Annotated in this window: 56 protein-coding genes and 3 pseudogenes (2 of these 59 running past the window's edge); 30 read left to right on the forward strand and 29 right to left on the reverse strand. The window is 70.5% G+C overall.

Annotated features, from left to right (window positions below):
• The 11 genes from C3489_RS05120 to C3489_RS05165 form a co-directional block, all read left to right on the forward strand.
• On the forward strand, positions 1-12 hold the end of the coding sequence (locus tag C3489_RS05120; protein ID WP_103780318.1) for a menaquinone biosynthesis decarboxylase. The gene continues 1,440 nt to the left of window position 1, outside the view; 12 of the gene's 1,452 nt are visible here — the last part of the coding sequence; its start codon lies beyond the left edge, outside the window; the stop codon is at positions 10-12.
• Positions 9-911, forward strand: a complete 903-nt coding sequence (gene mqnP, locus C3489_RS05125) for a menaquinone biosynthesis prenyltransferase MqnP (RefSeq protein ID WP_103780320.1) — start codon at positions 9-11, stop codon at positions 909-911. The genes C3489_RS05120 and mqnP overlap by 4 nt, the downstream gene beginning before the upstream one ends.
• Before the next feature lie 52 nt (positions 912-963).
• Positions 964-1,632 carry a UbiX family flavin prenyltransferase gene (locus C3489_RS05130; RefSeq protein ID WP_103780322.1) on the forward strand — a complete coding sequence of 223 codons (669 nt, stop codon included), beginning with the start codon at positions 964-966 and terminating at the stop codon, positions 1,630-1,632.
• 76 nt (positions 1,633-1,708) lie between these two features.
• Entirely contained in the window at positions 1,709-2,164 is a 456-nt protein-coding gene (locus C3489_RS05135; protein WP_103780324.1) for an Lrp/AsnC family transcriptional regulator, read from the forward strand.
• 39 nt (positions 2,165-2,203) lie between these two features.
• Positions 2,204-3,367 carry an aminofutalosine synthase MqnE gene (mqnE, locus tag C3489_RS05140; RefSeq protein ID WP_103780325.1) on the forward strand — a complete coding sequence of 388 codons (1,164 nt, stop codon included), beginning with the start codon at positions 2,204-2,206 and terminating at the stop codon, positions 3,365-3,367.
• A 103-nt stretch (positions 3,368-3,470) separates the two neighbouring features.
• Positions 3,471-4,118, forward strand: coding sequence for a UdgX family uracil-DNA binding protein (locus C3489_RS05145; protein ID WP_103780327.1), 648 nt, complete (start codon positions 3,471-3,473; stop codon positions 4,116-4,118).
• Positions 4,119-4,134: 16 nt separating this feature from the next.
• The gene (locus C3489_RS05150) at positions 4,135-4,659 is read left to right on the forward strand and encodes a GNAT family N-acetyltransferase (protein ID WP_103780329.1); all 525 of its coding nucleotides are present in this window, start codon (positions 4,135-4,137) and stop codon (positions 4,657-4,659) included.
• An 87-nt stretch (positions 4,660-4,746) separates the two neighbouring features.
• The gene (locus tag C3489_RS05155; RefSeq protein WP_103780331.1) at positions 4,747-5,058 is read left to right on the forward strand and encodes a DUF4229 domain-containing protein; all 312 of its coding nucleotides are present in this window, start codon (positions 4,747-4,749) and stop codon (positions 5,056-5,058) included.
• A gap of 133 nt (positions 5,059-5,191) precedes the next feature.
• Positions 5,192-5,293 carry a putative leader peptide gene (locus tag C3489_RS39945; protein WP_361637927.1) on the forward strand — a complete coding sequence of 34 codons (102 nt, stop codon included), beginning with the start codon at positions 5,192-5,194 and terminating at the stop codon, positions 5,291-5,293.
• Between the two features lie 50 nt (positions 5,294-5,343).
• Entirely contained in the window at positions 5,344-6,657 is a 1,314-nt protein-coding gene (locus tag C3489_RS05160; RefSeq protein WP_103780333.1) for a dicarboxylate/amino acid:cation symporter, read from the forward strand.
• A gap of 92 nt (positions 6,658-6,749) precedes the next feature.
• Positions 6,750-7,400 (forward strand): TetR/AcrR family transcriptional regulator, encoded by a 651-nt coding sequence (locus C3489_RS05165; RefSeq protein ID WP_103780335.1) that lies wholly within the window; start codon positions 6,750-6,752, stop codon positions 7,398-7,400.
• On the opposite strand, the gene C3489_RS05170 is transcribed toward C3489_RS05165, so the two are convergent.
• Together C3489_RS05170 and C3489_RS05175 are read right to left on the reverse strand one after the other, a co-directional pair.
• Positions 7,383-8,291 carry a MaoC/PaaZ C-terminal domain-containing protein gene (locus tag C3489_RS05170; protein WP_258054563.1) on the reverse strand — a complete coding sequence of 303 codons (909 nt, stop codon included), beginning with the start codon at positions 8,289-8,291 and terminating at the stop codon, positions 7,383-7,385. The two genes, C3489_RS05165 and C3489_RS05170, sit on opposite strands and share 18 nt — an antisense overlap.
• On the reverse strand, positions 8,291-9,592 hold the full coding sequence (locus C3489_RS05175) for a 3-oxoacyl-ACP reductase (protein WP_103780337.1): 1,302 nt from the start codon (positions 9,590-9,592) through the stop codon (positions 8,291-8,293). Before C3489_RS05175 ends, C3489_RS05170 begins: the two co-directional genes overlap by 1 nt.
• A 187-nt stretch (positions 9,593-9,779) precedes the next feature.
• Here C3489_RS05175 and C3489_RS05180 point away from each other — a divergent pair.
• The 3 genes and pseudogenes from C3489_RS05180 to C3489_RS05190 all read left to right on the forward strand — a co-directional run.
• Positions 9,780-9,933, forward strand: a pseudogene (locus C3489_RS05180) (acetyl-CoA C-acyltransferase); the annotation flags it as partial.
• 243 nt (positions 9,934-10,176) lie between these two features.
• The gene (locus tag C3489_RS05185) at positions 10,177-12,111 is read left to right on the forward strand and encodes a long-chain fatty acid--CoA ligase (RefSeq protein WP_103780339.1); all 1,935 of its coding nucleotides are present in this window, start codon (positions 10,177-10,179) and stop codon (positions 12,109-12,111) included.
• A 46-nt stretch (positions 12,112-12,157) separates the two neighbouring features.
• The gene (locus tag C3489_RS05190) at positions 12,158-12,616 is read left to right on the forward strand and encodes a nucleoside deaminase (protein WP_103780341.1); all 459 of its coding nucleotides are present in this window, start codon (positions 12,158-12,160) and stop codon (positions 12,614-12,616) included.
• An 8-nt stretch (positions 12,617-12,624) separates the two neighbouring features.
• Here C3489_RS05190 and C3489_RS05195 read toward each other — a convergent pair whose 3' ends face one another.
• From C3489_RS05195 to hemL, 8 genes are all read right to left on the reverse strand, one after another.
• Positions 12,625-13,029, reverse strand: a complete 405-nt coding sequence (locus C3489_RS05195; protein ID WP_103780343.1) for a hypothetical protein — start codon at positions 13,027-13,029, stop codon at positions 12,625-12,627.
• 43 nt (positions 13,030-13,072) lie between these two features.
• Positions 13,073-14,152 carry a c-type cytochrome biogenesis protein CcsB gene (ccsB, locus tag C3489_RS05200; protein ID WP_103780345.1) on the reverse strand — a complete coding sequence of 360 codons (1,080 nt, stop codon included), beginning with the start codon at positions 14,150-14,152 and terminating at the stop codon, positions 13,073-13,075.
• A complete protein-coding gene (locus C3489_RS05205; protein WP_103780347.1) occupies positions 14,149-15,864 on the reverse strand; it encodes a cytochrome c biogenesis protein ResB in 1,716 nt (571 codons plus the stop codon). The genes ccsB and C3489_RS05205 overlap by 4 nt, the downstream gene beginning before the upstream one ends.
• 4 nt (positions 15,865-15,868) lie before the next feature.
• Entirely contained in the window at positions 15,869-16,642 is a 774-nt protein-coding gene (locus C3489_RS05210) for a cytochrome c biogenesis CcdA family protein (RefSeq protein ID WP_103780349.1), read from the reverse strand.
• A gap of 1 nt (position 16,643) precedes the next feature.
• Positions 16,644-17,276 (reverse strand): TlpA disulfide reductase family protein, encoded by a 633-nt coding sequence (locus C3489_RS05215; protein ID WP_103780351.1) that lies wholly within the window; start codon positions 17,274-17,276, stop codon positions 16,644-16,646.
• 66 nt (positions 17,277-17,342) lie between these two features.
• Positions 17,343-18,632, reverse strand: a complete 1,290-nt coding sequence (locus tag C3489_RS05220; protein ID WP_103780352.1) for a hypothetical protein — start codon at positions 18,630-18,632, stop codon at positions 17,343-17,345.
• A gap of 160 nt (positions 18,633-18,792) precedes the next feature.
• Positions 18,793-19,440 (reverse strand): histidine phosphatase family protein, encoded by a 648-nt coding sequence (locus tag C3489_RS05225; protein WP_103780450.1) that lies wholly within the window; start codon positions 19,438-19,440, stop codon positions 18,793-18,795.
• 35 nt (positions 19,441-19,475) lie between these two features.
• Positions 19,476-20,792, reverse strand: coding sequence for a glutamate-1-semialdehyde 2,1-aminomutase (gene hemL, locus C3489_RS05230; RefSeq protein WP_103780354.1), 1,317 nt, complete (start codon positions 20,790-20,792; stop codon positions 19,476-19,478).
• 307 nt (positions 20,793-21,099) lie between these two features.
• On the opposite strand from hemL, the gene C3489_RS05240 reads away from it, so the two are divergent.
• Positions 21,100-21,732, forward strand: coding sequence for a hypothetical protein (locus tag C3489_RS05240; RefSeq protein ID WP_181139497.1), 633 nt, complete (start codon positions 21,100-21,102; stop codon positions 21,730-21,732).
• Between the two features lie 67 nt (positions 21,733-21,799).
• On the opposite strand, the pseudogene C3489_RS05245 reads toward C3489_RS05240, so the two are convergent.
• A pseudogene (locus tag C3489_RS05245) lies at positions 21,800-22,222 on the reverse strand (tyrosine-type recombinase/integrase); the annotation flags it as partial.
• Here C3489_RS05245 and C3489_RS05250 point away from each other — a divergent pair.
• Both C3489_RS05250 and C3489_RS38290 read left to right on the forward strand, forming a co-directional pair.
• A pseudogene (locus C3489_RS05250) lies at positions 22,179-22,943 on the forward strand (mobilization protein); the annotation flags it as partial. The pseudogenes C3489_RS05245 and C3489_RS05250 overlap by 44 nt on opposite strands.
• A 106-nt stretch (positions 22,944-23,049) precedes the next feature.
• Complete coding sequence (locus C3489_RS38290) at positions 23,050-25,389, forward strand: hypothetical protein (RefSeq protein ID WP_146075276.1); 2,340 nt, start codon at positions 23,050-23,052, stop codon at positions 25,387-25,389.
• Positions 25,390-25,489: 100 nt separating this feature from the next.
• Here C3489_RS38290 and C3489_RS05260 read toward each other — a convergent pair whose 3' ends face one another.
• The gene (locus C3489_RS05260) at positions 25,490-26,044 is read right to left on the reverse strand and encodes a flavoprotein (protein ID WP_103780359.1); all 555 of its coding nucleotides are present in this window, start codon (positions 26,042-26,044) and stop codon (positions 25,490-25,492) included.
• On the reverse strand, positions 26,041-27,312 hold the full coding sequence (locus tag C3489_RS05265) for a helix-turn-helix domain-containing protein (RefSeq protein WP_103780360.1): 1,272 nt from the start codon (positions 27,310-27,312) through the stop codon (positions 26,041-26,043). Before C3489_RS05265 ends, C3489_RS05260 begins: the two co-directional genes overlap by 4 nt.
• 175 nt (positions 27,313-27,487) lie before the next feature.
• On the opposite strand from C3489_RS05265, the gene C3489_RS05270 reads away from it, so the two are divergent.
• From C3489_RS05270 to C3489_RS05305, 8 genes are all read left to right on the forward strand, one after another.
• The gene (locus C3489_RS05270) at positions 27,488-27,925 is read left to right on the forward strand and encodes an ATP-binding protein (protein WP_103780362.1); all 438 of its coding nucleotides are present in this window, start codon (positions 27,488-27,490) and stop codon (positions 27,923-27,925) included.
• Between the two features lie 2 nt (positions 27,926-27,927).
• Positions 27,928-29,247, forward strand: coding sequence for a UDP-N-acetylglucosamine 1-carboxyvinyltransferase (locus tag C3489_RS05275; protein ID WP_181139498.1), 1,320 nt, complete (start codon positions 27,928-27,930; stop codon positions 29,245-29,247).
• Complete coding sequence (locus C3489_RS05280; protein WP_103780364.1) at positions 29,244-30,479, forward strand: metallophosphoesterase; 1,236 nt, start codon at positions 29,244-29,246, stop codon at positions 30,477-30,479. Before C3489_RS05275 ends, C3489_RS05280 begins: the two co-directional genes overlap by 4 nt.
• Entirely contained in the window at positions 30,479-31,018 is a 540-nt protein-coding gene (gene dcd, locus C3489_RS05285; RefSeq protein ID WP_094056869.1) for a dCTP deaminase, read from the forward strand. Before C3489_RS05280 ends, dcd begins: the two co-directional genes overlap by 1 nt.
• Positions 31,015-31,551: a deoxycytidine triphosphate deaminase gene (locus C3489_RS05290; protein WP_103780366.1), complete on the forward strand. Its 537-nt coding sequence runs from the start codon at positions 31,015-31,017 to the stop codon at positions 31,549-31,551. Before dcd ends, C3489_RS05290 begins: the two co-directional genes overlap by 4 nt.
• 23 nt (positions 31,552-31,574) lie before the next feature.
• Positions 31,575-32,663, forward strand: coding sequence for a glycosyltransferase family 4 protein (locus tag C3489_RS05295; RefSeq protein WP_103780454.1), 1,089 nt, complete (start codon positions 31,575-31,577; stop codon positions 32,661-32,663).
• Between the two features lie 94 nt (positions 32,664-32,757).
• Positions 32,758-33,801: a serine hydrolase gene (locus C3489_RS05300; RefSeq protein WP_103780368.1), complete on the forward strand. Its 1,044-nt coding sequence runs from the start codon at positions 32,758-32,760 to the stop codon at positions 33,799-33,801.
• Positions 33,802-33,860: 59 nt separating this feature from the next.
• Positions 33,861-34,361, forward strand: a complete 501-nt coding sequence (locus C3489_RS05305) for an NUDIX domain-containing protein (protein WP_181139499.1) — start codon at positions 33,861-33,863, stop codon at positions 34,359-34,361.
• Positions 34,362-34,536: 175 nt separating this feature from the next.
• On the opposite strand, the gene C3489_RS05310 is transcribed toward C3489_RS05305, so the two are convergent.
• Together C3489_RS05310 and C3489_RS05315 are read right to left on the reverse strand one after the other, a co-directional pair.
• The gene (locus tag C3489_RS05310) at positions 34,537-34,995 is read right to left on the reverse strand and encodes an ArsI/CadI family heavy metal resistance metalloenzyme (protein ID WP_103780372.1); all 459 of its coding nucleotides are present in this window, start codon (positions 34,993-34,995) and stop codon (positions 34,537-34,539) included.
• Between the two features lie 28 nt (positions 34,996-35,023).
• Positions 35,024-36,394: an FAD-dependent oxidoreductase gene (locus C3489_RS05315; protein ID WP_103780374.1), complete on the reverse strand. Its 1,371-nt coding sequence runs from the start codon at positions 36,392-36,394 to the stop codon at positions 35,024-35,026.
• Positions 36,395-36,555: 161 nt separating this feature from the next.
• Here C3489_RS05315 and C3489_RS05320 point away from each other — a divergent pair, with 161 nt between their 5' ends.
• Together C3489_RS05320 and C3489_RS05325 are read left to right on the forward strand one after the other, a co-directional pair.
• A complete protein-coding gene (locus C3489_RS05320; RefSeq protein WP_103780375.1) occupies positions 36,556-36,930 on the forward strand; it encodes a helix-turn-helix transcriptional regulator in 375 nt (124 codons plus the stop codon).
• 64 nt (positions 36,931-36,994) lie between these two features.
• Entirely contained in the window at positions 36,995-37,468 is a 474-nt protein-coding gene (locus C3489_RS05325) for an N-acetyltransferase family protein (protein WP_344015279.1), read from the forward strand.
• A 9-nt stretch (positions 37,469-37,477) separates the two neighbouring features.
• Here C3489_RS05325 and C3489_RS05330 read toward each other — a convergent pair whose 3' ends face one another.
• The 4 genes from C3489_RS05330 to C3489_RS05345 form a co-directional block, all read right to left on the reverse strand.
• Entirely contained in the window at positions 37,478-38,779 is a 1,302-nt protein-coding gene (locus tag C3489_RS05330) for a hypothetical protein (RefSeq protein ID WP_146075277.1), read from the reverse strand.
• A 66-nt stretch (positions 38,780-38,845) separates the two neighbouring features.
• The gene (locus tag C3489_RS05335; RefSeq protein ID WP_103780380.1) at positions 38,846-39,901 is read right to left on the reverse strand and encodes an ArsO family NAD(P)H-dependent flavin-containing monooxygenase; all 1,056 of its coding nucleotides are present in this window, start codon (positions 39,899-39,901) and stop codon (positions 38,846-38,848) included.
• Positions 39,898-40,686: an MIP/aquaporin family protein gene (locus C3489_RS05340; RefSeq protein ID WP_103780382.1), complete on the reverse strand. Its 789-nt coding sequence runs from the start codon at positions 40,684-40,686 to the stop codon at positions 39,898-39,900. The genes C3489_RS05335 and C3489_RS05340 overlap by 4 nt, the downstream gene beginning before the upstream one ends.
• A 38-nt stretch (positions 40,687-40,724) precedes the next feature.
• Positions 40,725-41,039 carry a helix-turn-helix transcriptional regulator gene (locus C3489_RS05345; protein WP_103780384.1) on the reverse strand — a complete coding sequence of 105 codons (315 nt, stop codon included), beginning with the start codon at positions 41,037-41,039 and terminating at the stop codon, positions 40,725-40,727.
• A 69-nt stretch (positions 41,040-41,108) separates the two neighbouring features.
• Here C3489_RS05345 and C3489_RS05350 point away from each other — a divergent pair, with 69 nt between their 5' ends.
• The 3 genes from C3489_RS05350 (at position 41,109) to C3489_RS05360 (ending at position 43,748) form a co-directional block, all read left to right on the forward strand.
• The gene (locus C3489_RS05350; protein WP_103780385.1) at positions 41,109-41,528 is read left to right on the forward strand and encodes an arsenate reductase ArsC; all 420 of its coding nucleotides are present in this window, start codon (positions 41,109-41,111) and stop codon (positions 41,526-41,528) included.
• A gap of 231 nt (positions 41,529-41,759) precedes the next feature.
• Entirely contained in the window at positions 41,760-42,518 is a 759-nt protein-coding gene (locus C3489_RS05355) for a DUF5131 family protein (protein ID WP_103780387.1), read from the forward strand.
• Positions 42,519-42,620: 102 nt separating this feature from the next.
• Entirely contained in the window at positions 42,621-43,748 is a 1,128-nt protein-coding gene (locus tag C3489_RS05360) for a three-Cys-motif partner protein TcmP (RefSeq protein WP_103780389.1), read from the forward strand.
• Between the two features lie 311 nt (positions 43,749-44,059).
• On the opposite strand, the gene C3489_RS05365 is transcribed toward C3489_RS05360, so the two are convergent.
• From C3489_RS05365 to C3489_RS05410, 10 genes are all read right to left on the reverse strand, one after another.
• The gene (locus tag C3489_RS05365) at positions 44,060-45,226 is read right to left on the reverse strand and encodes an oxygenase MpaB family protein (protein WP_258054564.1); all 1,167 of its coding nucleotides are present in this window, start codon (positions 45,224-45,226) and stop codon (positions 44,060-44,062) included.
• Positions 45,227-45,359: 133 nt separating this feature from the next.
• Positions 45,360-46,289: an L-tyrosine/L-tryptophan isonitrile synthase family protein gene (locus C3489_RS05370; RefSeq protein WP_103780393.1), complete on the reverse strand. Its 930-nt coding sequence runs from the start codon at positions 46,287-46,289 to the stop codon at positions 45,360-45,362.
• A gap of 12 nt (positions 46,290-46,301) precedes the next feature.
• Entirely contained in the window at positions 46,302-47,501 is a 1,200-nt protein-coding gene (locus C3489_RS05375; protein WP_181139505.1) for a cytochrome P450, read from the reverse strand.
• A 59-nt stretch (positions 47,502-47,560) separates the two neighbouring features.
• On the reverse strand, positions 47,561-49,387 hold the full coding sequence (gene asnB, locus C3489_RS05380; RefSeq protein ID WP_103780394.1) for an asparagine synthase (glutamine-hydrolyzing): 1,827 nt from the start codon (positions 49,385-49,387) through the stop codon (positions 47,561-47,563).
• A 277-nt stretch (positions 49,388-49,664) separates the two neighbouring features.
• On the reverse strand, positions 49,665-51,056 hold the full coding sequence (locus C3489_RS05385) for an MFS transporter (protein WP_258054565.1): 1,392 nt from the start codon (positions 51,054-51,056) through the stop codon (positions 49,665-49,667).
• Positions 51,053-51,886 carry an ABC transporter ATP-binding protein gene (locus C3489_RS05390; RefSeq protein ID WP_103780396.1) on the reverse strand — a complete coding sequence of 278 codons (834 nt, stop codon included), beginning with the start codon at positions 51,884-51,886 and terminating at the stop codon, positions 51,053-51,055. Before C3489_RS05390 ends, C3489_RS05385 begins: the two co-directional genes overlap by 4 nt.
• Entirely contained in the window at positions 51,883-52,962 is a 1,080-nt protein-coding gene (locus tag C3489_RS05395; protein ID WP_181139506.1) for an iron ABC transporter permease, read from the reverse strand. The genes C3489_RS05390 and C3489_RS05395 overlap by 4 nt, the downstream gene beginning before the upstream one ends.
• Positions 52,963-52,979: 17 nt before the next feature.
• Complete coding sequence (locus tag C3489_RS05400) at positions 52,980-54,059, reverse strand: ABC transporter substrate-binding protein (RefSeq protein ID WP_181139501.1); 1,080 nt, start codon at positions 54,057-54,059, stop codon at positions 52,980-52,982.
• A 130-nt stretch (positions 54,060-54,189) separates the two neighbouring features.
• Positions 54,190-54,822, reverse strand: coding sequence for a sigma-70 family RNA polymerase sigma factor (locus C3489_RS05405; RefSeq protein WP_258054566.1), 633 nt, complete (start codon positions 54,820-54,822; stop codon positions 54,190-54,192).
• Positions 54,823-55,066: 244 nt separating this feature from the next.
• Positions 55,067-55,794, reverse strand: the 3' portion of a protein-coding gene (locus C3489_RS05410; RefSeq protein WP_103780400.1) for a hypothetical protein. 28 nt of this gene lie beyond the right edge of the window; 728 of the gene's 756 nt are visible here — the last part of the coding sequence; its start codon lies beyond the right edge, outside the window; its stop codon occupies positions 55,067-55,069.

Here is a 55,794-nt window from a genome sequence, read left to right on the forward strand (position 1 = left end):
TACGGCCTGTGAGCAGCGCGTCCGCCGCGATCCCCCAGCCGGGACGCACCAAGGCCTTCCTGCGCCTGGTGATGATCGAGCACTCGGTCTTCGCCCTGCCCTTCGCCTACATCGCCTCCCTCACGGCGATGTACGAGTGGGACCGGAACATCCACTGGGGCCGGCTGCTGCTGGTCACCGTCTGCATGGTGGGCCTGCGCACCTTCGCCATGGCGGTGAACCGGATCATCGACCGGGAGATCGACGCGCGCAACCCGCGCACGGCCCAGCGCGAGCTGGTCACGGGCGCGATGTCCGTCCGGCACGCGTGGACCGGCGCCCTGATCGCGGTCGTCGTCTTCCTCGGCGCGGCGGCGATGCTCAACCCGCTGTGCCTGGCCCTCGCCCCGGTCGCCGTGATCCCGATGGTGGTCTATCCGTACGGCAAGCGGTTCACCAACTTCCCGCAGGCCATCCTCGGTCTGGCCCAGGCGATGGGCCCGATCGGCGGCTGGCTGGCGATCACCGGCGAGTGGTCCTGGACGGCCGTCGTCCTCGGCCTCGCCGTCGGCGTCTGGATCGGCGGCTTCGACCTCATCTACGCCTGCCAGGACGTCGAGACGGACCGCGAGATCGGCGTGATGTCGGTGCCGGCGCGCTTCGGCGTCCCGGCGGCGATCTGGGGCGCGCGCGGCTGCCACGCCGTCACGACGGCCCTGTTCGTCTGGTACGCGGTGGTCACGGACGCGGGCTTCTTCTTCTGGCTGGGTCTGCTGATCGTCGCGGCGGCCTTCCTGTACGAGCACACGATCGTCCGGCCGCACGACCTGTCCCGGGTGAACAGGGCGTTCTTCTCGGTCAACGGTTTCATCGGCATCGCCCTGTTCGTCTGCGCGCTGCTCGACCTGCTGGTGCGGGGACTCACGGTGTAGTGGGGGCGGTACCGGGCCGGGGCATCCCGGCACGCACCGGTACGCTCAAGATGTGAACGCAGGGAAATCGCAGCGCGAGCCTTGGATCGTGGGGGTGTCCGGTGCATCCGGGACGCCCTACGCGGCCGCCGTGCTGCGGGCGCTGATCGCGGCCGGGGAGAGCGTCGACCTGGTGGTCAGCCGGGCCTCGCGGCTCACGCTGCTCGACGAGACCGGCATCTCCTTCCGGGACGCCCACTGGCGGGACGACCTCGCCCAGTGGCTGGCGCGGGGTGCCGACGGCAAGCCGGACACCTTCGCCGTGGACGTCTCCGGCGTGCGGTACTGGAGCGCCGGTGACCTGGCCGCCGGGCCGTCCTCGGGGTCGTATCCGGTCAAGGGCATGCTGATCGTGCCGGCCTCCACGGCCTGTGTCGCCGGTGTCGCGCTCGGGCTGTCGAAGGACCTGCTCCAGCGGGCGGCGAGCGTCACACTGAAAGAGCGCCGGACGCTGGTCGTGGCCGTACGGGAGACCCCCTTGAACGGCCAGACGCTACGGCACCTGGTGGCCCTGGACGACGCGGGCGCGAGCGTGGTGCCCGCCTCGCCGGCCTTCTACGCGGGGGCGACGCACATCCAGGACCTGGTGGACTTCGTCGCCGGACGCGTCCTCGACGCCGCCGGCGTCCCGCACGACCTGTACCGCCGCTGGAAGGGCGAACTGCGCGGTGGGAACGGTTGAGCGGCACGACCGGCACGATCGACTCGCACGAACTCCCAGATCTCCTCGATCTCTTCAGTGGAAGGCTTTCAATCGCATGGACGCCGTGGACAGGCAGCTCATCCAGGCCCTGAGGGAGAACGGCCGGGCCTCCTACGCGGAGCTGGGGCGCCTCGTCGGCCTGTCGGGCCCCAGCGTCACCGACCGCATCAACCGGCTGGAGGCGGCCGGTGTCATCACCGGCTACCGGGCCACCGTCGACGCGGCCTCGCTGGGCCTCGGCGTCACGGCGCTGATCGGCATCTCGCTCTCCGACGCCGCCGACCACGAGGACGTGGCGCAGCGGCTGAAGGAGCTGCCGGAGATCGAGGACTGCTGGTTCATCGCCGGTGACGACTCCTACATGCTCAAGGTGCGGGCGACCGACGTGGACGGCCTGGAGAAGATCATCCGGCGGCTGTCCGGGACCAAGGGCGTCTCCCGGACCCGTACCACCATCGTGCTCTCCACGAAGTGGGAGAACCGGGTCGGGGAGCTTCCCGAAGAGGTCTAGGGATACCGTTGGCCGTGCTGTCACAGAAAGGGTGTTGCCATGGACGTCGGGCTCAAGCGCGAGCTGGAGGAGAAGGTCCGCTCCGGTGAGCGGCTGTCCCGCGAGGACGGCATCGCGCTCTACGAGTCGGACGACCTGGCCTGGCTCGGCGGCCTGGCGCACGAGGTGCGGACCCGCAAGAACGGCGACGTCGTGCACTTCAACGTCAACCGGCACCTGAACATGACCAACGTGTGCACGGCCTCCTGTGCGTACTGCTCCTTCCAGCGCAAGCCGGGCGAGAAGGACGCGTACACGATGCGCATCGAGGAGGCCGTCAAGCTCGCCAAGGCGATGGAGTCGGAGAACCTCACCGAGCTGCACATCGTCAACGGGCTGCACCCGAACCTGCCGTGGCGCTACTACCCGCGTTCGCTGCGGGAGCTGAAGGCCGCGCTGCCGAACGTGTCGCTGAAGGCGTTCACGGCGACGGAGATCCACCACTTCGAGACGATCTCCGGGCTGTCCGCCTCGGAGATCCTCGACGAGCTGATCGACGCCGGTCTGGAGTCCCTCACCGGCGGCGGCGCGGAGATCTTCGACTGGGAGGTCCGCCAGCACATCGTGGACCACCGCACCCACTGGGAGGACTGGTCCCGCATCCACCGGCTGGCGCACGAGAAGGGTCTGAAGACCCCGTGCACCATGCTGTACGGCCACATCGAGGAGCCCCGGCACCGGGTGGACCACGTGCTGCGGCTGCGTGAGCTGCAGGACGAGACCGGCGGTTTCCAGGTCTTCATCCCGCTGCGCTACCAGCACGACTTCGTGGACATGAAGGACGGCAAGATCCGCAACCGCCTTCAGGCCCGGACCCAGATGGCGACCGGCGCGGAGGCGCTGAAGACCTTCGCCGTCTCCCGGCTGCTGTTCGACAACGTGCCGCACGTCAAGGTCTTCTGGGTGATGCACGGTGTGAACACGGCCCAGCTGGCGCTGCAGTACGGGGCGGACGACATGGACGGTTCGGTCGTCGAGTACAAGATCACGCACGATGCGGACAACTTCGGTACGCCGAACAAGCTGACGCGTGAGGATCTGCTGGAGCTGATCCGCGACGCGGGGTTCCGGCCGGTGGAGCGGAACACGCGGTACGAGATCATTCGGGAGTACGACGGGCCTGACGCTTCGCGTCGGGAGTCGCCTCAGCCGATGAGGGTTTGATCGGGTCGTTTTCGGGTGCGGGTGCGTGGGGGCTGGTCGCGCCCACGCGGCGTAGCCGCATATCGGCAGAGTCCCGCGCCCCTGGGGTGGGTACTCGGGGCGCATGTCTTCGAAGGCACCCGAAGATCAGTACGACGCCGCGCCCTTCGTTCCCGAGCGGGGTGGGCTTCCTGCCCTGCGCAAAGCCGCCGCCGAGTGTCGCGGCTGCCCCTTGCACCTCGCCGCCACTCAGACCGTCTTCGGTGCGGGGAACACCGACGCCCGCGTGATGCTCATCGGGGAGCAGCCCGGGGATCAGGAGGACCGGCAGGGGAAGCCGTTCGTCGGGCCCGCCGGGAAGCTGCTCGACAAGGCTCTCGCCGAGGCCGGGATCGATCCGGCGGAGGCCTATGTCACCAATGCCGTGAAGCACTTCAAGTTCACCCAGGCCGAGCCGCGCAAGCGGCGGATCCACAAGGCGCCGAGTCTGCGGGAGATGACGGCGTGCGGGCCGTGGCTGGCGGCGGAGCTGGCCGTGGTGGAGCCGGAGCTGATCGTGGTGCTCGGGGCGACCGCCGGCAAGGCGCTGCTCGGCTCGTCGTTCCGGGTGACCGAGGTGCGTGGGACGGTGCTGGAGCGGGAGATCCACGGGCGCAGCGAGCGACTGGTGCCGACGGTGCATCCGTCGTCGGTGCTGCGGGCGGACGACCGGGAGTCGGCATACCGGGGGCTCGTCTCGGATCTCGAAACGGCGGCACGCGTGCTGTCGTAATAGATACGATGGGGTCATGCCCCTTACCTTCACGCTGGACCCCTCCATCGACGCCGGTCTGCGCGACGGCATCCTCGACCTGTGGACCGACGTCTCCAACGCCGGCGGGGCCGTCGGCTTCGTGGCGCCGGTGGACCGGGAGACGATCCGGCCGGAGCTGGTGAAGCACTTCGCGGCGATGACGGAGGGGCGGACCCGGCTGCTCGTCGGGCGCGACGAGGACGGGCAGGTGGCGGCGACCGCCTTCTTCTCCTTCAACACGCACCGGCTGATGACGCACTGGGTGTGGCTGTACACGGTGATGGTGCACCCGCGTCACCAGGGCAAGGGATACGGCCGTGACCTGCTGGCGGCGGCCGCGGACGCGGCGCGCGGCTTCGACGGCATCGAGGCGATCCGGCTGACCTGCCGGGGCGGCCTCGGCCTGGAGCGGTTCTACGGTTCCTGCGGGTACAAGGAGGTCGGCCGGGTGCCCGGGGCGATCCGGGTGGCGCCGGGGGACGACCGGGACGACATCACCATGCTGCTGCCGCTGCTCTGACGCGCGGGCACCCACTTCCATGATCCGGACGGGGGCGTGCTTCACTGGAGGCTCTGCCCCTGTTTGGAATCGGAAGAGTGGATTGAGATGCTCCGCTACACGCTGATGCGCCTCGGTATCTTCGCGGGCTGCCTCTTGGTCGTCTGGGGCCTCGTCTACTCCGGCGTCGTACCGCGCGGCCTCGGCTCCTCCAACGGCATGTGGGTCGTGCTGCTCGCGCTGGTGATCTCCGCGCCGATCAGCTTCGTCGCGCTGCGCGGTGAGCGCGACCGGGCGTCGCAGAGGATCGCCCCGAAGGTCGACCGCATCCGCTCCAGCATGCAGGCGGGCCTCCAGGCCAACCAGAGCCAGGAGGACCTCGCCGACGACGCCGCCCGGGCCCAGGGCCAGACGTCGTAAGGCACTCCGTGCGTTGCGGGCGCCCCGGTGACCTCGGTCGCCGGGGCGCTTTGCGTTGTATGGGTGGATGCGGTGTCCGGCCTCTCAAAGCAAGGCTTTGAGATTCTCAAAGTTCAAGTGTTAACGTCTTAGGGTGAAGTCAGCAGCCGCGTCCCCTCATCTTCCGAGCCTTCTGCTCGTGGCGCGCTTGCACGTGGATCTCTGCCGGTGCGCGTCCGGGATCTGTCGCCCCTGACGTCTCGCGACCCCCCGTCCACGTCAGTCCCTACGCGTCCCCAACGGAGCATGTCCGTGTCCTCGAACACGAAGTCCTTCAAGGTGCCCTTCTGGGCCCAGATACTCGCCGGCCTCGTCCTCGGCGCCCTGCTCGGCTGGATAGCCCGCAGCCAGGACGTGTCCTGGCTGGTGACCACCCTGGACAAGATCGGCGGCACCTTCGTCGGCCTGCTGAAGCTCGCCGTCGCCCCGCTCGTCTTCTTCGCGATCCTGGTCTCGATCACCAACCTGCGGAAGGTCAACAACGCGGCACGCCTGGCGTCCCGCACCCTCCTGTGGTTCATGATCACCTCGCTGATCGCGGTGAGCATCGGCCTGGCGATCGGCCTGCTCACCAACCCCGGCGCCGGCACCGGCCTCACCCCGAAGGACGGCGCCAAGCCGGACCACACCGGCTCCTGGCTCGACTTCCTCACCGGCATCGTCCCGACCGACGTGATCACGCCGTTCACCGAGCTGAACGTGCTGCAGATCGTCTTCATGGCCGCCGTCGCCGGTATCGCCGCGCTGCAGCTCGGTGAGAAGGCCCAGCCGATCCTCACCCTGAGCGAGTCCGTGCTGGAACTGCTGCAGAAGGCCCTGTGGTGGGTCATCCGGCTCGCCCCTCTGGGCACCGTCGGCCTCATCGGCCGCGCCATCGCCACCTACGGCTGGGACCTGATCGGCAAGTACGCCACGTTCACCGCCGACATCTACGTCGGCTGCGCGATCGTCCTGTTCGTCGTCTACCCGACGCTGCTGGCGACCGTCGCCAAGGCCAACCCGCTGCAGTTCTTCAAGGGCGCCTGGCCCGCGATCCAGCTGGCGTTCGTCTCCCGCTCCTCGGTCGGCACGATGCCCGTGACGCAGAAGGTCACCGAGCGGCTCGGCGTGCCGAAGGAGTACGCCTCCTTCGCGGTGCCGTTCGGCGCGACCACCAAGATGGACGGCTGCGCCGCGATCTACCCGGCCATCGCCGCGATCTTCGTCGCGCAGATCTTCGACATCCAGCTGAACGTGGGCGACTACCTGCTGATCGCCTTCGTCTCCGTGGTCGGCTCCGCCGCCACCGCCGGCCTCACCGGCGCGACGGTCATGCTGACCCTGACCCTGTCCACGCTGGGCCTGCCCATGGAGGGCGTCGGCCTGCTCCTCGCGATCGACCCGATCCTGGACATGATGCGCACCGCCACCAACGTGGCCGGCCAGGCGCTGGTCCCGGTCATCGTCTCGGCCCGCGAGAACCTCCTCGACCGCACGGCCTACGACTCGGTCGGCGGCGCCTCCCCGGTGGACGAGCCGGAACCGGCGCAGGAGCGCGAGCCGGTGGCCGCGGCGGCCTGACGCCAGTCGTGTCCGAAGGGCGGCGGGGAGCGACTCCTCGCCGCCCTTCGGCGTATCCCGGAGGAGCTGACCCGGCCCGTACGCTAGTGCGCATGGGTTCGGGTGCGGTGAAGAGCAAGCGGATGCCGAGGGCGGTCCGTGAGCAGCAGATGCTGGACGCGGCCGTGCGCATCTTCGGCCGGCGCGGCTACATGGCCGCCGCCATGGACGACATCGCCGAACTCGCCGGTGTCTCCAAGCCGTTGGTGTACCTGTACCTGAACTCCAAGGAAGACCTCTTCACGGCCGTCATCCGCCGTGAGGCCGGCGCGCTCACCGAGGCGGTCCGCGCCGCCGTGGACCCGCGGCTGCCGGCCGACCGTCAACTGTGGGACGGGCTGCTGGCGTTCTTCACGCACACCGCGCGCCACCCGGACGCCTGGTCGGTGCTGCATCTGCAAGCCCGCACCCACGGTGAGCCGTTCGCGACCGAGGTCGCCGCGCGGCGTGCGGAACTCGTCGCCGTCGTGACCCGGCTGATCGCGCTCGCCGCCCGCGACGCCCACCGCAATCCCGACCTGCCCGAGGAGGAGGTCGCCGGGCTCGCCGAGGCCCTGGTCGGCGCCGCCGAGTCCCTCGCGGCCCGGGCCAACGCCACCGATGGCGTCTCGGCGCGGCAGTCGGCGGCGACCCTGATGAACTTCGCCTGGTCGGGCCTCGGCAACCTCATGACCGGGCGGCGCTGGTCACCCCCGCCCGCGTGAGCCGAGCGGCACGGCGAGCCCGGTCAGGTGCACCCGCTCCCCGCCGCGCAGCGCGAACCGGCCCTCGCCGTCCGCCGCGTACCGCACCGTCCCGGGCAGCAGCACCGGGGCCCGGAACCGGGCCCGTACGAAGGCCGCGTCGGTCACCCCGTGGGCGGCCAGGCAGCGCGCCACGGTCCACATGCCGTGCGCGATGGCCCGCGGGAAGCCGAACAGCCGGGCGGTGAGCGGGTGCAGATGGATGGGGTTGCGGTCACCGGAGACGGCGCCGTAGCGGCGCCCGAGGTCCGCGCCGAGCCGCCACTCGGCGACGGTGGGGAGCGGCTCCTCCTCCACGACCCTCGGCTCCTCCGCCTCCCCCGCCTCCCCGGTGGCCGGCGCCGCCGTCCGGTGCCGCGCCAGGTACGTGCTCGTCGACTCCCATACGACGACGTCCCCGTCCCGCAGTTCGGTCACCACGACCGCCTCCGTGCCGCGCCGGTGCGGTGCCAGCCGGTCGACGCGCACCCCGAGACCGTACGTCCCCGTGGCGGCGAGCGCGGTGTGCCGGGTGATCTCGATCGACGTGTGCACCAGGCCGAGCAGCGGCAGCGGGAAGCGGCGGGCGCTCATCAGCCGCATGGCGAGCGGGAAGCCGAGGACGTGCGGATAGGTGACCGGCAGCGCGTCGTCGCCGGTGGCGAACCCGCACACCCGCTCGTAGGCGGCGAGCCGGGCCAGGTCGATGCGCAGGCCCGGCAGCAGGAGCCGGGTGCCGGGCAGGTCGGCGTCCGGGCGGGGCCGCTTCAGCGGGGACAGCAGCGCGCCACGGGCCAGCAGGGGCGCCAGCGCGGGCACCCGGGTCAGGGTCTCGGTCCCGTCCATCACTCCCCCGGTGGTCGTCTCGTCCATCAGGCCCCCAGCAGGCTCTGCCCGCACACCCGCACGACCTGCCCGTTGACCGCGCCGGACGCCGGGTGGGCGAGCCAGGCGGTGGTCTCGGCGACGTCGGCGGGCAGGCCGCCCTGGGCGAGGGAGTTCATCCGGCGGCCGGCCTCCCGGATGAACAGCGGTACGGCGGCGGTCATCTTCGTCTCGATGAACCCGGGCGCGACCGCGTTCACGGTCACCCCGTGCTCGTCCGCCGCCCGGGGCGCGAGCGCGCGCACCAGCCCGGCGATCCCCGCCTTGCTCGCACCGTAGTTGGTCTGCCCGGCGTTGCCCGCGAGCCCGGCGATGGAGGCCGTCGCCACGATCCGCCCGCCGCGCCGCAGGGTGCCCTTGGCGAGCAGCGCGTCCGTGGTGCGCAGGACGCTCGCGAGGTTGACGTCGAGCACCGCGGTCCAGCGCTCGGCGGGCATGTTGGCCAGCCGCCGGTCGCGGGTGATGCCGGCGTTGTGGATCAGGATGTCGAGCCCGTCGGGCAGCGCCTCGGCGATGCGCTCGCCGGCGTCGGCGGCCGTGATGTCGAGGGCGAGGGCGCTCCCGCCGAGCCGCTCGGCGACGCGCCGGGCGTCCTGTTCGGCCTGCGGCACGTCGAGGACGACGACCCGCGCCCCGTCCCTGGCCAGCGTCTCGGCGACCGCCTCGCCGATGCCCCGGGCGGCGCCGGTGACCAGGGCGGTGCGGCCGGCGAGGGGCCGATCCCAGTCGTCCGGGGTCTCGGCCGCGCCGGCACCGACCTCGATCACCTGCCCGCTGACGTAGGCCGACTTCGGCGACAGCAGGAAGCGCAGGGTCGACTCGGCGGCGGCCGCGTCGGTGAGCCGGACCAGGTTGACGGTGATGCCCCGGCCGATCTCCTTGCCGAGACAGCGGGTGAAGCCCTCCAGCGCCTGCTGGGCGGCGGCCTGGTGGTGGTCGCGCGGGTCGAGCGGTGCGCCGACGACGACGATCCGGCCGCTCGCCGCGACGGACCGGACGACCGGGTGCAGGGCCGCGTGCACCTCGGCCAGCGCCGCCACGTCCGCCACGCCGGTGGCGTCCAGGACGACGGCGGCGGGCCGGCCGGTGCCGGCGCCGAGGCGGGTGCGGGCCAGCACGGGTGCGAGGTCCGCCCGGGAGGTGCCGGCGGTCAGCTGCAGCAGGCCGCCGGTGAGCGCGGGTGCCTGGGGCGACCAGCGGCGCAGCGGTGCGGGCTGGGGCAGGCCGAGCCGCCGGGTGAGGAAGCGGCCGGGCGCGGTGGCGGTGAAGCTCAGATAGCGGTCGGCCATGAAGACCTCTCCTCGCGGGGTACGAGTTGCTTACTCTGGAGTAAGGTTACCGGCGGTAAGCCTATGACACGCAGGAGGAGCCGGTCGAGATGAGCCCCCTGGCACACCACGCCCCGACACCGCCCACGGCCCGGCGTGTCGCGATCGTCGGCGGCAGCCGCATCCCCTTCGCCCGCTCCGACGGCCCTCGTCGGCCACCGGGCACCCCTTCGCGGCGACCGGCGCGCGGATCGTGGCCACCCTCGCCGAGCTGCTCGCCGAGCGCGGCGGGTCGGCGCGGGCTGATCTCGGTGTGCGCGGCGGGCGGCCAGGGCGTCACGGCGGTCCTGGAACGGCCGTAGCCGCGCCAAAACGCCTGTGACCTGGGCAACGTGAGCCCCTCTCACATAGTCCCCGACGCTGCACACCCCCGGCTCCGGAACACCTCGGAACCCGCACAAGGCCCCCACAGGGGCCCCGTACGATTCCCCTGCCTAACCGGCGGTAACCGTCTGCTGACGCCACCGCGGGTGAACGCCCCGCCGGGCGAGGCACGTACGTCTTGCAGCAAGCAGTGCCGCTGCTGCACGCACCAGGAGCCGCCCGTGTCCACGCCGTACCCCAGCCACGCCTCCACCGACTACGACGGCCCCCGGGGTCCCGTCCTGGTGACACCGGAGACCAAGCGGCTGGGCGGTGCGGTCAGGGAGGCGTACGTCCCGCCCCTGGCCCAGCCGGTCCGCCACGGCTCGCTCGCCGACCTGCCCTTCGACAACGCCGACGCCGCGCCGAACGCGGTGGTGCTCAGCCGCCGGACCCCGTCCGGCCGGTGGACGGACGTGACGGCGGCCGAGTTCGCCGCGCAGGTCCACGCCGTGGCCAAGGGGCTGATCTCCGAGGGGCTGATGCCGGGCGACCGCATCGCGATCATGGCGCGCACGACGTACGAGTGGACCCTGCTCGACTTCGCCGCGTGGGCGGCGGGCCTGGTGACCGTGCCCGTCTACCCGACCTCCTCGCCGTTCCAGACCCGCTGGATCCTCCAGGACTCCGGCGCGGTCACCCTGGTCACGGAGACCGTCGCGCAGGCCGCCGCCATCGGCCCGGAGCGGGACCGTCTGCCGGACCTGCGCAACGTGTGGGTGATGGAGAAGGGCCACGTCGAGCGCCTCGGCGAGGTGGGCACGGCACAGGTGCCCGACCAGGAGGTCGACGTACGGCGCGGGGTGCTCGGCCCCGACACGCTCGCCACGCTGATCTACACCTCCGGCACCACCGGCCGCCCCAAGGGCTGCGCGCTCAGCCACGGCAACTTCTTCGCCGAGGTCGACAACGCCATCGAGCTGCTCTACCCGGTGTTCCGGGCGAAGACCGAGGACGAGCCGTCGGTGCTGCTGTTCCTGCCGATGTCGCACGTCTTCGGCCGGATGGTGGCCATCGCCTGCATACGCGCCCGGGTCCGGCTCGGCCACGCCCCCAGCCTGAAGCCGGAGGACCTGCTGCCCGACCTCGCGGCCTTCCGGCCCACCTGCCTGCTGACCATCCCGTACATGCTGGAGAAGGTCTTCAACTCCGCCCGCGCCAAGGCCGAGGCCGGCGGCAAGCTGTCCACGTTCGACCGGGCGGCGGCGGTGGCCCGGCGCTACGGCAAGGCGGTCGAGGACCGGCAGACCGGCACCGGCGGCGGCCCGACCGCGTCGCTGAAGGCGGGGCGGGCGCTGTACGACCCCCTGGTGTACCGCAAGATCCGGCAGGCGATGGGCGGCCGGGTGCGGTACGCGATCTGCGGCGGCTCCCCGCTCGGCCAGCGCCTCGCCGCCTTCTACGCGGGCGTCGGCATCGAGATCTTCGAGGGCTACGGCCTGACCGAGACCACCGGCGCCACCACGGTCACCCCGCCGCTCAAGCCGCGCCTGGGCACGGTCGGCTGGCCGCTGCCCGGCACCCGAGTCCGGATCGCCGCCGACGGCGAGATCCTGGTCGCCGGCGACCATGTGCTGCGCGGTTACTGGGACCCGGCGGCCGGTGGTGTCGTCCCGGCCGCGCAGGACGGCTGGCTGGCCACGGGCGACCTCGGCGAGCTGGACGACGAGGGGTATCTGACGATCACCGGCCGCAAGAAGGAGATGCTGATCACGGCCGGCGGCAAGAGCGTGGCCCCCGCGCCGCTGGAGAACTGGCTGCGCCAGCACCCGCTGATCTCCCAGGTCATGCTGGTCGGCGACGGTCTGCCGTACATCTCGGCGCTGATCACCCTGGACATGGACGGCGTCAGCCACTGGCGCCGGATGAACGGCAAGCACCCGGTCCCGGCCGAGCTCCTCATCGGCGACGAGGAGCTGTACGCGGTCCTGCAGCGCGCGCTCGACGAGGCCAACCGGATGGTCTCCCGCCCCGAGTCCATCCGCCGCTTCGCGGTCCTGCCGGTGGACTTCACCGAGGAGGCGGGCCATCTCACCCCGTCGATGAAGCTGCGCCGCGAGTCGATCCTGCGCGAGTTCGCGGACGTGGTGGAGGACCTGTACGCCGAGGGTCGCTGATCTGCGCGCCCTTGCCCGGTGCCGTCCCGGCCCGCACAGTGATCCCATGGACCCCTTGGACCGGGCACAGGCCCGCCGCCGGCTCGCCACCGCCCTCGCTGAGGCCCGCGCCGGGCTCGCCGAGGGCGGCATCCCGATCGGGGCCGCGCTCTACGGAGCGGACGGCACCCTGCTCGGGCGCGGCCGCAACCGGCGCGTCCAGGACGACGACCCCTCGACGCACGCGGAGACGGCGGCGTTCCGGGCGGCGGGACGGCAGCGGTCGTATCGCGGGACGACGATGGTCACGACCCTGTCCCCCTGCTGGTACTGCTCGGGGCTTATCCGGCAGTTCGGGATCTCGCGGGTGGTGATCGGCGAGGCGACCACCTTCCACGGCGGGCACGACTGGCTCGCCGAGCACGGCGTGGAGATCGTGCTGCTCGACGACGCGGAGTGCGTCGCGCTGATGCGGGACTTCATCGAGCGGCACCCGGCGCTGTGGCGGGAGGACATCGGCGCCTGAGCCGGTGCTCAGCCCTCGCCCTCCGCCCACGCCGTCAGCCGCTCGAACCGCTCCCGCCAATCGCGCTCCGACTCGTGCTCGCCCTGGAACTCGTGGGTGAAGCGCAGCGTGCTGGCGGTGTCACCGGCGCGTTCCAGGTGGAAGCGGAGCCGGCCGCCGCCGTGGACCGTGTACTCGGCGACCCGGTCCACGTCCCAGGCGGTGACCTGGCCGCTGCCGAGGTCCCGCAGGGCGACGGTGCCGCCGAGCCGGGGCTGGAGGACGTCGGCCGGGGTGTACCAGGCGGCGAGGCCCTCCGGGGTCGCGACCGCGGGCCAGACGTCCTCCATGCGTTTCGGGAGCCGCACCAGGAAGTGGAGTATGTGCGTGTTCCCGTGGGTCTGGCTGGTGCCCTGTGCGATGGAACCGCTCATGACACCAGTGTCGGCGACCGGTGGGGGTGGAGGCGAGCGCGGCTCAGACGCCCGCGTAGGAGTGCTTGCCGGAGACGAAGAGGTTGACGCCGTAGTAGTTGAACAGCCAGCACGCGAACGCGATCAGCGCCAGGTAGGCGGCCTTGCGGCCCTTCCAGCCGGCGGTGGCGCGGGCGTGCAGATAACCGGCGTAGGCGACCCAGGTGATGAAGGACCAGGTCTCCTTGGGGTCCCAGCCCCAGTAGCGGCCCCAGGCGTCACCGGCCCAGATGGCGCCCGCGATGATCGTGAACGTCCACAGCGGGAAGACGGCCGCGTTGATCCGGTAGGAGAACTTGTCCAGCGACGCCGACGACGGCATGCGCTCCAGCACCGAGCGGGCGAAGGTGCCGGGCTTGCCGCCGCTCGCGAGCTTGCTCTCGTACGAGTCCTTGAACAGGTACATGATCGTCGAGACCGCGCCCACGTAGAAGGTGGCGCCGCAGAAGATCGCGGTGGAGACGTGGATGTACAGCCAGTACGAGTGCAGCGCCGGCACCAGCTGGTCACTGGCCGTGTACAGCACCGTGACGGCCAGACCCAGGTCGAGCAGGACCGTGGTGACCAGGAACAGGCCGAGCCAGCGGACGTTCTTCTTCAGCGCCAGCAGGCCGAGGTACACGCCGACCGCGACGGTGGAGAAGGTGATGTTGAACTCGTACATGTTGCCCCACGGCGCCCGCTGCACCGACAGCGCGCGCGTGAGGACCCCGCCGAACTCGACGAGGAAGGCGAGCACGGTCAGCGAGACCGCGATCCGGCCGTACAGGTCGCCCTGCTCGTCCCCGCCGTGCGCGCCGGGGCCGTCCGGCACGTCCCGGGAGCCGGACGCGGACCGCACGGTGACCTTGGGCCGCTCCAGCACGGCGGTGCCGCCGGCCTTGTTGACGGTGACGGCCGGCGCCTGCGCCGTCTGCGGTGTGGCGGTGAGCGCGGCCGCGGTGCGGGCGACCTTGCTGCGACTGCCGAACAGCCACTCGGCGATGTAGGCGAAGAAGGCCAGGGTGTAGACGGCCATCGCGGAGTAGATCAGCACATTGCTGATGTTCGCGAGGTGTTCGTTGGTGGCGGCGGCGAGGGTCACTGCTTCTCAGCCCCTTCGGGTACGGAGACTTCTGAGGGGTCGGCTGCGGAATCGGGCTCGGGTGCGCCCGGCGCCTGGTCGTACAGGGTTCCGGCGAGCTGACCGAGCTCCTCCGGTACCTTCGCGGACTCGCTGCGGCCGAGCCCGGCCATCTCGACGACCGTCACGCCGTCGTCGCCCTTGACCGCCCGCACCCACACGCGGCGGCGCTGGATGAACAGGGACGCGGCGAGACCGAAGATCGCGGCGATGGCACCGCCGAGCGCCCAGCCGCTGGCGGGCTGCCGGGTGACCTGGAAGCCCGCCCACTCCTTGACACCGTCGAAGGTGATCGAGCCGGCGCCGTTCGGGAGCCGCATGGTCTCCCCGACCTTCAGGCGCTCGGCGAGCGGGTCGCCCTTGGCGTTCTTGAACTGCTTGAGGTGCTTGGTGTCGAGCTGGTACACGCTCTGCGGGATGCCCGCGTTGACGCCCAGGTCGCCGTGGTAGGCGTTCAGCGCCAGACGGGGGTTCAGCAGCGAGGGGAACTGGGAGAGCATCGAGCCCTTGCCCTCACCGGCGAAGGTGGGGATGAAGACGGCCTGGAAGCCGAGCTGGTCCTTCATCCCCTTCGCGTCGTGGTAGCCGTCCATCACCTTGATCGCGCCGCTGGAGGTGACGTTGCCGTCCTGCGGCAGCAGCGGCACGGCGTCCTTCATGACGACGTTGCCCTTGCCGTCGCGGACGGTGACGACGGGCGCGTACCCGTGGCTGACGAGGTAGACCTTGGAGTCGCCGACCTCAAGCGGCTCGTTCACCTTGACGGTGGTCTTGCGGTCCTTGCCGTAGGCGCCGACGCTGTAGGTCAGGTGCGCCTCGTAGGTGCGCGGCGTGCCCCGGTTGGGCCCGGTGACCTCGTACGTCCCCTTGAAGTCGTCCAGCTTGAAGCTGAACGGCTCCATGTCGTCGGTGGAGAACAGGCTGCCGGACTTGAAGTCGTCGTACTGGGTGAGCGTGTTGGAGAAGCCGTCGCCCTCGACGATGAGCTTGTCGCCCTCGGACTTGAACAGCTGTCCCGCGGCGAACGCGACGAGCATCACGATCAGCGAGATGTGGAAGACCAGGTTGCCCAGCTCCCGCAGGTACCCCTTCTCGGCGGCGACGGCGTCCCCGGCGATGTGGGCGCGGAAGCGGCGCTTCTTCAGCAGCGCGAGCGCGGCCTCGCGGACCTGCTCGGGCTCGGCCTCGGTGCGCCAGGTGGTGTGCGCGGGCAGCCGGGTCAGCCGCCTGGGCGCACCCGGCGGGCGGCCGCGCAGCTGCCCGACGAACTGCCAGGTGCGCGGGACGATGCAGCCGATGAGGGAGACGAACAGCAGGATGTAGATCGCGGAGAACCACACCGAGCTGTAGACGTGGAACAGGCCGAGCTTGTCGTAGATCGGCGCCAGCGTGGAGTGGTCGCGGCGGAACAGCTCGACCTTGGTCTCGTCGCTGCCGGTCTGCGGGATCAGGGAGCCCGGGATGGCGCCCAGCGACAGCAGCAGGAGCAGCAGCAGCGCGACCCGCATGGAGGTGAGCTGGCGCCAGAACCAGCGGGCCCAGCCGATGACGCCGAGCGCAGGCGGAGCGGACAGCTCCTCCTGCGGCGCGGTGGACAGCTGGGAGCCGGCCGCCGCCAGGCCCTCGGTGTCGGACGGGGCCGGGTCGAACCCGTTCTTCGAGGTAGTGCTCATCGGGTCAGATCCCCACAGTGAAGCCGTCGGACCAGGTCTGCATGTCCTGCACGAGGCGGTCCCAGGCGCCGGTCAGCAGGAGCAGACCGGTCGCGATCATCATGGTGCCGCCGACGCGCATCACCCAGACATAGTGGCGCTTGACCCAGCCGAAGGCGCCGAGCGCCTTGCGGAAGGCGACCGCGGTGAGCACGAACGGCACACCGAGGCCCAGGCAGTAGGCGATGGTCAGCAGGGCGCCGCGGCCCGCGCTGGCCTGGTCCATGGCGAGTCCCTGCACGGCGGCGAGGGTCGGGCCGATGCACGGGGTCCAGCCGATGCCGAACAGCGCGCCGAGGACGGGGGCGCCGACGAGCCCGGTCACCGGCCGGGTGTGGAAGCGGAACTCCCGCTGCGTCAGCCAGGGCATCAGGCCCATGAAGAAGGCGCCCATGAGGATCATGACGACGCCGAGGACCTTGCTCAGGACGTCCTTGTGCTCCTGGACGCTCTGGCCGAAGTAGCCGAAGAAGGCGCCGGTGGAGACGTAGACGGCGGTGAAGCCGAGGACGAACAGGGAGGCGCCGGCGACCATCCGGCCGCGCCGGGCGTCAGCGAGGTCGGTGCCGCTGACCCCGGTGACGTAGGAGAGGTAACCGGGGACGAGCGGCAGGACGCAGGGCGAGAAGAAGGAGACGAGTCCGCCGAGCAGCGCGATCGGCAGGGCCGCCAGCAGGGCGCCGTTGAGCACCGTGCCGTTGGGGTCCGCGACCGCGGCGAGGGTGGTGACTTCGCTCACGTCACTTCTCCGCGAGGACCGGTTTGATCATCGACCGCAGCCTGTCCTCCGACAGCGGCTGCAGCGTGCGGGCCGCGATCTTCCCCTGGCGGTCGATGACGAGCGTGGAGGGGATGGACTGCGGGTTGAGCGTGCCCTTCTTGAAGCGCAGCATCAGCCGGCCCGCCGGGTCGTACAGGCTCGGGTAGCTGATGCCGAAGTTCTTCTCGAAGGACAGGGCCTTGTCGGTGGTGGTGTCGCGGGTGTTGATGCCCACGAACTGCACGCCCTGGCCCTTGAGCTCCTGGTACACGTTCTCGAAGCCGGGCGCCTCGGCGCGGCAGGGCGGGCACCAGGAGCCCCACACGTTGATGACGACGACCTTGCCCTTGTAGGCGGCGACGTCGAGCTGTTTGCCGTCGACGGTCTCGCCGGACAGGTCGGGGGCGTCGGCCCGCTCGCCCTTGTCGGCGGTGGCGATGCCGTCCTTGCCCATCACGAAGTTGGTGTCGCCGCCTCCGCCCGAGGTGCCTCCGGAGGTGCACCCGGACAGGGTCAGCGCGCCCGCCGCGGCCGTGGCGGCGAGCAGGACGGCACGGTTACGGGCGGCTCTGGTGCGGAACGAGCGCTGGGGGGCGCGGCTGGCGGCACTCATGTGAAAAGTTTCGCATGTCCGTCAGGGGGATCTTGGGCACCCCCCTTGCGGGCGGAAACCCGCATTTCAGGCGGCGTTCGCGGAGCCCTTGCCCGGGTCGGCCAGAAATGCCTTCCAGCCGCCCGCGGGACGCTGCCCGACCTCCAGGGTGCGCAGCTTGGCGAGCACCTCGGGCTTCTGCACGTCCATCCAGTCCACGAACTGCTTGAAGGAGACCAGGCGGACGTCGGCGCCCTTCTCCTTCTCCCTCGCGATGTGCTTGAACGCCTCCTCGACGGCGTCCATGTAGATGCCGCCGTTCCACTGCTCGAAGTGGTTGCCGATGAACAGCGGCGCCCGGTTCGTCCCATATGCCCGCTCGAAGCCCGATATGTACGCCTGCGCGGACTGCCGGCGCCAGCCCGGGTAGTTGTGCGCGGGGGCCTTGGTCGAGTTGATCGACTGGTTGGCCAGCATGTTGTAGTCCATCGACAGCACCTCGAACCGGCGTCCGGGGAAAGGTATCTGCTGCAGGGGCAGGTCCCATATGCCCTGCTTCTTCGTGGGCCACGTCTGCCGGCCGCCCGGCGAGGAGGCGTCGTAGCGCCAGCCCAGCGCACGGGCGGTGGGCAGCAGGTTGTCCTGGCCGAGCAGACAGGGCGTACGGCCGCCGACCAGCTCCTTGTCGTAGTCGAAGGGCAGCGGCGGCAGATCGCTCCAGCCGGTGTTGGTCCTCCACTGCTTGACGAAGGACTTCGCCTGGTCGATCTCGCTGCGCCACTGCCGCGGCGTCCAGTGGGCGACCGATCCGTGACCCTCGCCACAGAAGTGGCCGTTGAAGTGGGTGCCGATCTCGTGGCCTTCGAGCCAGGCGCGGCGCACGTTCTCCAGGGTGGACCGGATGTGCGCGTCGGTGAGGTAGCCGATGTCGGAGGCGCCCCGCCGGTTGTTCGGCGGGTCGTACAGGCGCTTCTTCGACTCGGGCAGCAGATACAGCCCGGACAGGAAGAAGGTCATGCTCGCCCCGTGCTCCTTGGCGAGGTCCAGGAAGCGCGGGAAGAGGCCGTTGCCGACCTCGCCGGCGCCGTCCCAGGAGAACACGACGAACTGCGGCGGCTCCTGCCCCGGCTCCAGCGGCTGCGGCGCGTCCGGCTGGTGCGGCTGCTTGCCGGTGTACGCCGTGGAGCCGTCACCGATGGGGCGGGCCTCGGCCGAGGGGGAGCTCGACGGGTCCTTCCCGGGACCGGAGCTGGAACCGGAACCGCCTTGATGACCCGACCCGCCCGACGACGTGAGACCGCCGCAGCCCGCGAGTGACGCGGCCGCCGCGGCCCCCGCGCCGAGGCCGAGCATTCCCCTGCGGGAGAAGGTGCGCATGAATTCCCCGATTCGTCACGTCCTTGGGTGGTCACCCAGTCAGAGGGCGCGACGAACCGGGGGGTTCCGCGAGCGTGTATGCGTTACGCCACGAACGTAACAAAACTGTGCCAACCCCGAAGGGAGTTGGTCGGATTGTTGCGTTCGGTCTTACGGAGGGTCAGGCGCCGAAGGCCTTGTCCTTGCCCTTGACCGGCTTGGCGCCGGCCAGCAGGTGGGCCGGGACCAGGTCGCGGGCCGGCTCGGTGTAGCCGACGGAGACGATCTTGTCTCCCTGGTACGTGAACGTCGTCAGCGAGGCGAGCGTGCACTGCCGCTTGCGCGGGTCGTGCCACAGCCGGCGCCGCTCGACGTAGGAGCGCACGATCCAGATCGGCAGCTGGTGGGAGACGAGCACGGCCTCGTGCCCGCGGGCGGCGTCCTTGGCCGAGTCCAGCGCGCCCATCATCCGCACCACCTGGTCGACGTACGGCTCGCCCCAGGACGGCTTGAACGGGTTGGTGAGGTGTTTCCAGTTGCCCGGCTTGCGCAGCGCGCCGTCGCCGACGCCGAAGGTCTTGCCCTGGAAGACGTTGTCGGCCTCGATCAGCCGCTCGTCGGTGGCGATGTCCAACCCGTGCGCCTTGGCGATCGGGGTCGCCGTCTCCTGCGCCCGCTCCAGCGGCGAGGAGCACACATAGGTGACGTCCCGCGAGGAGAGGTGCTCGGCGACCCGCTCGGCCATCTTCCGCCCGAGCTCGGACAGGTGGTACCCGGGCAGCCGCCCGTACAGAATGCCGTCCGGGTTGGCGACCTCGCCGTGCCGCATCAGATGGACGACGGTGATGTCCTTGCTGCTGTCGCTCACGCGGTGGCCTCCGCCGCGGCTCGGGCCGCCGCCGGAAGGGCGTCGGCGATCTTCTGGATGGCCCGCTCGTCGTGCGCGGTGGACACGAACCAGGACTCGAAGGACGACGGCGGCAGGTAGACGCCGTTCTCCAGCAGGGAGTGGAAGAAGGCGGTGAAGCGGAACGACTCCTGCTTCTTCGCGTCCTCGTAGGTGCGGACCTCACGGTCGGTGAAGAACACGGAGAACATGTTGGAGGCGGTCTGCAGCCGGTGCGCGACGCCCTCCTTGGCCAGCGCCTCGGTGACCAGGGACTGGATCTGCGCCGAGACGGCGTTCACCGTGTCGTAGGCGGCGTCGTCCAGGAGGCGCAGCTGGGCGAGCCCGGCGGCGGTGGCGACGGGGTTACCGGAGAGGGTGCCGGCCTGGTAGACCGGCCCGGCCGGGGCGAGGTGGGCCATCACATCGGCCCGACCGCCGAACGCGGCGGCCGGGAAGCCACCGCCCATGACCTTGCCGAAGGTCATCAGGTCGGGCTTGACCCCGTCGATGCCGTACCAGCCGGCCCGGCTGGTACGGAAGCCGGTCATGACCTCGTCGGAGATGTACAGGGCGCCGTTCTTCTGGCAGGCGTCCTTCAGCCCCTGGTTGAACCCGGGCAGCGGCGGCACGACGCCCATGTTGCCGGGCGAGGCCTCGGTGATCACACAGGCGATCTCGCCGGGGTGCCGGTGGAAGGCCTCCTGCACGGCCTCCAGGTCGTTGTACGGCAGCACGATGGTGTCGCCGGCCTGCGCACCGGTGACCCCGGGCGTGTCCGGCAGCGCGAACGTGGCCACACCCGACCCGGCGGAGGCGAGGAGCGAGTCCACGTGCCCGTGGTAGCACCCGGCGAACTTGATCACCTTGGACCGCTGGGTGAACCCGCGAGCGAGCCGGATCGCGGACATGGTCGCTTCCGTGCCGCTGCTGACCAGCCGCACCTGCTCCACGGGCGCCACCCGGGCGACGATCTCCTCGGCGAGCGCCACCTCGCCCTCACCGGGCGTGCCGAAGGACGTACCGCGGGCGACGGCCTCCTGCACCGCGGCGATCACCTCGGGGTGCGCGTGCCCGAGGATCATGGGTCCCCAGGAGCAGACCAGGTCGACGTACTCGCGCCCGTCGGCGTCGGTGAGGTACGGGCCGGTGCCGGACACCATGAACCTGGGCGTGCCGCCGACGGCCCGGAAGGCGCGCACCGGCGAGTTCACGCCGCCGGGCGTGACGACCGCCGCACGGTCGAACAGTGCCTGGGAGGCAGGCGCTTCATAGGGATAGGGCAGTTCGCTCATGACGTGCGACTTCTCCGACCTTCTCCGGCTTGCTACGGGGTGACCCCCTCAGAGTAGGCCGAGCGCGCCGGTCCCGGAGATCCGCACCCCGCCGGCAATCCGAGAGATCCGCACCCCGCCCATCTGAGAAACTGGTGCCCGCATACGTATGGACATGACGAAGGGTCGTGTCGGGGGCTATTCGAAAAACCTGCGGACAGCTGTTCCAGCGCACGTTTCGGCGTGTGACCGTGGGGGAGGTCACTGACACGATGATCGGGTTGCGCGGCCCGGGCCGCGCATCCTAGAAAAGCAGTCGGGTGGAGATATGCATCGCGGTGGCGGACTGGGCGAGGGGACCGATGACCTGGGTCCTCGACGTGCCCGGCGGGGAAGGCACCGGCGCGACGCGGAGGAAGCGAACGACGCACGTCAGGCACAGGGTGCAGCGAACGAGCCGGAGCGGCTGGACCGGCTGAGCCGGGTCGACCGTCTGCGGACGGGGAGCAGGAATGGTGGTCGGGTGGGGGTGACGTACAAGTACTTCGGCGCTCCGGACGGGGCGACCGCGGCCCGCGTCCCGATCTCGATGCGCCCCGAGGAACTCGGCGGCGACGAGCTCGGCATGAACGGCATGTTCACCAAGATCAAGCCGGAGACGATGGCCGCGATGGTCCTGACGGGCATCGAAGGCGTCCCCCTGCACAAGGTGCCGCCCCTGGAACTGGTCGTGCTGCACCCCGACTACGCGGTCGTGAAACTCCCCATGACGGTCGTCGACCCCCTGCGCGACATCGGCGAGGAAGCGGTCGGCGCGGCGGCGTTCATCTGGTCCACGGTCCCGGACCGGGGCGGACCGCGGGACGCGTTCAACGTGTACCAGCTGCTGCACGAGTGGCAGGACTTCTCACACCGGCTGCATGAGGCGGGGCATCAGCCTTATTGCCTGGTGTGGCCCTGAGCTGGGGTTTCGCAGGGTTCGGGTGGGGTTTTCGGACCCCACCCTCGCTAGTGCCCGAGCGAGGCCGTCAGGCCGCCAGGGCACATTGAGGGCACACGGGTTTCTCTGGGGGCACTGATGTGCCCTGAGCCTCTGCTGCCTGGGCTTCGGTGAAGGCGTCGTCTATCGCCTTGCGGGTCCGCGTCTCGCTGGACGGCAGCAGGTGCGTGTACGTCCGGAGCGTGAAGCCCGGGTCCGAGTGGCCGAGGTACTCGGAGAGCGCCTTGATGCTCTCCCCCGCGTCCAGGAGCACGGAGGCGTAGGCGTGCCGGAGGGCGTGCATCCCGTCTTCGGGAGCCGCCTGGAGGTACCTCGCCCCGCGCTCGCGGGGAGGGATCACGCCGGCGGCAGCCAGAGCGCGCTTCCAGTCGCCCATGTTGAAGACGCTGCGGTTGTACGCCCGCCCCGGCGACGAGGCAGCCGCCCAGGCCCACATCGCGGCCCTAGGCGGAGCCATCGACGTCCTACCGCTTCTCGCCCCCAGCCACCTGCGGTCATAACTGCAGCAGGCCGCCACGGCGTTCGAGCGCGCCACCCGCTCCCGTATCCGCGCCCATCAGGACCAGGCCCGCGCCCTACGGGGCGCCATACGCGCCCTGCGCACCGCGCCGGTCACCGGTGACGGGTCCGGGCTGGCTATGTTCCTCGACATCGCCGTGCTCGTCATCATCGCCACAGCCCGCTGGCACCAAGCCCGCCGGCACGACCAGCAAGTCGCCGCCGCCCACCAAGCCCTGGTCCACCTGCAGGCCGCCTACCAGCAAGCCGCCGCCGCACCGCTGGCCGCCCTGGCCCAGCGCAAACCATTGGCCCGCACCATGGAGCGACACGCCAAGCGGATCCTCGTGACCTTGCCCGACCACGCCCAGCAGGTCCTCAACGATCCCGCCTGGCCCGCACTGACCGAAGCCGAGAACGCCGGCCACGATCCCGACCAGCTTCTCCAGCACGCCGCACGGCAGTACACGTTGGACGACGCCCGCTCCATCGCCAGGACCCTTACCTGGCGCGTCCAACGCGTGGGCAAAGGGCCGGCGCCCAAGACACGAGCCCCTGCAGCACAGGCACGAGGTGCAACCAAGCCCTCGGCGGATCCCGATCACACGCCGGCAACCGCCGCGCTCCCTGAGCGGCTGCATGCACGGCAGGTAAGCACCGTTCGTCGGGGCTAAGTGATCCGAGACATGCTGGGGCAGGTTGGCCATGTCAGTTCTTGGGAGAACGTCGCATTGAGGAGCCGACCTCTGGGGGCAGCTCTTGCGGTGCGAGACTGCACGGATGCCGGAGCGTTCCATCACCTTCCTTCCGCTGTCCTACGCGGCCAGGCCGCCCCGGATGGTGGTAGTGGCGCCACACGATGACGGGGACTGGTTTGTCTGGACGGCAGCCGCTCTCGCCCGACTGTCGGCGGTGTGGGGCTGCAGCGGAAGCGTGGTCGTGCCTGCCAGCGCGGTCGGACACCCCGCTGTCGATCGATGCCTGGCCCGCTTGAACCCAGATCACGTGCTTGCCTACGTGCCTTCGTGGGCCACATACGACGGCCTCAATCCGGGTGCCATCGACCGGCTGCTGACCGAAAGGGGGATATCTGACAGTGCTGCGGCCGATCACTTCAGGCAGATGCTGTGCAAGGAGCCGTGGAACAGTCCCGTAGTACAGGAGGCAGAAGCGGCCGCTGATCATCTTCGTCTGCAACTTGCTCCCAATAGGCGAGAAGACCTTATCCAATGCAGCCATCTGTTTGACGACGACAACCCTCGCGAACTGACGCCACTGGCTGCCGTGGCCACATCCCCTCTCATCGGTGTACCGAGGAGTCTGGTGAGTACTGCGGATGCCCTGGCCTACGCGATGCATGTTGGCATCGAAGCATCCACGATCGGCGGGCAGATCACGGATAAGGAGTGGCAGGAAGCCGCCACCCGCGGCACTGAGTCGCCGCTTCTGTCGCAGTTGCACCCCGGCGTGCGTGACGATTCCAAAGCGATGCGTTCCCACGAGGCCGGGTTGTGTGTCCCAATCACAAGATTCCTTCGACCCCGGGAGCGCGTCGCTGTCCTAGGGAATCAGCCCGAAGACTTCGCGCTCGCCGAAGTCCTGCGGCAGATCCGCGGCTCGGTAACGTGGCTTCCATGGGCAGAGCCTGGAATCAGCGACATGTGGTTGTTCTCTGGTCGCGGATCGGACCGGTTGCTGGTGACAAGCGCGTCGCTGAGCACTGAAGAGACCCACCAGCGCATCAACGCGAGATGGGAAAGCCGCCCCATACGGCATATCGAGCCAGAAGAGGAGGAGCGCCGCTTCGATGTGGTTGCTCCTATCGACATCAATCTGGATAACCCGTTCATGGTGGTGCTGCGGGATGCCTGGGACCAGCCACGTTCTTTGCCTGTCACTGTGGAATCAGACGGATCGCTCCAGACGTCGCTCTCCCTGGCAGCAGAGGTGCCGCGCGGCCTCGATCCGAACAGGCATCGCTGGCAGGTCACTCTAATCGCCCATAACCACCCATTGCCTCCTCTCCCCGCCCTCTCCTCAACAGTCACCGCAACGGGCCAAAACCCATGGGAGACTTTCGTTCGCGCCGGCGACGGTGGCGTCACATATTGGTCTCACCGGTTCGACTTCGTCCCCAGCGGAGCATCGCTAGCTGGCTCACTCGCATCCCCGAAGCTGGCCTGGCCCGGCATCAAGCGCATGCTCCAGGTCACAGCATCAACGCGTGCTGTCGAAGTGCTTCCCAGCCCTGCTGGAAAACGAGCTGCCATAACCGAACGCCTCCTTGGATCCCGCAACGATCTGGAAACGCTGGCAGCGAGCCCAGGATGGGCTTTGCTTCGCCGCTTCTTGCCGAATTCCGCACAAGACGACGTCCCGGAAGGCAGCCGATGGAAGCTCAAATCCGCAGTAGTTCTCTCGTGGGAAGCGGTCGCAGCCCACGACGACACTGACTGGGACCTGACAGCACGCAGAGGGCAAATCGATCAATGGACCTCACAGGGCGTGCTGCGCCGCGGACTGATCCTTGGCTGCGGTCACTGTCCCATTCTAGAGTTCTACCCTCTGTCCGAGATCAGTCAGAGCTACCGCTGCAGGCGCTGCGGAGGGGAAAACCAGCTAACAAAGGAACGCTGGAGGCCAGCAGCGCACGAGCCCCGCTGGTTCTACGACCTTCATCCCGCAGTCTTGGAACTCGTCATGAACGACGGAGACGTGCCACTACTGGCCACGCAGTATCTACGCAGCCAGTACTGGGCGCGGCAGGCACTGGTCTGCGAGGAGTTCGAACTAATCAAAGACGGAAACCGGTTCGTTGAGATGGACTTTGCCCTGGCCACCACGGAGGAGCTATGGGTAGGCGAAGCCAAGAGCAACGACTCCCTCGGCGACAGTGCAAAGCAACGTCGACGCGAGGCAGGCAAGCTCATAGAAGGGTGCACGCTCGTCGGAGCGGTTGGCCTTGTCTTGGCTACGGCCCAGGCTCAGTGGTCTGTCACGACTCTAGAAGCCATCAAGTCCGAGATTGCCGGTCGCCGCAGAGCGGAAAAGCCCGTACCCAAGATCAGCCTGATCTCGGGCCTTGGAGGCGCCCCGCAGATTGCCCAACTGACCATCTGAAGGGACCAGGGCGGTGACGCCTTGAGCTGCGGTCACTGAGGCAACGCGAGCACTGTACGCGGCTACCCGTGAATGGAGCTACGCGCGAGAGGAAAGGGCGTCACCGCGCCGTGCCGACCAGAGGCTCCAGCAGTTCAAGAGCTTCCTCCCAGCGGAAGCGCTCCGCCGCGCCGCCGGCCCTCGGCCGGTGCGGTTCACAGGAACCGATCAGGACACCCATCCCCCGCAGCCGGTCCAGGCTCTGCTGGTAGGCGGGGTGGGCGGCCTGGGCAGAGTTCAGGTAGGGCAAAGCCACGGTCGGGATGCCCATGCCGTACGCCTCGCACAGGATGCCCAGGGCGAGAGTGTCGGAGATCCCGGCGACCCACTTGTTGATCGTGTTGAAGGTGGCGGGAGCCACGGCGATCGCATCCGCCGGGGGCAGGGGGCGCGGGTCTCCCGGTGAACGCCAGGCGGAGCGGATCGGGTAACCGGTCTGTGCCTCGATCGCCGTGGCGTCGATGAAGCCAAATCCCTGCGGTGTAGCGATGACGCCGACATCCCAGTTCGCCTCCTGGGCGGCTGTGATCAGCTTGCCGACGTCACGGGCCACGCCTGCCGCGCACACAACGACGTACAGGAAGGGCTTCTTGTCCGGGGCGGTCGGTTCGGTCACGCGGGGACTCCCAGTTGGCGACTGAAGTGGTGCAGTTCCGGCAGAGTACGTCGGCGGTCTCGGGCGGCCATATCCGCGACCAGGCTGCGGACGTCGGGGCGGCGGATGTCCTGGGCGGCGCAGGTCTCGGCGATACGTAGGGCCTGGTAGCCGTCGGCCAGGCGGCCCTGCTGGCTATAGGCGCGGGCCGCCTCCACCCACAGTGCGGCGCGGCGTTCGGGCACCGGGATGTGCCGGCGCATGAGGGGCCGGGCCGCCTGAAGGGCGAGGCCGGCGTCGCCGAAGGCCACCAAAGCGCTCAGCTCATGCAAGGCGACATTGGTCGGGCTGAAGGTGGCCCAGGCGTCGGGCCGGTCGAGAGTGACGTACCGCGAGACTTCCTTGGCCTCGGTGAGGAATTCCTTTGTGGCCGCGCGATCACCGCGGCTGCTGGCCGCAGTCACTCCGCGCAGGAGCAGCAGTCCGACAGCGGCGAGGTACTTCGGAGAGCGCCGATCGTAGGAGCCGGTGAGCTGGTCGGCGGTGTGCCGGACCAAGGTGACGGCCTCAGTGGCGTGCTTCTCTCGGACCAGCACGTGGGCCTGGACGCGGACGCTGGAGGCGAGGACCACCGGATCCCCCGAGCGTTCGGCCTCGGCCATCGCCCGGCCGACGGCGAGCCATGCGTTGCCCTGGTCGTGCTGCTTGAGCAACAGGCTCGTCGTCGTCTGATACGCCGTGGCTAGGAGCCGGGACACGAGGTCCCTGTCCGTCGCATCGCTGGCAGCCATCCGCAGGTCGGCGATCAGGCTTGGGAGGGTGCGCTCCAGCTCCGTGTAGTGGCAGGTATGGAAGAGCCTGAGTGCTAATCCGACGCGCTCATACAGAACGGCGGTGTCCTGGGGGCCACCGGTGCCCGCAGGGCCGGGACCGGGCAGGAGGGCCTGGACGAGGGCGGTGTGCGAGGCCGAAGAGCCGGCCGGGGCCGCGAGCGCTGCGATGCTCGCGGCGAGGAAGGAGCGGCGGTGCATGTCGTCAGCTTCTTGATCGGCGGCGGAGACGTCCTGAGATGGGGCGAGGCCCAACTCATGAGGCAGGATGTTCAGTTCCTGCGCGATGGCGCGTAGTACGCGGATGTCCTCCGTGCCGCGACCGCTCTCCAGACGGCTCACCTTGGACTGGTGATACCCGAGCGCTGCGGCCACGTCGTGCTGTGAACGCCGCTGTAACACCCGCGCCCGACGGATCCGTTCTCCGATCCGTCTCGCTTCCCCATGCGCGTCGGCCATCTGCCACGGCTCCTTCCGCCGTCGCTGATCCTGCCTGCTCAATCGAGCATAGATCAGCCGTAGTTGGCCGTGATGCAGCTCCTGCATAAGCCATGCAGCGCACGCGTCAGGGCTCACCACCCACGGCGACGGACTGGTTGCTTGGTGTGGCCCCACCTACACCGGGAGGCCGCTCATGGAAGCGCATCAGCTCGCTCTCTCCCTACCCGCGACGCCCGCCGCAGCAAGCAAGGCCCGGCACCAGGCCGTGGACGCGATAGCGGGCTGGGACGCGGGACTGGGCACCGAGGTGGTGCACACGGCCGAACTGCTGGTCAGCGAGCTCGTCACCAACGCGGTCCAGTACGCCGGCACCGGATCGGTCTCGCTCGCGGTCTGTCTCGACGAGGCCGTCCTGCGGATCGAGGTCTGCGACACGAGCCCGGTCCTTCCCCAGCCGACTCTGCCCGACGCGGACAGCGAGGGCGGCCGGGGCCTGTTCCTCGTCGCCGCTCTCGCCGACCGGTACCACGCCGAACCGACCGTGACCGGCAAGCGCTGCTGGGCCGAAATCGACCTGCCCAGCAAACCCAGCCAGGAAGTCGCCTGTTTCTCCCCCCTGCAGAGGAGTTGATGATGACAACCACCCACGCCTCCGGCGTGGCCGCCGAGGTGATCGCCGTACGCCCTGGACCGCCGCTCGCCGGCACCGTGAGTGTCGACGGCTCCAAGAACGCCGCTCTGCCGCTCCTGGCCACCGCGGCGGCCCTCGGTCGGCCGGTCCGATTGAGCAACGTCCCGGACAGCACGGACGTCCAGATCATGCTCACTCTGCTGCAACAGGCGGGCTGGCATGTCACGCAGCCCGTCGGCGAACCGACCACTTACGTGATCCTGCCGACGGAGGCATCTCAACGGCTGCCCGATCTGGCGCAGGCAGCCCACATCCGCGCCTCGTACTACCTCGTCCCCGCCCTGCTCGCGCGTTACGGCCAGGCACGGCTGCCCTGGCCGGGCGGCTGCCGGATCGGTGCGCGCGGGATGGAGCTGCACTTCAAGGTGTACGAGGCGTTCGGCGACCGGAGTCGGCAGGACAGCTCCGGATACGGCATCGAGGCCCTCAGGTCTCACACGGACACCGTCTCCATCGCACTGCCCTTCCGCTCTCGGGGTGCGACCGTGGCCGCGACACTGCGCGCCCTCACAACCGGCCGGCCCTTACGGCTGGGCCAGCCCAACCTCTCGCCCGAAGTCCTGAGCGTGCTCGACGCCCTGAGCTCGGTGGGCTGGGAGACGCGCGCCGCCGAGCATGTACTCACTCTCTCGCCGCCCTCCTCGCCGCCGACTGCCCCCGCTGCCTGGACCGTGCCCGGAGACAAGATCGAGGCAGCCACGCTGGCCTGCGCGATCGCCACGACCCGCGGTACTGCCCGTATCGACGGCGTGCAGGGCAAGGACGTACGCCCGTTCGTGGCTGCCCTTCATCAGCTCGGCATCCCCGCAGACGCAGCATCGGATGGCCTCACTGTCCGCGCCCAGGAGGCAGTACCCACTGGTCGTCCCCTGCGGGCCATCGCTTCCCTGAGCCCGGCGGGCCTCGACGCCGACTTCGAACCACCGCTCATGGCACTCGCCCTCGGACTGCCCGGCACGCATCTGTTCGCCGACGCCATCAATCCCGGCCGCCACGGCAACCTGCTGCCTCAGCTGTCCCGCCTGGGCGCCGAGATCGAGGAGATCTCTCCCACCGAATGCCGTCTGACCGGGCCCCAGCAGCTGACGGGCGCGGGCGTCGAAGCAACCGACATCCGTACCGGTTCCGCCCTCATGGTTGTCGGTCTCACCGCCCGAGGCGTCACCACCATCGGCGGCCTCGACCAGCTGCGCCGCGGCCACGCCGACCTGTCCGGCAAGCTGCGCACCCTGGGCGCCGACATCTGCGAGGTCACCCCATGACCAGCGATGGCCGCGTCCTCCGCCAGATCGTCGCCACGACCGACGTCCATTCCGCTTTCGACAACGCCGCGCCGTTCTTGACCCACCTCCACGCGCTACGCCCGACCTCGCTCATCGTGGACTGCGGCGACTTCTTCGAAGGCAGTGGGTACTACCGCCTCGGTCGCGGCGCGATCGAGCGGGAGATCCTGCTCGGGCTGTACGACGTGCTGGCCCCTGGCAACCATGGCTGGCCCCACCACTTCGAAGCCGACCTTCACCGGCGCACTGTCTGCGCCAACGCCGTCGATGCCAACACTGGCGACGCCCTGTTCCGCCGCCTGTACATCGCCGACATCGATGGACGGCGCGTCGGCGTAACCGCTGTGATCGGTTGGCAAGCCTTCCACTCGATCCCGGCCGCCCAACGAGCCGGCCACTGCGTCACCGATCCCCTCCAGGCCCTGCGCGAGGTGATTCTCGCCCACCACCATGAGGTGGACAGCTGGGTCCTGCTCAGCCACTCCGGCTTCGACGAAGACCAGGAACTCGCGGCGGCCTGTCCCTTCCTCGACGTGGTCTTCGCCGGGCACTGCCACAGCGATCAGTATGGGCCGGTCCGAGTCGACGGCACCCTGGTCGTCAAGGGCCGGGAACTCGCCGAAGGCTATGCGATCGCCACGCCCGTGGGCGCGGGATGGGGCGCGGGCACTACATCCTTCCCGGATCAGCTCCCGAGCTTCGTCCCCGCGGAGCTTGCGGGCCTGCGCTCACGCATCGAGGAGGTCAGGCAGCAGCTGACCGCCGTCCTCGGCCCCCTCAGTCCGGCCTACCGCCACCAGCCCCTCGACCGGCGCAACCTGCTCCTGGACCTCGCCGCCCGCCTGCGTACGGCACTCGGGGCAGACGCGGTCATCCTCAACGAGACGGCACTACGCGCCGTACCCCTCGGCGACACCGTCACCCAGGGCCACCTGCTCTCCATCGAACCGTTCGGCAACCAGCTGGTGCACGCCCAAGTACCTGAGCTGGCACGCAGCGACCTCCCCGGCTGGCTGTCACAGCTGACCACCCAGACCGGCCCGCTCGTCACCGCCCCCGATCCCTTGCCGGATGCCGTCACCACCGTGCTGACCACCGACTACCTCGCCGACACCTACCTCGGCGAGCGCACGCACGAGGCCGGCCTGCGTCTGGACCAGGCTGTCCAGCACGTCCTCACCGCTCCCGACACCGCGGAAGGAGGCCGTTAATGATCCTCACCGGCCCGGAGATCACCGCAGCCGCTCACGACGGCCGCCTCCGCATCACCCCGTTCGCCGCCGACCAGGTCAATCCCAACAGCTACAACGTGCGTCTGGGGCCCACCCTGATCACCTACACAGGCCCTGTCTTGGACGCCCACCGGCCCAACCCCACCCGCGAATCCAACATCGGCCCGGACGGGCACATCCTCCAGCCGGGCGAGCTCTACCTCGGCCACACCCTCGAAGAGGTCGGCTCCGACACGTTCGTGCCGCTGCTGTTCGGCCGCTCCTCCGTCGGACGTCTCGGCCTGTTTGTCGAGATCACCGCCCCCATCGGCGACATCGGCTTCCACGGCCAGTGGACGCTCATGCTCACCCCGATCCGACCGCTGCGCGTGTACGCCGGCATGAAGATCGGGCAGATCATGTTCTTCCTCTCCACCGGCGCCATCGACCTCTACCGGGGCAAGTACCAGGCCGCCGCAGGACCGCAGCCCTCCGCCTACTGGCGAGACCTCGCCCGGCTCCAGGTGGTGGCATCGTGATTCTCACCGGGCCCGCCATCGCCGCCGCCGTCGAGGCCGGCGAGATCACCATCGACCCGTACGAGCCCAGCCGCGTCTCCCCCAACGCCTACGACTGGCGCCTCGGCAACACCATCCGCGTCTGCGACGGCGACCTCGACGCCGCAATGCCCACCACCTTCACCGAGCAGGCCATCCCCGACGTCGGCCTGGTGCTGCGCCCTGGCCTGCTGTACCTGGGCATCACACTGGAGCGGACTGGTTCGGAGACGTACGCGCAGATGCTCAACGGCGACCGCACCACCGGCTCCCTGGGCATCTGGGTCCACGTGTCGGCTCCGCTTGGGCACCAGGGCCACGCGATCCGCTGGACGCTGGAGATCCGCGCCGTCCGACCGGTGCGCGTGTATCCAGGCATGACCTTCGGCAAGCTCGTCTTCCTCACCGCCTTCGGCGCCCCGGCCAGCTACCAGCAGCAGCCCGCCAAGTACGCGTCCACGGAAGGCATCGACATCTCGCGCCTCTACGAGGAGATCGACGGAGGAGCGCGGTGAACGCCAGCTCGGCCACCGGCCCGATGGCCGCCACCTTCCTGGATCTCCCCGTCGGAAGCCCTGGCGGCAGCGTCGAGCTCTTCCTCGACCTCTACACCGGCGAGCAACCCCTCATCCCGGCCCGCGCCTTCATGCTCGCACCACCTGGTCACGCTCCCCGTCCACCCGCCGGCCTCAACCTGCTCCCCGCAGCAGGCAAATGCCTGGAAGGAACAGCCTTCAGCCGCTACGTCACCACCCTGCGCAGAGCGCTTACAGCCACGCTCGATCCCACACGGATCGACGTCCTCCACTTGCAGCACCTCGCGTTCGGCGCCACCCCAGCCCTCATCCGCGCCCTACCCGCACACCCCCGGATCGCCCTCGTCCACGGCACGGACCTGCTCTTCGCCGAGACCCACCGAGACCAGCTCCAAGTACTGCGCGAGACAGCCAGGGCCGCCGACGCCATCGTGGTCCCCACCAACGCGATGGCCGACCGCCTCCTCAAGCTCGCCCCGCAGATCGAACGCCGCAAGATCACCCACATCCCCTGGGGCATCCCCGACCACCTGCTTACCGCCCCGCCCGCCCGGCCAGCACGCACCTCCACCAGCCACCTGCGGCTCCTGTACGCAGGACGCCTGACCGCCGAAAAGGGTGCCGAGGCCCTGATCAAGAGCCTGGCTCCCGTGCCCGGCGTCGAGCTGAGAGTCGCAGCGCCCAAAGCCCAGTTCCACGCACTGGCCCCGCTACTGCAACGAGCCGGCGTACGAGTCCGCTACCTCGGCTGGCTCCACCGCCCACAGCTGTGGAAAGCCTTCACCGAACACGACGTGCTCGTCGTGCCGTCCACCACCTTGGAGGCCATGGGACTGGTCGCGCTGGAAGCCCAGGCATGCGGGCTACCCGTCCTCTACCAGCCCGTCCCCGGCCTCAACCAAGCCCTCGCCGCTTCCGGCATGGCCACCGACTTCACCCACTCCGCCGCACTCGCGCGCGACCTCGACCGGCTGAGAAAGACACCTGGGCTGCTGACTGCCCTGCGACAGGCGGGCTATGCAAACGCGGCACGCTATCCCCTCTCGGCGACCGCACGGTTGCTGACCGACCTCGGCCGACAGCTCACTTGAACCGACCGCCAGACGACCCGACACGTCACTACCCGAACCGCTCCGCGAACGTCACTACGCTGACCGACGGGACACCCCGGCGAAGAGGGAGACCATGACGTACGACCGCGACCGCATCGAAGCCCTCCTCGACGAGGGAGTCCGCGACAAGGTGTACCCGGGCGCCGTGTGGGCCGTCGGCGATGCCACCGGCACCCTCGCCCACGGCACCACCGGCGTCCTCGACCCCGACGAGCCGGACGTGCCGATGCATACCGACACCGTCTTCGACGCCGCCAGCCTCACCAAGATCCTGGCCGTCTGGTCCTCCATCGGGGCCCTGTGGGAGGACGGCACCCTTGATCTAGACCAGCCGCTCGGCAGCTTCTGGCGGGAGGTCACCGGGCACCCACTCGGAGCCGTCACCGCCCGGCAGTTGTTGACGCACACCGCCGGCGTCCCACTGCGGGCGCAGCTGAAGAACCTCTACGGCACCGACCCCCACGAGATCCGCCGAGGCGTCCTCCAAGAACAACTCCATCGGACACCCGGAGAAGCCGTCGAGTACACCGACCGGGCCGCCCTCATCCTCGGCTACCTCGCCGAACACCTCTCCGGCCGCCCCTTGGACCAGCTGGCCACCGCCCGCACCTGGCACCCCCTGGGCATGACCGGCACCCGCTTCGGCCCCCTGCCCGCCGACCTCGCCGCCCGCTGCGCCCCCACCGAACTCGACCAGGACACCGACACCCACCTCAAGGGAGTCGCCCACGACTTCTCGGCCCGCCTCCTGGGCGGCGTCTGCGGCATTGCCGGCGTCTTCACCGTCCTCGACGACCTCGCCACCTTCCTCCAGTACACGCTCGCCCCCGCAGCGTCACAGCTCCGGGCTGGCTTCGGCATCGAGTGGATCAACAGGTCCCTGGCCATCGAGACGGGGCAGCTCCAGCCCGCTCGCGGCCTGTTCTGGCACCAAGCTCCCGGTACCACCACCGAGGAGGACGTCTGGGTCCACTACGGCTTCACCGGCACGGGCATGTGGATCTCCCCCATCAAGGGCCGCTGGGCGGTGCTCCTGACCAACAAGCTCTACTACACCCGCGACCGCGCACCGCTGACTGATATCCGCAACAGCTTCCGAGAGCTCGCCTTCAAGTAGAGGAGCCCATCGAGAGCTACGGCCGAGATGCCCACCGACCCGGCGAGGAAGGGACCCCCGTGGCTCAGCCGACAACCGATGATCAGCCCGAGGGGCTCCGGCCCGCTCTGGAATCCATGACCCTGCTGGTCGCCGCCGTCATCATCCACGACGAGGCCAACAACCGCGTGGTCCTCCTTCAGCGCAGCGAGCAGGCCAAATTCGCCAAGGGCAAGTGGGACCTCCCGGTCGGCAAAAACGAGCCCGGCGAGCCGGTCACCGCGACGGCCGTCCGCGAGCTGTACGAGGAGACCGGTCTGACCGTCAAGCCGGAAGCGCTCAAGGTCGCCCACGTCATCCACGGCGCCTGGGGCGTGGAAGCCCCCAACGGCTTCCTCACGGTCGTCTTCGTCGCCCACGAATGGTCCGGCGAGCCGGAGAACCGCGAACCGCGCAAGCACGCCCAAGTCCGCTGGGTCGACACCGGCGCCATCCCCAAGGAGTTCGTGGAGACCACCGCCAGCGCCCTTCATCGCTACCTGGCCGGTGGGCCTCAGGTGTCGCTGGACGGTTGGAACTGACTGAGCGCACCACTGGACATGACCCTGCACGAGGCGATCGATGGTCTCGGCGCCAAACGGCTCCGCCGCCCATCGCACGCGACCGGCACAGAGGGCCGGCATGGCGGCGCGGGGCCGTGACCGGTCCCCCGTACCGGTCACGACCCCGCTGGCGTGGAGATTGATCATGGTCCGATCAGCAGCAGCCGCCCGCAGCAGCAGGTTCCTCTGCCTCTGACGCTCCCGGGGTGGTGCAGCAGCTGCTGCCCTGCTGCTTGGTCAGGGTGTCGGCGTCGGCCTTGACGACGTACACCTCCCAGGGCTCCTGGCCAGGGCCGTGGACCCAGACCTTGTCCTGGAGGGCGTAACAGCAGGTGGTGTCAGCCTCCTCGGTGGTGGTCAGGCCCGCCTCGCTCAGGCGGGTAGTGGCGGCGTGAACGGACTCGGTCGATTCGACCTCGACGCCGAGGTGGTCCAGGCGGGTGGCCTCTTCCACGGTGCCTTCGATGAGGACGAGCTTGAGCGGGGGCTCGGTGATGGCGAAGTTGGCGTAGCCGTCGCGGAGTTTGGCGGGTTCGGTGCCGAACAGCTTGCTGTAGAAAGCGACGGAGGCGTCGAGGTCGGGGACGCGGAGGGCGAGCTGTACGCGGGACATGGCGTATCTCCTTGGGTGGGTGGGGAGTTCAGCAGCCGCCGGAGGTGGCAGTCGGGATGCCGACGCCGATGTGGAGCGTGGCCGGGGCGCCGCAGCAGCCACCGCCTTCGCCGCCCTCGGATGCGGTGTCGGGGGCCTCGTAGAGGCCGGCACCGCCGCACACGCCGGTCTCCGGCAGGGTCAGCTCGACACGCTCGGCGGCCTCGCGGTCGCCGGCGAGCGCGGCGGCGACGGAGCGGACCTGCTCGTAGCCGGTCAGCGCGAGGAACGTGGGCGCCCGGCCGTAGGACTTCATGCCGACCAGGTAGAGGTCCTGCTCGGGGTGGGCGAGCTCGTTGACGCCGTGAGGGTAGACCGTGCCGCAGGAGTGGATGTTCGGGTCGATCAGCGGGGCCAGCGCGACGGGGGCCTGGAGACGTTCGTCGAGGCCGAGGCGGACCTCGGAGAGGAAGGACAGGTCGGGGCGGAAGCCGGTCAGCACGAGGACCTCGTCGACCGGGTCCAGGCGGCGGCCGTCCTCGGCGACCAGGACCAGCCGGTCACCGTCCCGTTCCACGGCCCGTGTACGGAAGCCGGTCACCGCGCTCGCGTGGCCGTCCTCGACGGCGGCCTTGGCGCGCAGCCCCAGGGCGCCCCGGGCGGGGAGCTGGTCGGCCTCGCCACCGCCGAAGGTGTTCGCACCGATGCCGCGCCGCAGGACCCATGCCGCGTGGGTGCCGGGCTTTTCCATGGCCAGGTCGGCGAGGTAGGCCAGCGCGGTGAAGGCGGAGGCCCCGGAGCCGACGACCGCGGTGCGCTTGCCTGCGTACCGGGCGCGAATGGCCGGGTCCCGCAGGTCGGGGACGCGGTAGGAGATGCGGTCAACCGCCGCCTTCTCGCCGAGGGCGGGGAGCCCGTCGGCGCCCATCGGACTGGGGATGGACCAGGTGCCTGAGGCGTCGATCATGGCGCGGGCGGCGATGCGCTCCTCGCGGCCGCCCACCAGCTCGATGTGCACGGTGAAAGGCTGCTCGTCGCGGTCGGCGTCGACGATGCGGTCGCGGCCGGCGCGCGCGACACCCGTCACGGTGGCGCCGTAGCGGATCTTGTCGCCGAGGACGTCGGCGAGCGGCTGCAGATACTGCTCGGCCCAGTCACCGCCGGTGGGGTACGTCGCGCCGTCCGGGCGGACCCAGCCGGTGGGGGCGAGGAGCTTCTCGGCGGCCGGGTCGGTAACCTCGGCCCACGGGGAGAACAGCCGTACGTGCGCCCAGTCGCGCACGGCGGTGCCGGCGGAGGGGCCAGCCTCCAGGACCAGCGGTTCGAGGCCGCGCTCGACGAGGTGGGCGGCGGCAGCGAGGCCGACGGGGCCCGCGCCGATGACGACGACGGGCAGCTGGCCAGTGGCGGGCGCGTTCACGATTTCCCCTTTGCTTCGACATTTGTCGATGGCTTGCGCCGCCAGCATGGCAGCTGATTCGACACGCGTCAACATAGACATTCATCGAAACTAGTCTGCTGCCCTCGCTCGCCGACTGAGACCCCTCGCCCACCTGGTTCGACATGTGTCAACATAGATGCATGTCGAACACTAAGGTGCTGCCGTTGATCGAGCCCGCCTCCGACGCCGTGGCGCCGTGCTGCCCGCCGCTCACCGAGCGCCCTTTCACCGCGGACGAGGCCGAGACGGCCGCGCGGATGTTCAAGGCGCTGGGCGACCCGGTACGGCTGCGCCTCTTCTCGGCGGTGGCCTCGCACGAGGGCGGCGAGGCGTGCGTGTGCGACATCTCCGATGTGGGCGTCTCCCAGCCGACCGTCTCCCACCACCTGAAGAAGCTGAAGGAGGCCGGCCTGCTGACCTCGGAGCGGCGCGGTACCTGGGTGTACTACCGGGTGGAGCCCTCCGTGCTGGCCGCGATGGGCAAGCTGCTGACCATCGCGCCGGCAGCGGTCTGACCTCGCCCATCACCCCCCGGAGTACGCCACCGTGAGCAACCCGACCGGTGTGACCGTCGCGCCGATGGCCACCTCACATGCCGACGAGGTCCTGGCGATCTACCAGGCCGGAATCGACGAGGGCAACGCCACCTTCGAGACGGCCGTCCCGACGTGGCAAGCATTCGACGCTGCGAAGCTGCCCGGGCACCGCTTCGTCGCCCTGGACGAGCATGGGGTCGTGCTCGGCTGGGTGGCCGCCACAAAGGTCTCCGACCGCTGCGCCTACGCCGGTGTCGTCGAGCACTCCGTGTACGTCCACCCCGACGCCCGCGGCCGCGGAGTGGCTTCCACCTTGCTCAAGGCACTGATCGACTCCACCGAGGCGGCCGGGATCTGGACCATCCAGTCCGGCATCTTCCCGGAGAACACCGCCAGCATCGCCCTGCACCAACGGGCCGGCTTCCGCGTCATCGGCACCCGCGAGCGCATCGGGCGCCACCACGGCCGCTGGCGCGACGTGGTCCTGGTGGAGCGCCGTAGCGCGGTCATCGACTGACCAGTCCGCTTACGTGCCGGCCGCATCGGTGCGCTGCCGATTCCAGAGCGCCGAATATTGCTTCACCTCTTCCGGCGTGAGCTGGTTGTCTCCTTCTGTGCGCAGCAGGGTGGTGTCCCATGGGCGCGTTCCGTCAGTACGGGGAGTCAGCAGCACACCGAGCGTCGCCGTTTGATCCGCCAGGCCCGTCTGCTGGTGCAGCTCGTGATGGCGCAGCAGGACATATGACTGAAAGGCCGCCTGGATATCGGGGCCGAAGCGCGTCGCGCACCCGAAGATCATCTGTCGGGTGCCGGATGGAGCGATGGAACGGCGCCAGCGCCACTTGCAATGGCTGGGGGGAACCTGACGAACCTCGCGCAGCATGTCGAGCAGCAGCTGGCCCCACTCGGCGCGGGCGCCTACCGGCAGCTCATCGACCTCGGAGAGCAGGAGCAAGCGGTTGGCTTCGCTCATGTGCTGGCCGAGCGGACTGATGGCGATGTCTTCAAGGATGAGGCGCATGACCCGGTGCGCGCGATCGGATCCCACCGGCGCCTGCGGAAGCAGCGGTACGGAGAAGTGGATCCCGCCGAGTTCGGCGACCTCAGGGCTTATCTCTCCGGGAGGCGCGTCGGCGTCCGCTGCAGCGAGGTCGTAGTAGCGCACGGGCTCGTCCCCGAGAGCCACCGAGTCCATGTTGGCCACGCGGAAGAGGTAGTTGACCACCGCGGTAGTCGAACGCAGCTGGTCGAACAGGAAGTCCCAGTCCCGCCGCGCCAAGGCTACGCAGGGCAGGCCGGGCAGCGCGCAGTCAACGACGGTGTCATCGGGTATGCGGTCGTGGTCGAGCACGACGACGCCGATCCACTGGTAGTCGTTGCCGTCGACGGTGAGAGTCTGGCCGCGTCCGTTCTCGAACTCAGCCGGGGCCGAACGCAGGCTGCGCACAGTCCCCTTCGCCTGGCGCGCAGCTTTGGCGCCCCTGTTCCGCAGCCAGTTCCGCTCACTGGCATCGTCCTTGTAGGCGCCCTCCCGGCTCTTGACCTGAACGACAACACCTCGGCTGCCGGTCAGAAGCATCCGGTCACCCAACTCCCGCTGCCCCGACGAGACGCGCTTGATTGCGGAGTGGCAGACGAAGTCCGGGAGTCCCCACGTCGCCGCTGCTCGATGAGCCGCCATCTCCGCCCCGGTCCCCTGGTCGACACCTTCCGGGAGGGGAAGCGCAGCCGGCACGCTCCGCACGAACACACCTAGGGCCGTTTCCACCACGAGCGTCAGCTCAGGCAGGTCGTCGTTCCCGGCCGCAGCGGGTCTTGCTTGCTCCATCGCCCTATTAGACGCTCGGCCCAGGAGCGCACACAGCGAATTTCACCGACCGTGGCGACTTGGCACCTACCCGAGCGAGGCAGCGATTTCACGGGCGGCTTCCCGGGCCGACCGCCCGACCCCGATGAGCGTGGCCGAGGCCGGCCCGGTCCAGTCGCCGTAACCGAGCAGGTGCAGGCGCGGCTCGTCCACCGCACGCGTACCGTCGACGGCGATGTGCCCGCGGCGGTCCCGCAGCCGGAGCGGTGCCAGGTGGGACAGCGCCGGTCGGAAGCCGGTGCACCAGATGATCGCGTCCGCCTCGGCGCGCGTGCCGTCGGCCCATTCGGCCCCAGTGGGAGTGAGCCGCGTGAACATCGGCGCCGCCCTGAGCAGGCCCCGGTCGCGGGCATCTCGGACCGGCGGTACGGCGACGACGTCCCCGAGCGAGGCGACGCCCCCCGTGTCCGTGCGCCCCTCGTCGAGGGCACGGCGGCGGGCGGTCGCGACGTCGAACAGAACGCGGCCGTCGACGTCGTCGGGCAGGAAACGGGGTGGGCGCTGCGTGACCCAGGTCAGCTCGGTGTTGTGGGCGAGGTCGGCGGCGATCTGGGCGCCGGAGTTGCCGCCGCCGACCACGATCACGCGGCGACCGGCGAAGTCCCGCGGGCTCTGGTAATCAACGGTGTGCAGCTGACGGCCACCGAAGTCTCCGCGGCCTGCAATCGCGGGCAGGAAGGGCCGCCACCAGGTGCCGGTGGCACTGATCACCGCTGCCGCCCGCCAGGTACCGGAGTCGGTCTCCACCCGCAGGAGTCCGCCGTCCCGGCGGATGCCGAGAACCCGTACGGGTCGCTCGACGGGCAACTCGTACCGCTTCTCAAAGGCGGCGAGGTACTCCACAACGTGCTGCGCGTCGGGGTAGGTCGCGCCGGCCTGCGGTGGCATGAGACGGCCGGGCAGAGAGGAGTACGCGGCCGGGGAGAACAGGCGAAGGGAGTCCCAGGCGTGCTGCCAGGCACCTCCCGGAGTGGTCTGGGCGTCGAGGATGACGAAGTCGACGCCCAGCCGGCGAAGGTGATAGCCGGCGGCAAGCCCGGACTGGCCACCACCGATCACCACGACCGGAGCTGTCCGCGTCATTCGGCGGCTTCCCGGCCGGGCATGAAGACGAGCGCCACCAGCGCGAGTCCGACCACGACTCCGACGAGCTGCATGCCGATGAACCCCGCCACCGACGCGGGCGCGATGCCGGCGAAGGTGTCGGTGAAGGCGCGGCCGATGGTCACCGCCGGGTTCGCGAAGGACGTGGACGAGGTGAACCAGTACGCGGCACCGATGTACGAAGCCACGGCCACGGGCGCGAAGCGGAGGCGGTCGGTGCGGGCCAGGCCGAAGATCAGCAGGATCAGGCCGGCGGTCGCGACGACCTCGCCCAGCAGCAGGTGGCCGGCCGATCGGTCGTGGGTGGACCATTTCACCAGCGGTTCGCCGAACATCGCGTCGGCCAGGACCGAGCCCGTGATCGCACCGGCGATCTGAGCAGGGACGTATGCCGCCGCCTCGCGCAACGTGACGCCGGGGCCGCCGCGCCGGGCCGTCCACCACTCGGCCAGGGTGACGGCCGGGTTGAAGTGCGCACCGGAGACCGGACCGAACAAGGTGATCAGGACGCCGAGCCCGAAGACGGTGGCCGTGGAGTTGGCGAGCAGCTGCAGCCCCACGTCCTTGGTCAGTTCCGTGGCCTGGATGCCGGAGCCGACCACGATCGCGACGAGCGCCGCCGTGCCGACGAGTTCGGCGGCGGCCTTGGCGAGCAGCGGAGGACGCCGGGGCGGGGTCGCGCCCGGAGCGAACTGCGGCTCGGCGGCGGGGGCTATGGGGGATTGCCCTGTTCTGCCGTGCTGGGTTGCCTCGGTGGCGGTCAACAGGAACTCCTCGGTGCAGGTGGCTTTGGGGCGGGTAATCAGGGGCAGGACCGCTTCACGCTGTTCTCGGCGGTGGCACGCGCGGTCTCCGCGAGATCGGCGAACTGACCGGCAAGCGAGGCGATGACGTCGGGCTTGAGCCGGTAGTAGGTGAAGCGGCCGCACGGCTCCGTCTCCACGACCCCCGCCTCGCGCAGCACCTTCAGATGGTTGGAGAGGTTGGTCTGCTTGGCCCCCGTCTCCTCGATCAGGTGCGTCGTGCAGAGCGTCTCCTTGGCGAGCAGGGTGACGATCTGGAGGCGGAGCGGGTCCGCGAGAACCCGCAACAGATCAGTGTCGACTGACGTCAGCATGGCCTGATACTTTCACATCATTCCTGGCTGATACCAGCCTGGGCTGATCCACCGACGAAGGAAGAACCGATGCCCTCCAGCCCGCTCGCCTCCGTGCTGTTCGTCTGCATCCACAACGCCGGGCGTTCACAGATGGCCGCAGGCTTCCTCTCCCACCTCGCGGGCGACCGGATCGAGGTCCGCTCCGCCGGCTCCGTTCCCGCAGACCAGGTCAACCCGGCCGCCGTCGAAGCGATGAGGGAGGTCGGCATCGACATCGCCGACCAGCAGCCCAAGCTCCTCACGACCGAGGCCGTCCAGGCGTCCGACTACGTCATCACCATGGGCTGCGGCGACGCCTGCCCGATCTTCCCCGGCAAGAAGTACCTCGACTGGACCCTGGAAGACCCCGCCGGCAAGGGCGTCGAGGCCGTCCGCCCGATCCGCGACGAGATCAAGAAGCGGATCGAGGCACTGATCTCCGAGATCGACGCCCAGCAGGAGGCGTGACATCCGCGACGGGCAGCGGCGCCGCCGATGTGATCGGTTCCGGATAGGCCACCGCCGTCGAGAATCTCCTACCACCCGGCGGGTGCACCCCCTTCACAGAACGCACGTTCGACGTGAAGGATGGGCGTGATCGCGTGCCAGTTCGGTACGTCGCTCGTTAGGCAGCGCAGTCGAAGCGCAGAGTGGGCAAGCGCTGGTTCGCCCTTGCCCTACTGCTACGGGAGGGGACCCATGGGCGATCGCAGCACCATCGAGTGGACTGAGGCGACCTGGAATCCCACCACTGGCTGCGATCGCATCTCCCCCGGGTGCGACAACTGCTATGCCCTGACGTTATCCAGACGCCTCAAGGCGATGGGGGTGGCCAAGTATCAAGCCGACGGTGACCCCAGGACCTCCGGTCCCGGCTTCGGCCTCGCCCTGCATTCGGACACGCTGGCCATCCCACGCCAGTGGAAGACCCCCCGCATGGTTTTCGTCAACTCAATGAGCGACCTGTTCCACGCCAAGGTGCCCTTGGACTTCGTACAACAGGTCTTCCAGGTAATCGCCGACACGCCACAGCACACCTATCAACTCCTGACGAAGAGGGCCCGCAGACTCCGGCGACTGGCAGGCCAACTCGACTGGCCTCCCAACCTCTGGATGGGCGTCTCCGTCGAGAACTCGGATCACCTGGATCGCATTGATGACCTGCGGCAGGTGCCAGCCGCAGTGCGGTTCTTGTCCTGTGAACCACTGCTCGGCCCTCTGACAGGCTTGCGCCTGGACGGCATCGGCTGGGTAATCGCCGGTGGCGAATCCGGCCCCCAGCACCGCCCCGTGCAAGAGGAATGGCTCGTCGAGATCCGGGATGCCTGCAACGAAGCCGACGTGCCGTTCTTCTTCAAACAGTGGGGTGGCCGCACGCCCAAGTCCGGAGGCCGTGAGCTCGCCGGCATCACGTGGGACCAGATGCCGCCCCGGCTGCACGTGGCAACAGTGCAGTAACGGCCAATCTTCAACGGACGCCGTACGCACTCTGGTGGCATATGGCAACGGTGTGTGACCCTCTCCAACAGCAAGGCGGTATGGGAGCAGGGGGGAGCGGTCATGGCCGTACCGAAGGATGCCGTGTGGGAACGCGATCCGCACACGGCCGCCAAACACGACTTACTCAAGCAGTACTTGGAAGCGTGGGCGCCGATTCTGCTGTCGCGGAACGATGTGATCACCTACGCGGAAGGGTTCGCGGGCGCCGGCGTCTACAAGCAGGGCGAGCCCGGATCTCCCGTCGTCGCCTACGAGGTCTTCGCCCGCGCTCTGCACCGTTCCCCGAAGCGCGTGCAGCTGGTCCTCATGGAAGAAGACCCCCGACGGGTAGAAGAATTGCAGCGCCAGATGGCCCTCGCTCAGTCGAGAAACAGGGAAGACATCACGGCACGTCTGTCGATCGACATCGAGCAGGGAGACTTCCACCCGGCCCTCCTGAGGAAGCTGCAGCGCACCGGCAGGCTGGGCAAGCCCCTCTTCGTCCTCCTGGACAGCTTCGGTGGGCCCGACATCCCGTACTCGCTCCTGCATGAACTCGGTCGCTTCCGAAGCACCGAAGTCATGGTCACCTTCGAGCCTGCCTTCCTCACCCGGTTCGCCGAGAGACACGACGGCCACCGGCAACTCGGCGACGCAGCCTTCGGCAGCCAGGAGTGGCAAGACGTATTCCGGCAGCCCTCCTCGCACAAGTTCACCTTCCTGCGCGAGCAATACCGAGCCACGTTACGCCGGGCCGGTTTCACGCACACGCTGTACTTCGAGATGGTCGACGAGGGCGGCAGGAAGCTGTACCTGATCTTCGGCACCCAGCACGAGCGAGGACTGGAGAAGATGAAGGACGCTATGTGGAAGGTGGACCCTTCCTACGGCGTCCGCTACCGCGACCCCAGGGACACCGAACAGCAGATGCTGGATCTCGTATTCGAACCGGATACGGCTCCGCTACGACGGATCCTGCATGACTTCATATCCGAAGCGCCCAAGGGACGAACTGTCCCGGAACTCCAGCGCTACACGCTCTTGGAGACCGTCTACCGGCCCGCCCAAGTGATCACGGCCGTCCGACAGCTGCGTGAGTCGGGCGCCGTGACGACGGAACCGCGCGCCATCAACACCAAGACCCGAGTAAGCGCGGCTGCAACGAGTCCCTCTGCCGGTCCCTCAGCCGAGCAGGGTGCCCTCTGGTGAAAGGCCACCAGGGCACATCCAGGGCACATGAGCCCGGGAAACGGTGTTGACCTGTGAGAACTACGGAGAGGAGTTATCCCAGGTCAGCATCATTTTCCGTGCGAACCCCCAGGCCAGCGCCCCGCCCCTCCCATTCGCTGCACGAGTGGCAGGACTTCTCACACCGGCTGCATGAGGCGGGGCATCAGCCTTATTGCCTGGTGTGGCCCTGATCTGGGTTTTTCGCGCGCGGCGGGACTCTCTCGGGTGCCGTGCAGCGCCCGGCGTGGCTGTGGGCGGCTCGGGCGCTGCGGGTGGGGGGCGGGGCTTGGTCAGCGGTTGTCGTGGAGTTCCTGGTGCATCTGGGGCTGGTCGTCCTGGTCGTGGGTGAGGGCGTACAGCTCGACCTTGTTGAAGGCCTTGGACGCGATGCCGAGGATCTCGTCGTACGGGTTGACCCCGACCGCCTTCTTCGCGCTGTCCCCGCCCAGTCCGCCCACCGTGCTGCTGAAGATGTTGTGCAGGGCCGCGGCCGGCTTGGCGGCCAGGTCCACCGCGCTCTGGGGGATGCCGGCCATGTCGGCGTACCTGTCGGTGAGGGCCGTGCGGACCATGGCGACGAACGGCTCGTAGGAACCCGGCGGGAGCATCTGCTCCTTGTAGAACTTCAGGGCCTGCGCGGTCATGAAGGTGCAGTCCTCGCTCGCCCTCCACTCGCGCTCCCGCTCGATGCTCCACATCCGGTCGACCAGGTCGACGTCCTTGGGCAGCAGCCACTTGTCGGGGGTGCCGAGGTAGTGGTTGACGTAGTGCCAGGCGCACACGAAGCCCTGGGCGTCGTCCTTGGTGACGTGGACGCCGAGGTTCTTCATGGCCTGCAGGATCTGCACGCTGAAGACGCAGGCGGCGCCGGTGGTGTACTTCTGCGAGACCGGCTCGCCCCACTTGGCGTAGTCCCACGTGCCGCTCTTCGTGTGCAGCTGGCGGACGGAGGCGTGCACCAGGCGCACCTTCGTCACGGTCGCCGCGAGGGTGCCGTTGCGCAGGGCGTCCTTGTCGCCCATGCCGATGAACAGGCGCGAGGACTGCGACAGGCGCCGGCCCGGCCCCTCCACGCCGCCCAGGCGCCCGGTCGAGCGCAGGGTGAAGGCGCCGGTCGGCGAGAGGTAGGTGCCGATCAGCCCGACGGTGCCCTGCAGCATGGAGGCCACGCCGTGGTGGTGGGCGAAGAAGCCCTCGGCGGCCTTGACGTCGGCCTCGCTCCAGTCCGGCGGCTCCTCGGAGGCGTCGTGCAGAAACTGCGCGAGGCGCTCGGGCAGGTTCGACAGCTCGGACATGGCCATGTGCGGCTTGAGCGTTCCGATCGTGCGGAACAGGTCGTTGACGCCGTCGACCTCCCGGTTGTCGATGAGGTCGGACACCAGCGCGTCGGCGGCCGGATCACCCTCCTGGTTCGCTGCCTCCAGCTCGGCTTCCACGGTCTCCACGGTCAATGGCACAGCAGTGCTCCTCTCCTTGAAGGGGTTCATGGGGACGTCCGATGGATGCCTGCCAGCCGTTCGAAGACATGACACGAACCCGAACGAGTGATCGGAACGCATATGCCTTTCGGGTTTGTGCCCCGCGCCCCCCTCAGCGCTCCTCGAAGTGGCTCGGTGTGCCGTCCCGCAGGACCAGCCGGCCCCGGCGGGCGGCCTCGTGGCGGGGCACGAGGGTCCAGGTGCCGTCCCGCCGGTGGAGGGCCGTCGCGTGCCAGGGGGTGGTCCAGGCGTCGGGGGTGTCCAGGAGGCGGATGCCGAACTTGGGGGCGCCGGCCGGCTGGGGGTGGATGGACAGGCGGACCGCGTGCGGGTGGTGCTCGGCGATCAGGGCGCCCCAGGCGCGGCTGCGCTGGATGACGCCGTACGCCCGTTCGCGGCAGGCCCGTTGCAGGGCGGAGCGGGTGCCCGGCCAGTCGGCGGTGTCCTCGACCAGGAAGCGGGTGATGCCACGGTAGAGGGCCAGGGCGGCGGCGTCGGTCCTCAGCTCGGCGCGCAGGGTCTGAAGGGGTGGGGCGTAGCGCTCGTGGACGTGGGCGCGTTTCGCGTCGTGGGAGAGATCGCCGAGCACGTCCCGCAGGTCGAAGACGGAGAGGTGGGACAGGTCCGGCCGCGTCAGCCGGCGCAGCTCGTCGGCGTAGGCGTCGATGCGGTCGTCGGGGACGCCGATGAGGTCGCCGAAGATGTGGCCGTCGGAGCAGATGATCACGTGGGCGCCGGGCGGATGGATCCGCTCGATCTGTGCGCACAGGCTGTGGAGGAACCTCAGCGAGAGGCGTTCGCCCTGGTCGGGGAGGTGGCCCAGGACCTTGGCCGGGTTCGGGGACTTGCACGGGAAGCCGGGCAGGGTGAACACGACAGGCGCCTCGGCGCGGACGAACGCGGCGATGCGGCGCAGCTGGTGCCCGAACGCCCCCACCGGGGCGGGGGCCGGGTCGCTCGTGCGGTGGTACGGCAGCAGCGTGGCCAGGATCGCGGAGCTGACGCTCGTCAGGCGCGCGTCCGGCGCGGTGGTCGGCGGCATGGCGGCTCTCCGTCAGCGGCGGCGGTCGTAGCCGGCCGGCAGCCGGCTGGTGCCCCGGCCCAGGACGGCCGGGATCCACGCGAGGTCCTCGTCGGCGATCGCCGGGCGCAGGCCGGGCAGGCGGGCCAGCAGGGTGCCCAGCGCGATCCGCAGTTCGGCGCGGGCCAGGGCGGCGCCCGGGCAGAAGTGGATTCCGTGGCCGAAGGCGAGGTGCGGGTTGGGGTCGCGGTCGAGGTCGAGGGTGCCGGGGTCGGGGAAGCGGTCCGGGTCGCGGTTGGCGGCGCACAGGGAGACGATCACCGAGTCGCCGGCCGGGATCGCCGTGCCGTGCAGGTCGCTGTCCCGGTCGAAGAAACGCCAGGTGGTCAGCTCGAACGCGCTGTCGTAGCGGAGGAGTTCCTCCACCGCGCGGGGCAGCAGGGACGGGTCCTCGCGGAGGCGGGACAGCTCGGCCGGGTTGCGGAAGAGCGCGATCAGGGCCGTGGTGATCTGGTTGGTGACCGGTTCCTGGCCCGCGACCAGCAGCTGGAAGATCATCGAGTCCAGCTGCTCCTGGGACAGTTCGCCGGTGTCACGGGCCCGCACCAGACGGGCGAGCAGGTCGTCGCCGCCCCGCGCGCGCTTGTGGGCCACCACCTCGGCGATGTAGCTCTGCAGGCCGTGCAGCCGCGCCTCGTACCGCGCGCGGCCCGGGTCGGTGGGGCCGACCGGCTGGACGACCTTGCCCCAGTCACGGTCGAAACGGGCCGCCAGGCCGGACGGCAGACCGATGACCTCGGCCAGCACCTGGAAGGGGAAAGGGGCCGCGAAGCCCGCCACGAGGTCGGCGGGGCCGGTGTCCGGCAGGGCGTCGACCAGCGCGTCCGCCAGCTCCTGGAAGCGGGGGTGCAGGCTCTCGATCCGGCGCGGGGTGAAGGCGTCGGTGACGAAGCGCCGCATGCGCGTGTGGACCGGCGGGTCCTGGTGCAGCAGGTGCACCTGGAGCTGGGAGTGCTGCGGCTCCGGCATGATCGAGGCCCGGGAGCGCCAGCGGTCGTTGCCCCGGTCGTGGTTCTTGCCCAGGCGGTCGTCGGTGAGTGCGGAGCGCGCGGCGTCGTAGCCGGTGACCAGCCACGCCCGGACGCCGCTGGGGAACAGGACGCGGTGCACCGGACCGGCCTCGCGCATCCGCTCGTACAGGGGGTAGGGGTCGGCCTTGTAGGGGCAGCCCATCAGGGGGACCGGGTCGGGCAGCGGATCGTGGGCGGTCACGTGGGCGGTCACGGGTCTCCTCACAGGGCGAGTTCGGGGCGGTGGTGGTCCAGCCACAGGGCCAGGTCGACGACGCGTTCCAGCTGCAGGCGCCGGCCCCACTCCAGCTGTTCGGGCGGGGTGTCGAGGCTGGGCTTCAGGCGGGTCTCGTCGGCCAGGGCGCGCACCTGCTCGTCGGCGAGGGCGTCACGGGCCAGCGCCTGCAGGCCGCGGTTGTAGTCGGGGTGGTGGGTGGCCGGGTAGTGGTTCTTGGGGCGGCCGAGGACCGAGCGCGGGGCAAGGCCCGTGCCGGTCGCCCGCAGCAGGCTCTTCTCCCGGCCGTCGAAGCTGTGCAGGGACCAGGGCGCGGAGAAGGCGTACTCGACGAGGCGGTGGTCGCAGTACGGGACCCTCACCTCCAGCCCCCGCGCCATGCTCAACCGGTCCTTGCGGTGCAGGAGCTGGCGCAGCCAGCGGGTCAGCGACAGGTGCCGCATCTCGCGCTGCCGGTGCTCGGCGGGGCTCTCGCCGTCGAGATGCGGTACGGCGGCCAGGGCGGTGCGGTAGGTGTCGTCGCGGAACTCGTCGATGCTCAGGCCGAGTTCGGGGTTCAGCGGCATCGCCGCCTCGTCGCCGGTCACCAGCAGCCACGGGAAGGTACGGGCGGCCAGCGCGCGGGGGTCGTGGAACCAGGGGTAGCCGCCGAACACCTCGTCCGCCGCCTCGCCGGACACGGCGACCGTGGAGTGCCGCCGTATCTCGCCGAAGAGGAGGTACAGCGAGGTGTCCATGTCGCCGACACCGATCGGCGAGTCCCGGGCCGCGACGACCGCCCTGCGGTGCTCGGGGTCCAGCAGCGAGCGCGGGTCGAGGACGACCGTGCTGTGTTCGGTGCCGATGAACGCGCCGGCCTCGATGGCGTACGGCGTGTCGTGGCCGGTGCGCAGGACGTCCGCCGTGAAGTGCGCGGCCTGGTCGCTGTAGTCGACGGCGTACGTGCGCAGCCGCGCGTCCGGCCCTTCCCGCAGCCGCAGTTCGTCGGCGAGCAGCGCGGTCAGCACGGTGGAGTCGAGGCCGCCGGAGAGCAGGCCGCACAGCGGGACGTCGGCCTCCAGCTGGGCGCGGGCAGCGGCGTTGACCAGCTCGCGGACCCGCTCGACGGTCGCCTCCCGGTCGTCGGTGTGCTCCCCGGCCTCCAGCTGCCAGTAGCGGCGCTCCCGGACGCCCGCCCGGTCCAGGACGAGCAGCCCGCCCGGCTCGACCTCACGGACACCGGACCACACGGTCGGGCCGGTGTTGAACAGCAGGCTGTACGCCTCCCGCAGCCCGTCCGCGTCCACCCGCGGCCGGATCCCGGGGTGGGCGAACAGGGCCTTGGGTTCGGAGGCGAAGGCCACGCCGCCGTCGACGGCCGCCCAGAACAGGGGCTTCACGCCGAGCCGGTCGCGGACCAGCACCAGCCGCTGTGCCCGCTCGTCCCAGACGGCGAAGGCGAACATGCCGTCCAGGTGCTCGGCCGCCGCCTCGCCCCACTCGGCGTAGGCGCGCAACACCACCTCGGTGTCGCTGCGGGTGCGGAAACGGTGGCCGCGGGCGCGCAGTTCGGCGCGGAGGGCGTGGTGGTTGTAGACCTCGCCGCTGTAGGTGAGGACGAGGGCCGGCTCGTCGGGCCGGTCCGTCATCGGCTGAGCGCCGCCGGCGAGGTCGACGACCGCCAGGCGGCGGTGGCCGATCGCGGCGCGTTCACCGAGCCAGACGCCGCCGGCATCGGGGCCGCGGGGCGTGAGGGTGGCGGTCATGGCCTCGATGACCGGGGCCTGGGTGCGGGCGTCGCCGTGGAAGGACGCCCAGCCGGTGATTCCGCACATGGGGAGGTCTCCTGGGTGGGGGTGCTGGGTCGGGGGCGGGTGGGGCGAGGCTGCCGGGTCAGGTGCGGGTACGGGTGCGGTCGGTTATCTGCCGGGTCAAGTGCAGGTCAGGGCAGGGCCGGTGGTTCATCCGGGCAAGTGCGGGTCGCCTGAATCAAGTGCGGGCAGAGGCCAGAGGTCTCCCGGACCAAGTACGGGCGGAGGCCGGACGCCGGCCACGGGCCGGGGGCCGCAAATCTGCCCGGCCAGGCACAGGCGGGGCCGGAGGCCCCCCGGGTCAAGTCGGGGCGGAGTTCACGGTCTCGGCCGGCACAGCGCCCGGGCTTCGGCCCGGCAGGGCCAGCAGAGGTACGGCGAGACACGCGGCGGTCGCGGCGAGCGCCGGCCCGGCGTGTGGCCCGGAGAGGCTCCAGGCCGCGGTGGCCAGGGCCGGCCCGAGTGTGAAGCCGAGGCTGCGGGCGAGCTGCACGGTGGCCCCGGCGGTCGCGGCCCGCTCCCCGGGTACGGCCCCCAGCACGAGCGCCTGGACCGGGCCGCCGTTGAGCCCCATACCGGCACCGGCCAGCCCCAGCCGCCACGCCACCTGCCAGGGGGACCAGTCGTCCAGCGGGACGAGCAGCAGCAGTCCGAGGCCGGTGAGGGCGGCTCCCGCGGCGGCGACCTGGCGGGCGCCGTACCGGTCGGCGAGACGTCCGCCGAGGGGGCCGGCCAGGGTCATGCCGAGCGGGAAGGCCAGCACCGTCAGCCCGGTCGTGGTGGCGCTGACACCGTCGTCGCGCCGCAGGTGCAGGGCCACGGCGTAGTGCGCCGCGGCGAACCCCGTCGCGAGGGCCAGCACCGCGCCGTGCGCCCGCGCCAGCCCCGGAACGCGCAGGACGCCGGTCACCGGGCGCCCGCCCGGGCCGCGCAGCCACCACCACAGCGGGGGCACGGCGGCGAGCGTGAGCACCAGCCACGCCGGGCGGTCCGCCGCGAGGGTCAGCGCCAGCAGCACGGCGGCGACCGCGGCGGCCACGGGGACGGCGTCCCCCGCGGTACGGCCGGCCACGGAAACGGCGTCGCCCGCCGTACGGCGACCGGGCGCGGGCGCGCTTCCGTCACGCGGCATCACCCGCCACGCCACCCCCAGGGCCAGCGCGCACAGCGGCAGCTTGGCGAGGAAGACCGCCTGCCAGCCGAAACGATCCAGCAGCAGTCCGCCCACGGCCGGCCCGGTCACCGCGCCCAGCGGCCCCAGGGTCGCCGGGACGCTCATCGCCCGCCCGCGCAGCTCCGGCCGTACCGCGCGCATCGCGAGCACCGGCATCAGCACGAACAGCACCGCCCCGCACGCACCCTGCGCGAGGCGGGCGGCGATCAGCCAGGCCGCCCAGGGCGCGGTGGCCGCCAGCGCGCTGCACAGCGCGAAGCCGGTGGTCGCGGCCAGCACGGCGGGACGCGTCCCGGCACCGTCCAGCCACCGCCCCACGGGCAACAGCAGGGCCACCACGGGGAGTTGGTAGCCGAGCACGGCCCACTGGGCGGTGGCGGCGGAGACGTGCAGGCCGTCGGCGATGTCCGCGAGGGCGACGTTGACGATGTTCATGTCGAGCATCGCCACGAACGACAGCAGCCCCGCCACGGCCACGAGCCCCCAGCGGTCCTCGCGCACCGGTATGCCGCCCGTCACGGCTCGACCGCCACGGCCCGCTCGGCCGGTTCCGGCTGCCGAGCCGTTCCGGCCGTATCCGCCGGCGCCCGGTGGTCGACGGCGATCAGCGGGTCCCCGGTCAGCGGGTGCTCGACGAGCGCCGCCCGCACCCCGAACACCTCCGCCATCAGCCCCGGCGTGAGCACCTCGCGCGGCGGCCCGGAGGCGACCACCGCCCCGGCGTGCAGCACGTGCAGGCGGTCGCAGACGGACGCGGCCGCGTTGAGATCGTGCAGCGAGACCAGGGTCGTGCGGCGCTGGGCGCGCAGCAGGGCGAGCAGCTCGACCTGGTGGCGGATGTCGAGGTGGTTGGTCGGCTCGTCGAGGACGAGCACGTCGGGACTCTGCGCGAAGGCGCGGGCCAGCAGGACGCGTTGGCGCTCCCCACCGGACAGCGCGGTGAAGCGGCGCCCGGCGGCCCCTGCCATGCCGACGTCGGCAAGGGCCCGGGCGACCAGGTCCCGGTCGGTGGCGTCCTCGCCGGCGAAGGCCCGCTTGTAGGGCGTACGGCCCATGGCGACCACCTCGCGCACGGTCAGCTCGAAGTCGCTCCCCCGCTCCTGCGGCAGCGCGGCCACGTGCCGCGCCGACCGGGCCGGGGCCAGCTCCCGCAGATCGGTGCCGGCCAGCAGCACCCGCCCGGCCGTGGGCCGCAGATGCCGGTACACCGTGCGCAGCAGGGTGGACTTGCCGCTGCCGTTCGGCCCGACCAGTCCCGTGATCTCGCCCGCTTCGGCGATCAGGCGCGCGCCCGCGACGACGGTACGGCCGGCGTAGGCGACCTGCAGATCCTCGACGTCGATCCTCATGCGCCGCTCCCCAGCCGCCGGTGCAGCAGATACAGCAGGGCCGGGGCCCCGATCAGCGAGGTGACCACGCCGACCGGCAGTTCCTGGGTGTCCAGCGCGGTACGGCAGACGAGATCGACGACGACCAGCAGCAGCGCCCCCGACAGCGCCGCCACCGGCAGCAGACGGCGATGGTCGCCCCCGACGAGCAGCCGGCAGGCGTGCGGCACCATCAGCGCGACGAACGCGATCGCACCGGACACGGCGACCAGGACGCCGGTGAGCAGACTGGTCGCGGTGAACAGCTCCCGGCGCAGCCGCGCCACGTCGACGCCGAGCCCGGCGGCCGTCTCGTCGCCCATCAGCAGCGCGTTCAGGCCGCGGGCGCGCGCCAGCAGCCACAGCAGGGTGAGGGGTACGGCGACGGCGGGCGCCGCGAGCAGCTGCCAGGTCGCCCCGCTCAGGCTCCCCATGAGCCAGAACAGCACGCTGTGGGTCTGCTGCTCGTCCCCGGCCCGCAGCACCAGATAGCTGGTGAACCCGGACAGGAACTGCCCGATCGCCACCCCGGCCAGCACCAGCCGCAGCGGCGCGAACCCGCCGCCGCGCCGGGCCACCGCCCACACCAGCGCGAACGTGGCGAGCGCCCCGGCGAACGCGGCACCGGACAGCCCGAGCCCCAGCGCCCCTCCGGCGCCGGCGCCGAGCACGATCGCGGCGACCGCGCCGAGCGAGGCGCCGTTGGAGACGCCGAGCAGATAGGGGTCGGCCAGCGGGTTGCGCACCAGCGCCTGCACGGCCGTACCGACGACACCGAGTCCGGCGCCGACGAGCGCGGCCAGCAGGGCGCGCGGGACGCGCAGCTGCCAGACGATCAGGTCGCCGGTGCCGGGGCGGGGCGCCTCGCCGGTCAGTCTGCGCCCCACGACGCCCCACACCTCGGCGAGCGGGATCGACGTCGAACCCCAGGCGACGGCGGCCGTCAGCGCGGCCAGCAGCGCCACGGCGAGGACCGCAGCGGACGGACCGGCGGGCAGTGTGCCGCGCGTGTCCCTCGACGACGGCTCGCCGCGCGATGCCGGTGTCCTGCGGCGCAGCAGGGTGAGCGCCACGGTCAGCCGGCCTTGCCGGGGTGGACGGCGTCGGCGATCGCCTCGACGGTGGCGGCGTTCTCGACGCCCGCGATCGTGGTGGCCTCCGAGCCGATCCGTACGAAGTGGTTCTGCCGCACCGCCGTCAGGCCGCTGGTCGCCGGGTTGGCGCGCAGCCACCGCTCGGCCTCGTCGAACGCCTTGGCGTTCGCCGCCGCGCTGCCCCGGTCGCGCACGCCGAGCTGGATCCAGTCGGGGTCCTTCGCGACCACGTCCTCCCAGCCGACCTGCCGGAAGTCGCCGTCGCAGGAGGCGAAGACGTTGCGGGCGCCGGCCAGCGTGATCACGGCGTGGGCGATCTGCCGGTTGCACACGACGGTGGGCTGCTTGGTGCCGGCGTCGTAGTCGAAGAAGAAGTACGTCGGGCGGGCGCCGGGCGCGATGCCGCCGACCCGCTTCTGTACGGCGGCCACCGTCGCCCGCATCCCGGCGACGAGTTCCTTCGCCCTGGCGCCGGTGCCGGTGACCGCGCCGAGGGTGGTGATGTCGTCCTCGACGGCGGACAGGTCGGTCACCGGGGCCTCGCCGCGCGCCGCGCACGCGGTGGACTTGAGGAAGATGTGCTTGATCCCGGCCGCCTTGAACTCCTCCTCGGTCGGGGCGTCGCCCATCCCGCCGCCCATGCCGCTCATGGAGGCGAACGTGTCGATGTAGAGGTCGGCGCCGGAGCCGAGCAGCTTCTCCTTCGGGATGACGGTGTCGCCGAGCACCCTCACCTTCCGGGCCTGCGCGTCCAGGGCGGGCGGCAGGGCGCCCCTGCCGGGCGGGAAGCCGGTGCCGATCACCTTGTCGCCGGCGCCGAGCCGGAGCAGCAGCTCCAGCGCCGAGGCGTTGCTGGTGACGATCTTCCGCGGGGTGCCGGTGAAGGTGGTGGCGGCACCCCGGCAGTCGGTGACGGTCACCGGGTGACCGCCGGAGACGGTCCTCCCGGCGCTCGCGTCCGCCGTGTCCTTCCCCCCGCCGGCGCAGCCGGCCGCCAGCAGGCCGCCCAGTACGACGGCCGCCGCACCGCTCCCCACACGCGAACGCGAACGAGCACGCATCGAACAACTCCCGGAAATCCACTCGGTACGCGGGCGACCCCCGTCACCCGGTCCAGTAGTCGGGCGGAAGCCGCACCGAGTTCCCGGCGCACGGCACGGCTTCCGGCCCGTTCCCCGCCGCGCCGGCGGCTCAGGCGGCCGCCAGCGCGGCGGGCTCCGCCTCCGCGTCGGCCTCCAGCAGGCCGATCAGCGTCGCCCTGGCCCGCGCCACGCGCGAACGGACCGTGCCGATCGGGCAGTCGCTGACCTCGGCCGCCTCCGCGTAGGGCAGGCCGAGGAGCTGGGTGAGCACGAACGCCTCACGGCGGTCGTCCGGCAGCGACGCCAGCAGGTCCAGCAGGGCGACGCCGTCGTCGAAGCCGGGCAGGTCGCACGGCTGGGCCAGCTCGACGGCCAGCTGCCAGTCCGGTACGTCCGCCGGCCGGGGCCGGGCGGAGGCGTACCGGTAGCTGTCCACGACGGCCCGGCGGGCGATGGACAGCAGCCAGACGCGCGCCGACGAGCGGCCCTGGAACCGGTGCAGGCTGCCGAGCGCGCGCAGGAACGTGTCCTGCGCCAGGTCGTCCACAGCCTGGGGATCGGCGCACAGGTGCGCGACGTACCGCCGGACGTCGCGGTGCAGGGCGCGCACGAAGCGCTCGACGGCGTCCGCGTCACCGCCGCGGGCGGCCAGCGCCCACGCCGTGATCGCCTCGTCGGTGGACGGGGTCTTGTCGTCCTCGCTCGGTGCGCGGCGAGGGGTGGGCAGGGCAGGGGTCATCACCTGGTGTCCTTCTCGGGTCGACCTGATCCGGACCGCGGGCGCGCAAAGTCACGGGCACGAGGGCGCGCGAACGCACGCTGAGCGCAGGTGCCGGTGCGAACGCCCTGTACGGACGTGCGGGCGGTCCGGTGAAAGGGGAGACGGGGAGACGGCCCTACGGCGCCGGGTCCGGCGTGCGTGCCGGTGCGGGCGTATGGCCGTTGGCCCGAGGCGCGCTGGGGCGACCTCGGGATGCCGGCTGTCGTCAGGCGACAGCGGTCCCCAGGGGCGGGCCCCGAGAAGTGATCGCGTGGACGAGCAGCAGCAGCCGGGGCGCCCGGTCCGAACGCGGGCGACGCGGCGTCAGGCGCGGGCGGTGCGCGGTGACCGGCAGGGCCAGCAGCAGCCGCAGCGGCGCGGCCAGCCGTCCGGCGACGGCCCGCAGGATACGGAACGCCGCCCTCTCGCCGTACGCCAGCCACAGGCCGCACAGCAGGGCGGCGAGCAGGTGGGCGGCGAACATGCCGAAGGAGGAGGAGCCTGTCATGGAGTGACCCATGGCGCCCATGTCCATGCCGGGCACACCGGGCATACCGGTATGGCTCATGTGCAGGGGCGGCATGGACATCTGACTCATGTGCAGGGGGCTCATGGACGTCTGCCCCATGGCCATGTGGGCGGTGCCCGCGTGAACCATGGCCGCCATGTGGTCCATGCCCATGTGGCTCATGTGCGTCGAGCCCATGGGCACCGCTGTGCCTCCGGCCGCCGACTGGGCGAGTTCGAACGCCTCGTGCAGCAGCGCCTGGGTGGCGACGACGACGGCCACGATCGCGGGCAGGCCGCGTTCCCGTCCGGCCAGGCACCAGCCCGCGGCGGCGGTGCCGGCCGCGCCGCCGGCCAGGGCCCAGGCGGGCACGTCACGGCCGGACATCAGGACGTGGCCGAGGGCGGCGAGCAGCACACAGACGGCCGCGAACACCGCGGCCCGTA

This window comes from Streptomyces sp. Ru71, assembly GCF_002920535.1.
Classification (GTDB): Bacteria; Actinomycetota; Actinomycetes; order Streptomycetales; family Streptomycetaceae; genus Streptomyces.

Excerpts from the sequence above, each read along its gene's own strand:
- C3489_RS05270 (WP_103780362.1), top strand. The coding sequence starts at position 27,488 with ATGGAAGCGCATCAGCTCGCTCTCTCCCTACCCGCGACGCCCGCCGCA.
- C3489_RS05155 (WP_103780331.1), top strand. The coding sequence starts at position 4,747 with ATGCTCCGCTACACGCTGATGCGCCTCGGTATCTTCGCGGGCTGCCTC.
- C3489_RS05335 (WP_103780380.1), bottom strand. The coding sequence starts at position 39,901 with ATGACGCGGACAGCTCCGGTCGTGGTGATCGGTGGTGGCCAGTCCGGG.
- C3489_RS05330 (WP_146075277.1), bottom strand. The coding sequence starts at position 38,779 with ATGGAGCAAGCAAGACCCGCTGCGGCCGGGAACGACGACCTGCCTGAG.
- C3489_RS05220 (WP_103780352.1), bottom strand. The coding sequence starts at position 18,632 with ATGCGCACCTTCTCCCGCAGGGGAATGCTCGGCCTCGGCGCGGGGGCC.
- C3489_RS05345 (WP_103780384.1), bottom strand. The coding sequence starts at position 41,039 with ATGCTGACGTCAGTCGACACTGATCTGTTGCGGGTTCTCGCGGACCCG.
- C3489_RS05300 (WP_103780368.1), top strand. The coding sequence starts at position 32,758 with ATGACGTACGACCGCGACCGCATCGAAGCCCTCCTCGACGAGGGAGTC.
- dcd (WP_094056869.1), top strand. The coding sequence starts at position 30,479 with ATGATCCTCACCGGCCCGGAGATCACCGCAGCCGCTCACGACGGCCGC.
- C3489_RS05135 (WP_103780324.1), top strand. The coding sequence starts at position 1,709 with ATGGACGCCGTGGACAGGCAGCTCATCCAGGCCCTGAGGGAGAACGGC.
- C3489_RS38290 (WP_146075276.1), top strand. The coding sequence starts at position 23,050 with ATGCCGGAGCGTTCCATCACCTTCCTTCCGCTGTCCTACGCGGCCAGG.
- C3489_RS05170 (WP_258054563.1), bottom strand. The coding sequence starts at position 8,291 with ATGGACGAGACGACCACCGGGGGAGTGATGGACGGGACCGAGACCCTG.
- C3489_RS05310 (WP_103780372.1), bottom strand. The coding sequence starts at position 34,995 with ATGTCCCGCGTACAGCTCGCCCTCCGCGTCCCCGACCTCGACGCCTCC.
- C3489_RS05390 (WP_103780396.1), bottom strand. The coding sequence starts at position 51,886 with ATGAGGATCGACGTCGAGGATCTGCAGGTCGCCTACGCCGGCCGTACC.
- C3489_RS05360 (WP_103780389.1), top strand. The coding sequence starts at position 42,621 with ATGGCCGTACCGAAGGATGCCGTGTGGGAACGCGATCCGCACACGGCC.
- C3489_RS05265 (WP_103780360.1), bottom strand. The coding sequence starts at position 27,312 with ATGGCCGACGCGCATGGGGAAGCGAGACGGATCGGAGAACGGATCCGT.
- C3489_RS05350 (WP_103780385.1), top strand. The coding sequence starts at position 41,109 with ATGCCCTCCAGCCCGCTCGCCTCCGTGCTGTTCGTCTGCATCCACAAC.
- C3489_RS05215 (WP_103780351.1), bottom strand. The coding sequence starts at position 17,276 with ATGAGTGCCGCCAGCCGCGCCCCCCAGCGCTCGTTCCGCACCAGAGCC.
- C3489_RS05370 (WP_103780393.1), bottom strand. The coding sequence starts at position 46,289 with ATGCCGCCGACCACCGCGCCGGACGCGCGCCTGACGAGCGTCAGCTCC.
- C3489_RS05325 (WP_344015279.1), top strand. The coding sequence starts at position 36,995 with ATGGCCACCTCACATGCCGACGAGGTCCTGGCGATCTACCAGGCCGGA.
- C3489_RS05275 (WP_181139498.1), top strand. The coding sequence starts at position 27,928 with ATGACAACCACCCACGCCTCCGGCGTGGCCGCCGAGGTGATCGCCGTA.
- hemL (WP_103780354.1), bottom strand. The coding sequence starts at position 20,792 with ATGAGCGAACTGCCCTATCCCTATGAAGCGCCTGCCTCCCAGGCACTG.
- C3489_RS05240 (WP_181139497.1), top strand. The coding sequence starts at position 21,100 with ATGCATCGCGGTGGCGGACTGGGCGAGGGGACCGATGACCTGGGTCCT.
- C3489_RS05320 (WP_103780375.1), top strand. The coding sequence starts at position 36,556 with ATGTCGAACACTAAGGTGCTGCCGTTGATCGAGCCCGCCTCCGACGCC.
- C3489_RS05295 (WP_103780454.1), top strand. The coding sequence starts at position 31,575 with ATGGCCGCCACCTTCCTGGATCTCCCCGTCGGAAGCCCTGGCGGCAGC.
- C3489_RS05160 (WP_103780333.1), top strand. The coding sequence starts at position 5,344 with ATGTCCGTGTCCTCGAACACGAAGTCCTTCAAGGTGCCCTTCTGGGCC.
- asnB (WP_103780394.1), bottom strand. The coding sequence starts at position 49,387 with ATGTGCGGAATCACCGGCTGGGCGTCCTTCCACGGCGACGCCCGCACC.
- C3489_RS05205 (WP_103780347.1), bottom strand. The coding sequence starts at position 15,864 with ATGAGCACTACCTCGAAGAACGGGTTCGACCCGGCCCCGTCCGACACC.
- C3489_RS05400 (WP_181139501.1), bottom strand. The coding sequence starts at position 54,059 with ATGCGTGCTCGTTCGCGTTCGCGTGTGGGGAGCGGTGCGGCGGCCGTC.
- C3489_RS05280 (WP_103780364.1), top strand. The coding sequence starts at position 29,244 with ATGACCAGCGATGGCCGCGTCCTCCGCCAGATCGTCGCCACGACCGAC.
- C3489_RS05355 (WP_103780387.1), top strand. The coding sequence starts at position 41,760 with ATGGGCGATCGCAGCACCATCGAGTGGACTGAGGCGACCTGGAATCCC.
- C3489_RS05150 (WP_103780329.1), top strand. The coding sequence starts at position 4,135 with ATGCCCCTTACCTTCACGCTGGACCCCTCCATCGACGCCGGTCTGCGC.
- C3489_RS05225 (WP_103780450.1), bottom strand. The coding sequence starts at position 19,440 with ATGCGGCACGGCGAGGTCGCCAACCCGGACGGCATTCTGTACGGGCGG.
- mqnE (WP_103780325.1), top strand. The coding sequence starts at position 2,204 with ATGGACGTCGGGCTCAAGCGCGAGCTGGAGGAGAAGGTCCGCTCCGGT.
- C3489_RS05145 (WP_103780327.1), top strand. The coding sequence starts at position 3,471 with ATGTCTTCGAAGGCACCCGAAGATCAGTACGACGCCGCGCCCTTCGTT.
- C3489_RS05175 (WP_103780337.1), bottom strand. The coding sequence starts at position 9,592 with ATGGCCGACCGCTATCTGAGCTTCACCGCCACCGCGCCCGGCCGCTTC.
- C3489_RS05165 (WP_103780335.1), top strand. The coding sequence starts at position 6,750 with ATGGGTTCGGGTGCGGTGAAGAGCAAGCGGATGCCGAGGGCGGTCCGT.
- C3489_RS05375 (WP_181139505.1), bottom strand. The coding sequence starts at position 47,501 with ATGGGCTGCCCCTACAAGGCCGACCCCTACCCCCTGTACGAGCGGATG.
- C3489_RS05195 (WP_103780343.1), bottom strand. The coding sequence starts at position 13,029 with ATGAGCGGTTCCATCGCACAGGGCACCAGCCAGACCCACGGGAACACG.
- C3489_RS05190 (WP_103780341.1), top strand. The coding sequence starts at position 12,158 with ATGGACCCCTTGGACCGGGCACAGGCCCGCCGCCGGCTCGCCACCGCC.